This window comes from Candidatus Poriferisodalis sp., from assembly GCF_965221945.1.
GTDB lineage: Bacteria > Actinomycetota > Acidimicrobiia > Acidimicrobiales > Poriferisodalaceae > Poriferisodalis.
In genome coordinates this window covers 3,833,910-3,891,127 of sequence record NZ_OZ244925.1, presented here as the reverse complement: position 1 = coordinate 3,891,127, position 57,218 = coordinate 3,833,910, and the positions used below count along the sequence as shown (strand labels likewise).

Below are 57,218 nucleotides of genomic sequence, written 5' to 3'. Positions count from 1 at the left end.
GCCGTCCGCATCGTGAACTGCCAGAGCTGTTCATGGCGCTGGCCTCGGATCGAGACATCAAGGTGGTGATCCTGACCGGCACCGGCGAGTCGTTCATCGAACTGCCCGACGAGATCAACGCGCTCGCCGAGGGGCGGGCAAGTGCCACCGTGTGGGATCGCATCATCTGGGAGGGCAACCGGCTGGTCGACCAGATGCTCGACATCGAAGTGCCGATGATCGCCGCGGTGAATGGCCCGGTGACCGTGCATTCCGAGCTGGCCGTGCTGTGCGACGTCGTGCTGGCCGCCGAGGACGCCTACTTCCAAGACGCGCCGCACTTCCCCGGCGGCCTTGTGCCTGGCGACAGCATGCAGATCGTGTGGCCGCTGCTGCTGGGGCCGAACCGCGGCCGCTACTTCCTGCTGACCGGCCAGCAGATCGATGCGGCCGAAGCTCACGAGCTCGGCATCGTGGGCGAAGTCCTGCCTGCCGACGGGCTGATGGCCCGAGCCCAAGAGATCGCAGCGGACCTCGCCAGACTCAACCCGATCCTGCTGCGCAACACGCGCCACGCGCTGGTGCGCCCCTTGCGGCGAGCGATGGCCGACGACTTGCACACCGGCCTCGCACTCGAGGCGATCGCCTCGATGTCCGCCCGCGAGTGGTTCCGCGACCAAGACAGCGCCCAGAGCTGAGCACCTGCTCCCAGAACGCGAACGGCCAGGGCCGAAGCCCGGGCCTGTAGCGCTTGTGCAGCCGCCCGAAGCGGCGGCGATCAGCCAGTGATGGCGTCGAGAGTTTCCTCGCTGGGCGCGAAGTAGAACGAGCCCGACGCGGGGTTCGAGAAGCTTGTGATGGCATCGCGGACGCCGTTGGCGTCGTCGAGGCCGTACATCCGGCGCAGGCGCCGACGCAGCGGTGCCTGATCCTTGCAGAACGCCATGAAGTACAGCCCGACGGTGCCGTCGTGGAACGCGTACGGCGTGGAGCGGCGAGCGATCTCGTTGATCTTGTCGCTGCCCTCGTTGCCGTGGTTGCCATCCGCGCGCAGCTCGACGTGGCTGAGGTGGCTGTACGGCTCCTGGGTGTCGGTCTTTTCGATCTCCGGGTACTTCTGGCGACCGAAGTTCTTCTCCTGCTGGTCGTCGGACAGGGCATTCCAGCCGTCGAGGTCGTGTACCCAGCGCTGGGCGATGATGTGGGCGCCGCCTGCGCCGGCCTCGCCGTCGGGGACGATCGCCGCGGCGGGCTGGTCCTCGTCGGCAGGGTTGCCGGTGCCGTCCTTGAAACCGGTCATGTCCAGCGAGTCGCCGTAGATGAACGTCGGCGTCTCACGGGCAACGGCCATGTGGCCGGCCAGTGCGGTGCGTGCGTCATACTGCGCCTTCCACACCTTGTCCTTGGCGTCGTGGTTCAGCCACAGCAACAGCTCTTCCTGCGTGCCCTTGGCTTCGCGCCCCGAACCGTCCTCGGACTGCACCGTGACGTAGGCCTGAAAGTCGTCCGGCACGTCGTCGGTGAGCTCCGGCAGCAGTCCCGGTCCGAAGCCGAGCGTCAGGTTGATGCCGTCTGCGTCGCACGCAGCTCGCAGGTCGACGAGCACGGACTTGATCACGCCGAGGTCGGCACCCTCGACCCGGCTCAGGTGGACGTACCACTGGTTGGCGCCCATCTCGTTGAAGATGGCCTTCTGCGGCGTTGGCATCTGTGCTCCTTGAGGGGTCGGTGGTGCAAGCGAAAGCGACCCCGCCGGGCGACGCTTGCGGCGGCGCTGCAGCGAGATTGCGGGGCTGATCGTAGGCGAATCGCTGCGGGGCGCGCACCCCCGCTTCCCACTGGTTGACGCAGCTGCTGCCTAACTGCTCGACGTATGCCAGCATGTGACGATTGTCACTGCCCCCGACCGGCGGAGTAGCACTCATGAGCATCGCGGCACCACATCGCACCTACGACACTGAGCTGCCCATCCGGGACGATCTCGCAGCCGCTCACGGAGAGGTCGCGACACGTTGGGCCCGGCCGGGAACCTGGTGGGCAGCAGCCCAGCGTGCGGAGATCGTGCGGCAAGTGAGGGCAGCGCGCGACCATCGCACCGAGGCCAGCGAGGTGCTGCCTCCGTGGGTCCAGCCCAGCAGCATCGAGGGTCTTGTCGATGCCGACGGCCCCCTGCCCACCGCCGCCGTCGACGCGATCTGGCGCATCACCAACCATCCAGGAACGCTGACCGAGGACTGGTACCAGTCGATCATCGACCGCGGCGTCGATCCCCTGGCTTACGTGGAACTGGTTGGCGTGGTCGCGCAGGCCAACTGCGTCGATCGGTTCGCAGACGCTTTGGAGCTGCCGCGGATCGATCTGGACGAGCCCGCCGACGGTCCGCCGACGAGGGAAGGCGCGTCCGCGGCGGTGAAGTACCACTGGGTTCCCACTGCCGACGTCAAGATGCCCAACGTCATCAAGGCCCTGAGCGCCGTACCAGCGGAGAACGAGTCGCTCTTCATCCTCTCCGACGCCCAATACGTGCCGATGGAGCGAGTGCGCGGCGAGCTGATCAATGATCAGAACTCGCTGAACCGGCCGCAGATCGAGCTGCTCGCGGCACGAACCTCGAAGCTCAACGAGTGCTTCTACTGAACGTCCGCCCACGCGATGCTGCTCGGTCTGAGCGGCCAACAGAAGGACATGGACGTCGGTTACGACGCTGTCAACGGTTCCGACGCGGGCGACGGCGGAGTGCAGCATGGCGCCCTGCTGGCTCGCCTGGCGGAGGCGATGTGGGAAGGCGACAGCGAGGCCACGGCTGTGGCCCGTGCCGCCGTGGTCGGTGCCGCCGGCGCCGACGTCATGGTCGATGCGGTGGCCGTCAGCGCCAACTTCCACATGATGACCCGCGTCGCCGACGGCACCGGCACCCCGCTGGATCCCGGCACCTATGACATGACCAGGTCCGTACGTGCAGCCTGCGGCCTCAACGACTTCGTGACACGCCGCGACCCCCAAGGCGAGCGCCAAGGCGCCAGCGGTTCCTCAGACCGCACGTAGCGTCAACAGCGGGCGTCGCCCGCCGAGCTGGCGTCAGGACCTGAAGCGCTTGGTCGGCAGGTGCGGGCCGATGTAGCCCACGTGCACCTTGCCGGTGTTGCTGCCGGTGTCGTCGTAGAAATAGAGCCTCGGCGCCAGCGATCCGTTTGACAGTTTGAGGTGCGCTTCCATCGTGATGCGCCCAGAGCTTCGCACGCGCAATGACACCGGCATATCGCGCAGGCGGCTCAGCTCAGATCGTCGCATCACCTCCTCAGACTCGCGCATCGCGAGCTTCTTCGAATTGGCGTACCACGCACGTGGATGCTTGCTGGACTTGCACCACTCGCGGAAATCGCCGAAGCCCACTCCCGAGTGTGCGTACGCCTCCAGAGCGAGCAATCCGTCGAAGACGCTGCGAGCCCACGACCGCGCTTCGATGGCGTTGTCGAGCTCGACGACGCGCGCTTCGGCCTCAGGCGGAATCTCGACCTTCAGGAGATTGGCTCTCGCCAATTTGAGCGCCTGACGCACTGACGTCACCTGCGGGTACTTCTTGCCCGAAGCATCGATGTCCACTGCCACGCCGGCCTCGCCGGCGCGCACGAGCACCTCGACCATCTTGTGTTCCTTGTCGATGAGGGTCTCCTGCAACTCCTCGGCCCGAAGCTGAGCCAGCTCGAGTTCCTCCTGCATGTCGAGGATCTGCTGGGCAAGCTCGTCGCACTCGGCTCGTGACGCAGACCGCTCCTCACGCGTCTGGTAGAGGGTTTTCCAAACGGCCTCTACCTCGGTCTCGAGCGCTTCGACGCGCTCGGCTGCATCGGTGTCCGGCGACGGTTCGAGCAGTTCACGGCGTTCCCCGAGCAGCTGCTGGGAGCGGCGGTACAACTCGGGCGGCTCCTTGGCTACGAGGGTCGACTGCAGCAATCGGCCGAACCAGCGACCGGTCTCGGTCGGATCGCTGCGCACCATTTCGGCGGCCAACGTCCGGTGCCGGTGCGGCTCGTGCTCACCGGGCAGGTACAGCCGCGCCTCGCCGGGCTGCACGTCGAGATCGGCGCCCATCACGACCTGAAACGGGTTGATGGTCTGAGCCGGAAGGACATACACCCGTGCGAGGCCAGCGAGCTGGCGGGCGGTCGTGCGGGCGCGCGCCATGGTCGGTCCCGGGCCGTCCAGGTAGTCGTGCGCGATGACGACATAGGGCACCTCGCGGGACGAACCGGTAAGCCTTTCTGCCAGCGGAACCACCTGCTGACGCGTCGGCTCGACCGCTATCGGCCTCGTCCCGATGCGCTCGCCTCCGAGCCTCGGTCGTCCCCCGCCCGCTTCGGCGTCGTCGAGGAGGGCGCACACCAGCTCATGCACGCCGCTGGCACTCGATGCCGCCGGTTGATCCGTCGGCATTTGCACGTCGACCCAGACCCAGCCCTCGCTGCCGTTGGTGAGCACGCGAAGCACAACGATGGACTGGCTCTCCGGCGCCTCCTGCTCGAGCTCGAGCAACGTCTCGGACACGCCTCCATGCGCTGCGGTCTCCCGTCGCAGGTTCACCCTGACCGCATCGGCATCTCCGCTTCCGGACCCTGTCGAGCCATTTCGCTCATCGGCGCCCTCGGGTGGGTGCTGCTCGGCTGGCTCAAAATCACCGCCGCCGAGCTGTGGGTGAATCCACGTCGCCCAGTTGCGAAATGATCGCGCTACGAGTTCGTGCAGTCCGGGGCGATCATCGTTCCACATGGCCCGATACACCACGGGCGATCCACTGCGGTGAATGTCCGCACCGCTCATCGGACCGCCTCGCCATCGGTTCGGGGCTGTGGCACCGGATCGCCACAGCGGGCATCTCCGGCCGTCATGGCTAGCTCTGTTCGTAGACGGGTGTGATGAGGGCGCGGCCCAGTGTCGTGCCGAACATGTTGAAACCGCAGATCGCCGGCGAGACGCTCGTGTCGATCGGCAGTGAGGGCACGCTCAACGCGTGCACCGCGAACATGTACCGGTGCGGGCCGTGACCAGGGGGCGGCGCCGAGCCCAGATAGCCATAGAGCCCGGCGTCGCTACGCAGCTGCTTGGCGCCGTCGGGCAGTCCGCTGCCTTCGGTGTCGCCAGCACCCGAGGCGAACTCGGTGCACGACGCGGGGATGTCGAACACCACCCAGTGCCAGAACCCGCTTCCGGTCGGCGCATCGGGGTCGAAGCACGTGACCGCGTAGCTCTGCGTGCCCTCAGGCGCTCCCGACCACGCCAAGTGCGGGGACCGGTCTTCGCCGTCGGCACCGAAGATGCCCGAAACCTGCGGCATCGGCAGCATCTGTCCCTCTGCTACGTCGTCGCTTCGTACCTCGAACGATGCAACCGCAGGAAGAAAGTCGTAAGGACTCGGAGGTTGTGACATGGCAGACGCCTTTCTGTTGCTCATTGATTCGATCATCGTGGGGCACAGGGTGCGTTCGGCGATCGGGCCGTTGCGGCTGCCCCGAGACCGTCCACACGGCCGCGCTTGACACTATTCGTTTGGAATTCAGTCGCTGCACGTTGCGAGAGGGCGCTGCATTGCTGCGATCCGCCGCGAGAATCGCGCGCGGGATGGAACCCGTGTGGTGAGCCGGTTCATGCCCCTATGCAGCACCTTCACCGATGTCGCGGGCAACGAATTGGCACGCGCTCACCGTTTTGCACTAGACAGGCCACGTGTTCACCGCTCGGGGTGTAAACCCCGAGCTGCACATCACACAACCCAAACTGACAGACCAAGGACCGGCCCGCTTCTGCGGGCCGGTCTTTGTCGTGGACCCAGTCGCCTTGAAGTCGACGAGAGACGCGGCGGCACACTTGGGGGGGCATGCCGCAAGCGGTTGCAGTCACGCGGCAGACTGACGGGCATCAGAACATCGCCCCCAAGTCGCGGCTCATCCGGCACCGACGCCGGCGTCGGCCAGCACTGTGCATTCAACAACTGGAGGTGGTCGTGAAGCGCCGCAGCCCCGCATCCGTCGCAGGCACGCTGCAGCGCTGGTGGGCGGATGCCGTCGGCTACCAGGTGTACCTGCGTTCGTTCGCCGATTCTGACAACGATGGCGTGGGCGACCTTGGCGGGGTGATCGAGAAGCTGGATTACTTGAAGCGCCTCGGAGTGGACTTTGTCTGGCTCACGCCGTTCTACCCGTCGCCGGGGGACGACTGGGGATACGACGTGGCCGACTACCGCGACGTGGATCCGCTCTTCGGCGACCTGGGAAAGTTCGACCAGCTGGTGGCGGAAGGGCACGACCGCGGCATCCGCATCGTCACCGATCTGGTGCCGAATCACACCAGCAGCAGCCATCGCTGGTTCCAGGCGGCGCTCGGCAACTTGAGCGCAGCAGAACGCGAGCGCTACCGCGACTACTACATCTGGCGCGACCCGGCGCGCGGCGGCGGCCCGCCCAACAACTGGGTGGGCTACTTCGGTGGCCCGGCATGGACCCTTGAACCCGACTCGGGCCAGTACTACCTGCACCTGTTCCTGCCGTCGCAGCCCGATCTGAGTTGGCGCAATCCAGCCGTCGCAGCCGAGTGGGACGACATTCTGCGGTTCTGGCTGGATCGCGGCGTCGACGGTTTCCGGGTCGACGTGGCCGGTGGCTTGGTCAAGGACGAGCAACTGCGATCCAATCCGCAACTGCAACCCATTCCGCCACAGGCGTCACGCTGGGAACAATGGGACTGCTTCGAGCACCGCCACGATGTCTTCCAACCGGAGAGCCAGGACGTCTTCCGACGCTGGCGCGTCATCTGCGATCGGTATGGGGCGTTCCTGCACGGTGAGACCTACCACCTCGACCCGGGGGGCATGGACGGCTTGCTGCCGCCCGACGGCATGCACAGCGGCTACTGGTTTGCACCGATGCACATTGAGTGGGCGCCGAAGGCAATCCGCGAGGCGCTCCAAGCCCCGTCCGACAACTTGGCCAGTCGGCTGCTGTGGGCTACGAGCAGCCATGACATGCCGCGCGCACCGACACGTTTCGCGCCGCCCGATACCGCCGACCGACCGGCAGGAACTCGAGATGACTGGGGTGCAGCGCGCACGCTCGTCTTCAACGTGCTGACGGCCTTCCTGCCCGGCACTTTCGTGCTGTACCAGGGAGAAGAACTCGGCCTGGCCGATGGTGAGGTTGCCGCGGCTGACAAGCTCGACCCCATTGGCCCCGACGGCGACGTGACCGCCGGTCGTGACGGCTGCCGCACGCCGATGCCCTGGGGTGCCGGCCCTTACAACGGTTTTTCCGGCGTCGAGCCGTGGCTGCGTTCGGCGGACCGTCCTCATCGCGAGTCAGCCGCGGCGCAGGCGAGCGATGAGCGATCATGGCTGCGGGCTTATCGGGGGCTGCTGGAGGTGGAGCGGCGAGCGCGGCCAGGCTTCGCAGAGAACAGTGCCGCTGTCCACTGGACCGACAACGGCAGTGGACCCATCATCTCGTATCGCCGGGGCCGCATTGCTGTCGCTGCGAACGTCGGTGAGACCTCTCACGATGTGCAGGCTCCCGCCGCCGCGACGGAGTTGTATGACTCCGCTGCGGCGTGCCAGCACCCGCATGCCGACGTTCCCGGTCCATGCGCTGGCGACTTATCGAGCGGTACGCGCCTGCTCGCACCAGCGAGCGCCGTGGTGTGGGAGACATGAGCGCAGACCACCACGCGGACACCGGCAGCGAGCAACGGCCCAACGGCAGTCCGACGATCCGCATCGGCGACGTCGCTCGAGCCGCGGGAGTATCCACCGCCACAGTCAGCCGCGCGCTGCGAGGTCTGCAGCATGTCGCGCCAGCCACACGGCAGCGGGTGCTCACCGTCGCATCCGAACTCGACTATCGGCCCAATCTGCCGGCGGCCCGGCTGGCTGCAGGTACAACCGACACGATTGCCGTGGCGGTGCCAGACCCTGCCACTTGGTTTAATGCGACGATCGTGGGCGCTCTGGGCCGCGAGACGGCCTGCGCGGGGTACGACTTGCTGCTGTCAGGCGTCGCAAGCGGGAATGAAAGGCGACGCTTCATCGAGCTGAACGGTGTGGGATCGGGCCGCAGCGATGCGGTGGTGCTCATCGACGTCGCCCTGGACGAGACGGTTGCGGATGCATTCGTCGCGCAGGGCGGGTGCGCCGTCAGCGTCGGCCTCAAGACTCCGGCGCTCAGCTCGGTGACGGTGGACAACGTGGAAGTCGGCTTTTCTGCCACCCAGATCCTTCTCCACCACGGGCACCGGCACATCGGACTGCTCAGCCTCGACAGCGGCGACTCGCTGAACTTCGCCATACCCAGCCATCGTGCGGAGGGCTACGCCCGGGCGCACGCCAAGGCGGGACTGACGCCAAACCCGGCGCTGACCGTATCGACGAGCAACAGCTGGACCCAAGCGCGTCGGGCCGCCCATGTGCTGCTGAGCTCTGCCGGACGGCCGAGCGCAATCTTCGCCATGTGCGACGAACAGGCCTTCGGTGCGATGCTCGCAGCACGCGATCTCGATCTGCGCATTCCCGAAGATGTGTCACTGGTGGGCGTCGACGACCACGATCAGAGCCGCCTCGTGGGCTTGACCACCGTTCGACAGCACGTCGCCGAGCAGGGAACTGCCGCCGCGGAACTCGTGCTGCGAATGCTCGGATCGAGCACTGCACCGCCGCAGCATGTGCAACTCCGTACCGAGCTGATCGTCCGTGACTCGGTGGGGCCGCCGCGCCCCGGCTGAGCATGGACCCAAATGCCCCGTGGTACACCGCCAGTGCGGTGCAGCCGGTGCTACGGCATGACCACGGCCGTCTTGCGCGTTGAGCCGTCGCGCTATGCTTCGGCCACGGTGACTGCAAGCGCTTGCAACATGGACAGGCTCATCGTCTTGCGACCCTTCAGGGAGGAACACGCATGAAAGATCACAACACCAAACCGACCCGGCGCCGCGGAGCGCGGCTCTGGGCGATCGCACTGGCATTTGGGCTCATTGCAGCGGCGTGCGGCAGCGATGACGACGGCACCGACGAAGCCGCCGCTACCACCGCGGCGCCTGCGGCCACGACACCCGCGCCGACGACCACCGAAGCGGACCCGCTCGCGGGAACCAAGGTGACGGTCTACGGCCCCGAGTCGAGCGATGAAGAGGCCGGCGCACTGCAGGACGCTCTTGACGTCTTCGCTGCCGAGTCAGGCATCGAGATCGTCTACACCGGCGCCCGCGACTTCTCCGACCAGATCAACGCTCAGGCAGCCGGTGGCAACCCGCCGGACATTGCGGTCTTCCCGCAGCCCGGCAAGGTCGGCGACTTCGCTGCAGAGAACTACATCCTGGCTGTACCCGACGACGTGAAGGCCGCGGTCGCGGCGCAGTGGCCTGCGGGCTCGCTGGACACCGTCACCTTTGGCGGCACCCTCTACGGCGTCCCCAATAAGACCGACCTGAAGTCGATCGTCTGGTACAACACCTCGATCTTCGAAAGCGGCGGCTATTCGGTGCCTGAGTCGTTTCTGGAGATCGGCGCCCTGTCGTTCCAGATGATCGCCGACGGCGTCACGCCGTGGTGCGTCGGCATCGAGTCCGGTCCCGCGACCGGCTGGGCCTTCACCGACTGGATGGAAGACCTCGTGCTGCGCATCGAGGACGAGAACGTCTACGACCAGTGGGTCGCCGGCGAGGTCGGATTTGCCGACCCGCGCATCGTGGGAGTCGCTGAGACCGTGCTCGAACTGTGGAACGCGCCGGGAGCGGTGTACGCCGCCGGCGGTTCGATCGCTGCGACGCCGTTCGGCGACAACGGCGAGCCGCTGGTTGCCGGTGACTGCGCCATGCACCGTCAGGCTTCGTTCTTCGCCTCATTCCTGCCCGAAGGCACCAGCATCGGCCCGGGCCAGGATGTCGACGTGTTCTACTTCCCGGCTGTCGCAGCCAAGGGCAACCGTCCGGTTCTGACTGCAGGCACCTACGTCTCGGCTTTCCGTGACGCTCCTGAGGTGTGGGCTGTAATGGAGTTCTTCGGCAGCGCCGAGTACGCCAACGCCCGCCAGGCTGCGCAGTCAGCTCGAAAGGGCGGCGGCCAGTCCGGCTTCCTGTCGGCGAATCTGGATCAGGATCTCGGCCTCTACAACGACCTCGAGCAATCATTCGTGTCGATCCTGCAGACGGCCAGCCCGGCCCGGTTCGACGGCTCCGACCTCATGCCGGCAGCTGTCGGTGCAGGTACCTTCTGGTCGGAGGGCACCAGCGCGGTGAACGGTGACAAGTCGGTCGCCGAGGCCTTCGCTGCAATCGACGCTTCCTGGCCTCAATAGCCAGCACTGACGCCTGAGGCTTTGCCCGCTGCTGCGGGCGAGATCAGGCGCAACAACAACCAGACAACGGACCGGAAGCCGGCCCGCGCACCAGCGGGCCGGCCTCTGCCGTTGCGAGCAAGTTTGAGAGCTTGCGTACGTACGGCCTAGCCGCGCGGGAGGACAAGACGGCAGTCGACGCACCTGTAAGACTGCACCGATGGGCGCTCTGGGAGGTGCACTGGCGAGCGTCGTCATCGCCATCGGAGCGAGCGCTGCGCTGTTCGTCGGAGCGAACTGGGTGTTCGACCTCGCCGTTGATCGCTGGCGGCGCTTCCTCGCCGTTTCTGGCGCGCTCATTGGTGCCCTTGTGGGCGCGGTGATCGCCGGCAATCACGTGCTCGGCGGATTGCCATTGCTGTCGGCCGAGGCCTCCACGACATTGTGGCTATGGGCCGTGGTGGGAAGCGCGATTTGGCAGTGGGCCGTAGTCGGCGCCTTAGTCGGTGGTGCTGCGGGCGCCCTGATCGGCTCGCTTGGTGCGCCGTCAGGCGCGAGCCGCCAACGCCTGCAGGAGCGAGGGCGCATCGTCACCTTTTTGGGCCCGGCGGTGCTGTTTGTGGCCCTCGGACTGGTGATCCCGCTGATCCGAACCATCTACTTGTCGGTATTCGACGAGCGCACGGTCGAATGGGTCGGCCTGGCCAACTACGGCGAGATCCTGACCAACGAGAAGAGCATCGACCTGAGCGGCTGGGCCGACATCTTCACAAGCCGCTTGTTCTTCGCCGCCGCCGTGCTGGTCGCAGTCGGCCTGCTGATCGGCATGATCGCCGGGCGCCGTCGGGACAGGGTGCTCGAACCGTTGCCGTCAGTGATCGGCCCGATCGGCATCGGGCTGTTCGTGCTCTCATTCGCCGTGCTCTCGACGCTGCGCGGCACGGTGATGAACAACCTGTGGTGGGTGGTGGTAGTCACGGCGCTCTCGACGGGACTTGGCCTCGCCGCGGCTGTGCTGGCCGACCGGGTCCGGTGGGAGTCGGTAGCGAAGAGCCTCATCTTCTTGCCGATGGCCATCTCGTTTGTCGGCGCAGGCATCATCTGGCGTTTCATGTACATCGCGCGGCCGCCGCAGAAGCCCCAAACGGGTGTGCTGAATGCCATCTGGGCCGGGCTGGGCAGCTTGCGACCGCGCACGACGGGTTCATGGGTGGCCGTTGCCCTCCTCGGCGCTGTCACGGTGGCGCTTGCGGGTCTGTGTGCTTTCGGATTGCGGCGGCGGCAGATCGGACTCGCCGTCGGAGCCGCCGTGAGCGCCGTGCCGGTGCTGTGGCTGATCTACCGCTTCTTGGGCCCGGGCGTCGGGGGTTCAGTGCCGGGTCCCAACGGCGAGCACATCGCCGGAACCATTCTGTTCCTGCAGGAAGCCCCCTTCAACAATGTCTGGCTCATGGTGGTGCTCGTGTGGATCCAGACCGGGTTCGCCATGGTCATCCTGTCCGCCGCCATCAAGGCCGTGCCTTCCGAATTGCTCGAAGCTGCACGGGTGGACGGCGCCACTGAGCGGCAGACCTTCTGGCACGTGACGATGCCGACCATCGTGCCCACCATCACCGTCGTCGCTACCACCCTCATCGTGCTGGTCATGAAGGTGTACGACATCGTGAAGGTGATGACTGCGGGCAACTTCGGCACACAGGTCATCGCAAACGAGATGTGGCAGCGCGCCTTCACCGAGCTGAACTTCGGGCTCGGCTCCGCCTTGGCGGTGGTGCTGTTCCTGGCGGTTGTGCCTGCGATGGCCTTCAACATCCGCCGCATGCAGCGAGCGGACGCATGAGCGTCACGACCCCCGAGCACAGCACCGGGCCGGTGGATCGCGCCGGCAAGCTCGTCTACGGCATGTTGCGCCGCATCCCGTCGTGGCTGCTGTTTGTGCTCGTCATCGCGTGGAGCGTCCCCGCCGGCAGCCTGCTGCTGAATTCGTTCCGCACCCGTGACGCGCAGCGAGGGAGCGGATGGTGGGTGTCGTTCACCGAGGGCGGCTGGACGTTCGCCAACTACACCGAAGTGCTGGGCACCGATCAGACAGGCGGGCTCGCGCGGGCGTTGGTGAACTCGTTCGCAATCGCCATTCCGGCCACGGTGATCCCGGTGGCGATCGCAGCGATGGCGGCCTATGCCTTCGCCTGGATCCCGTTCAAGGGCCGCGAATGGCTGTTCATCGGCTTCGTTTCGCTGCTGGCGCTGCCGAACCAAGTTGCGCTGCTTCCGCTGCTGCAGCTGTACGCGGGCGGCGCGCACTGGACCCTTCCAGGTACGGAGTTCGTACTCACATTGCTGCCCGATCTCGATCTTGCCGGCACTGCCGCGGCCGTCTGGCTCACCCACACCGCGTTCGCCATGCCATTCGCCGTGTTCCTGCTGCACAACTACATCTCGTCGCTGCCCGGCGAGCTGTTCGAAGCAGCGCGCATCGACGGCGCCGGACACGTCACGATCTTCTGGCGGCTCGTGGTGCCGCTGTCGGTGCCCGCGCTGGCGGCGTTCACCATCTTCCAGTTCCTGTGGACCTGGAACGACTACCTGGTGGCCATCACGATGATCGGAGCCAACGGGGAGGCGTGGCCCGCAACCATCCGCATCGCTTCGCTGGCCGGTGAATTCGGGCTGCGGGAGCATGTGCTGTCTGCCGGCGCGTTCATCCAAGCAGGAGTGCCGTTGCTGGTGTTCTTCGGCCTGCAACGGTTCTTCGTGCGGGGTCTGCTGGCAGGCTCGGTGAAGTCCTGAGCTGCGCCACGGCCTTCCTCCAACGACGCGACGAGAGTTCAGCGCACGCAGTTGGGATCGGTCCGGCAGACTGCGCCCCGATCCGACCGACGACAGAGCCGAGGAACGAAAGATGAACTCCGATGCACGGGCGGGGCTCGTGCGGACTACGCCGAGGCGCCTCGGGCCCAACGGACCTGATGTCGGACCGCTCGCGCTGGGACTGTGGCGGTTCACCGGCAGCGATGTCGGCGCCAATGCGGCGCTCGTCGAAGCCGGTCTGGACTCGGGCATGAACCTCGTGGATCTCGCCGATGTCTATGGCCTGGACTGGGGAGGCACTGGCTTCGGTTCGTGCGAGGCCAACCTCGGCGCCGTGCTCGACGCCCGGCCCGAGCTAAGGGAGCAGATGGTCCTCGCCACAAAGGGGGGCATCGTGCCGCCGCTCCCGTACGACTCCGGCGCAGCGGCACTGCGGGAGGCGTGCGACGCATCGCTGCAGCGCCTGCGAACCGATCGGATCGATCTGTACCAAATCCACCGGCCCGACATGTTCACGCACCCCGCCGAACTTGCCGACACGCTGGACGGGCTGATCGCGAGCGGCAAGGTAGGCGCAGTCGGCGTGTCGAACTACACGCCAGCCCAGACCCGTGCGCTCGCGGCACACCTTGACCATCCGCTCGTCTCGACCCAGCCCGAGTTCTCGGCGGCCTGCCTCGATCCGATGCGCGACGGCACGCTCGACCTCTGCGCCGAGGCCGGGGTAGTGCCACTGGCTTGGAGCCCGCTGGCAGGCGGGCGACTCATGCGACAGAGCCCGCTCGCAGGCCGGCGACTCCCTTCCGAGGGCGAAGGCGAGGGTGAGGGTGTGCGGCCGGAGCTGCTCGAAACGCTCGACCGACTCGCAGAGCGCGAGGGCGTCGACCGCGCTGCGGTGTGTCTGGCATTCGTGCTGGCGCATCCGACTGCGCCGGTCGCGATTGTGGGCACGCAGCGCATCGACCGGCTGACAGCGGCGCAGGCGGCACTCAGAGTCCATCTCGACCGCAACGACGTCTACGACGTCGTCGAGGCGTCCGAGGGAGTGCCCTTGCCGTGAGCGACGGCGTGGCTGCATCGAGCCGACTGCTGCGGTTCGGCATCATCGGAACCGGAATGATGGGGCGCGAACACATCGCCAACGTCATGGCGCTGGACGGGGCCGAGGTTTCCGCGCTGTGCGACAACTGGACGCCGTCGCTCGATGCCGCCCAGCAACTGCTCGGCGCCGGCTCCGAGGTGCTGCGATTCGCCGACCACCGGGAGTTGCTGGATTCTGGTGCGTGCGATGCGGTGCTGGTGGCGACTCCGAACCACCTGCACACCGACATCGTGCTGGATATCGCGGCCACAGGACTGCCGCAGCTGGTGGAAAAACCGCTCGCCACCACACTCGCGGACTGCCGAAAGATCATCGACGGCGTCGAGAGGCTGACCACTCCTCCGCTGGTCTGGGTGGGCCTGGAATACCGCTACATCGCACCAGTCGCCGAACTCATCCGTGAGACCCACGCTGGCACCGTCGGCAGCGTCCGCATGGTCGCGATCCGCGAGCACCGGTTTCCGTTCCAGCCGAAGGTACGAGACTGGAACCGGTTCAACCGCAACACGGGCGGAACGCTGGTGGAGAAGTGCTGCCACTTCTTCGACCTCATGCGGCTGATCGTTCGCAGCGACCCGGTGCGGGTCCTCGCCTCCGGCGGCCAGGATCTCAACCACCTCGACGAGAGCTACGGCGGCGAGGTGCCCGACATCTTGGACAACGCGTTCGTGATCGTGGACTTCGCCTCAGGCACCCGGGCCCTGCTCGACCTGTGCATGTTCGCCGACGCCACCCGGAACCAAGAGGAGATCTCCGTCGTCGGGGACGACGGGAAGCTCGAAGCGTTCGTGCCCTCCTCGGTGCTGCGCGTCGGCGTGCGCGGACGGGATTGGATCGGCAACGTCGAAGAGCGCGAAGTGACGTCGACGGCACCACTCGAAGGACATCACCACGGCTCCTCGTTCATCGAGCTGAGGCGTTTTCGGGACGCCGTGATCGGCGGCACTCCGGCCGAGAGCACGTTGGACGACGGGTTGTGGTCGGTTGCCATCGGTCACGCCGCCCATCGGTCCATCGACGAGGGTCGGCCGGTCATGCTGGACGAGGTGCTGAACGGTGCGGTGGCGACATGACCAGCGACCGGCCGCTGCCCGAGGTTGCATGGTTCTCGGCGCTCTGCGACGACGACTACGAGTTTCTGGGCGTGCCGGATCCCGCCTTGGCCAGCTCATGGGAGCACTGCGCCGACATCGTCCAAGCAGCCGAACGCAACGGCTTCGAAAATGTCTTGCTGCCGTCGGGCTACGCGCTCGGCATCGATGCCAGTGCGTTTGCTGCCGGCATCGCGACACGCACCAGCCGCATCAACCTGCTGCTGGTGGTGCGGATGGGCGAGCTGTGGCCGCCACAGCTGGCCCGCCAGCTCGCCACCATCGACCAGATGTCCGGCGGCCGGCTGACCATCAACATCATCTCCAGCGACCTGCCCGGCGCTCCGCTGCCATCAGCGCCTCGCTACCAGCGCACCCGCGAGTACATGACGGTGCTGCGCGCCCTGCTCGATGGCCAGCCGGTCGATTTCGACGGCGAGTTCGTCTCAGTCCATCTCGACCCGCCCCGCATCGGCACGGTGAGCGGACGCTGCCCGCCGTTCTATTTCGGCGGCTTCTCTGACGACGCCAAGCACACCGCTGCAGTCGCAGCGGATGTCTTCCTGACGTGGCCCGACACGGTGGCGGGCGTCGCCGAGACGGTCAACGAAATGCGCGACCGAGCAGCAGCAGTCGGGCGCGAGCTGCAGTTCGGCCTGCGATCGCACGTGATCGTGCGTCGCACCACCGCTGAGGCCCTCGACGCCACCAGGCGGCTGGTGAGCCAGCTCGACGACGACACAGGGGCGGCGATCCGGTCACGGGCACTCGACTCCGCCTCGGTCGGGGTGCAGCGGCAGGCACAGCTACGCGAAAGCGCCGACCACGAAGGCTTCGCAGAAGAGGGTCTCTGGACAGGCATCGGGCGGGCCCGCAGCGGCGCCGGCGCTGCCATCGTCGGCGACCCCGACCAGGTCGCTGCGAAGCTCGACGCCTACTCCGATGTCGGCATCGACGCCTTTATCTTGTCCGGCTATCCGCACATCGCCGAGTGCGACCTCTTCGGCAGCCTCGTCCTCGAAACGATGCCCCACCGCAAGCTCTGGCAGCCCTAGATCCGTACTTCGGTCGGTTGCGCGCCCCGAGAGCCCCGAGCGGGTTGGCGGGAATGTCAGGTGCGGATGGTCAGCTCGGTCTGCGGGTCGAAGAAGTGCAGGTTCTCGGTGTCGACGCTGAGCTCGACTGTTGTGCCGGGGCGCGCTGTGCTTCGCGGGTTCACCCGCGCGATCACCATCCGGTCGTCGATGCCTTCGAGCGTGTCTGGATCGCCTGCCTCCACCGAAGGCGCATCGAGAGGGAAGTGCAGCAGCAAGTCCGAACCGAGCGCTTCGGTGAGAGACACGACCGCCCTCAGGCGGGAACGTCCGTCAGCGTCCCCCACGGATGCGTCATCAATGGCCTCGGGCCGGATACCCACCACGACCTCTGCGCCGTCGTAACCCCGCAGCGCGGGGTGTGCGTCGAACACAGAATCCGCGAGGCCCAGTGTCTGGGACCCCAGCTGCAACTGCCAGCCATCGTTTCCGCTCGACAGGCGCGCCATGCGCAGGTTCATCGCCGGTGCGCCGATAAAGCCGGCAACGAACAAGTTGTCGGGTTGCTCGTAGAGATCTGTCGGCGCTGCCACTTGTTGGAGCAGTCCGTCCCGCAGGACTGCCACGCGGTCCCCCATCGTCATCGCCTCGACCTGGTCGTGAGTGACGTAAATGGTGGTGGCGCCGAGCCGATGCTGGAGGCTCGTGATCTCGGCCCGCATCTGGACGCGCAGCTTGGCGTCGAGGTTCGACAACGGCTCGTCCATCAGGAACACGGCAGGGTCGCGCACGATTGCCCGACCCATAGCGACACGCTGACGCTGACCGCCGGACAGCTGCGCCGGCTTGCTGGACAGCAACGGCTCGAGTTCGAGCAGGCGTGCCGCTTCGAGAACCTTCGCTTCTGCCTCTTGCTTCGGCACACCGGCCAGCTTGAGCGGGAAGCCGATGTTGCGGGCAACATCCAGATGCGGATACAGCGCGTAGCTCTGGAAGACCATCGCAATGTTGCGGTCTTTGGGCTCGACCTCATTCATCCGCTGCCCGTCGATCTGCAACTCGCCGTCGCTGATCTCTTCGAGACCAGCAACCATCCGCAAAGCCGTCGACTTGCCGCAGCCCGATGGACCCACAAGAACGAGGAACTCGCCGTCAGCGATGCCGATGTCAAGTTCGCTGACAGCGACAAACCCGTTGGGGTACTTCTTCGTCAGCTGATCCAATGAGACGGTTGCCATGGGACCCCGCGATCATGCGCACATGCGCCAATAGCCGAGGCTAGTTCGCACCGCCGACGCCGGTGACGGTGACGGTGCCGCCCGTGGCAGAATTCGCGACATGAACACTCACAGTCTGACTGCGGAAGCGACCGAACCCTTCGAGGCCGATCCGCTCGCCGAGCGGGCCCGCCTGCTCACCGATCTGGCCCGTGCATACCGCCTCTTCGGCGTGCTGCGCTGGGGCGAGCTGGGCGACGGGCACATCACCTGCCGTGACCCGGTGCGGGCCGATCACATGTGGCTGCTGCGCTACGGAGTGACCTTCGAACGGGCCACTGTCGACGATTTGGTGCTCGTCGGGCCCGATGGCACCGCCGTCGACCAGCACGGGCGCACAGCACCGATCAACAACAGCGCCTACCACATCCACCACCCGATCCACGAGGCACGGCCCGACGTCGGCGCCGTCGCCCATACACATACCCAGTGGGGCACGCCGTTCTCGGCCGAACGCCGAATGATCGAACCGATCAACCAGGAAGCAACCTGCTTCGTCGACGACCACGTGCTCTTCGACGACGAAGAGGTGCAGATCCTGTCGACTGACGGCAAGCGCATCGCCGCTGCCCTCGGCGACTGCCGAACGGCGATCCTGGCCAATCACGGCCTGCTGACGGTCGGATCGAGCCCGGCTGACGCCGTCGGCTGGTTCGTGCTGGCCGAACGGGTGGCCGAAGTGCAGATGAAGGCCCGCGAGGCCATCCCGATCTCCGCTGAAGAGGCGCGCATCGCCCAGGAGGATCTGACGCGAGGTGACTTCGGCTGGAACCTGTTCGGCTGGGCCACCCGCCGCCACCTGGCTTACGAGTTCGCCTAATCCATCCGGGCTGATCGAGCGGCGACCGAGCAATGACCCAACCCTCTGCGTCCGATGGCGCCCGCGACAGTCGTCTGGGCCCGTCTCAGCGCGCCGCCTGGCTCGACGAACTCGGTGGCGGCCGCGTCGATGTCATCGTCATCGGCGGAGGTGTCACCGGTGCCGGCTGCGCTCTCGACCTCGCGCTGCGGGGCCGCAGCGTGGCGCTGCTCGAGCAACGCGACCTCGCGTCGGGCACCTCGAGCCGTTCGTCGAAGCTGATCCACGGGGGCCATGGGACCCCGCGATCATGCGCACATGCGCCAATAGCCGAGGCTAGTTCGCACCGCCGACGCCGGTGACGGTGCCGCCCGTGGCAGAATTCGCGACATGAACACTCACAGTCTGACTGCGGAAGCGACCGAACCCTTCGAGGCCGATCCGCTCGCCGAGCGGGCCCGCCTGCTCACCGATCTGGCCCGTGCATACCGCCTCTTCGGCGTGCTGCGCTGGGGCGAGCTGGGCGACGGGCACATCACCTGCCGTGACCCGGTGCGGGCCGATCACATGTGGCTGCTGCGCTACGGAGTGACCTTCGAACGGGCCACTGTCGACGATTTGGTGCTCGTCGGGCCCGATGGCACCGCCGTCGACCAGCACGGGCGCACAGCACCGATCAACAACAGCGCCTACCACATCCACCACCCGATCCACGAGGCACGGCCCGACGTCGGCGCCGTCGCCCATACACATACCCAGTGGGGCACGCCGTTCTCGGCCGAACGCCGAATGATCGAACCGATCAACCAGGAAGCAACCTGCTTCGTCGACGACCACGTGCTCTTCGACGACGAAGAGGTGCAGATCCTGTCGACTGACGGCGGCAAGCGCATCGCCGCTGCCCTCGGCGACTGCCGAACGGCGATCCTGGCCAATCACGGCCTGCTGACGGTCGGATCGAGCCCGGCTGACGCCGTCGGCTGGTTCGTGCTGGCCGAACGGGTGGCCGAAGTGCAGATGAAGGCCCGCGAGGCCATCCCGATCTCCGCTGAAGGGGCGCGCATCGCCCAGGAGGATCTGACGCGAGGTGACTTCGGCTGGAACCTGTTCGGCTGGGCCACCCGCCGCCACCTGGCTTACGAGTTCGCCTAATCCATCCGGGCTGATCGAGCGGCGACCGAGCAATGACCCAACCCTCTGCGTCCGATGGCGCCCGCGACAGTCGTCTGGGCCCGTCCCAGCGCGCCGCCTGGCTCGACGAACTCGGTGGCGGCCCCGTCGACGTCATCGTCATCGGCGGAGGTGTCACCGGTGCCGGCTGCGCTCTCGACCTCGCGCTGCGGGGCCGCAGCGTGGCGCTGCTCGAGCAACGCGACCTCGCGTCGGGCACCTCAAGCCGTTCGTCGAAGCTGATCCACGGGGGCCTGCGGTACCTGCAGCGCCTCGAATTCGGCCTGGTCTTCGAATCGCTGACCGAGCGTCGGCTGCTGCTGGGAAGACTGGCGCCCCATTTGGTGCGGCCGGTGGAGTTCCTCTATCCGATACGTCGGGGCTGGCGGGAACGATTTCGCACTGGAGCAGGCATCGCGCTCTACAGCGCGATGGCCGGTCGCAGGCAACACAGCATCGGATCTCACCGGCACCTCGGCGCCCGCCGCACACAGCGACTCGCACCAGCGCTCGACCCGGGAGTCGTACGCGGAGGGATCACCTACTGGGACGGCCAGACCGACGATGCGCGGCTCGTGGTTGCCATCGCTCGCACAGCTGCAGAACATGGGGCGCGCATCCTCACCTCCACCCGCGTTCAGGAACTGCTCGTTACCGACGGCGCAGTGCGGGGCGTGATCGCACACTGCGGCGAGACCGGCCGCACCTTCAAGCTGGAGGCTGACGCCGTTATCAATGCCACCGGTGTGTGGACCAGCCAGATCGAGCAGCTCGCCGAGCGCGACTCGATCGAGGCGACAACACCCCGGACTCGCATCCGCGCATCGAAAGGCATCCACCTGCTCGTCCCCGCAGAACGAATCGATCTCAACTGTGGGCTCATCGTGCCGACTCCGCCCAGCGTCCTGTTCGTGGTTCCGTGGGGAAACCGCTGGATCATCGGCACCACCGACACCGACTGGGATCTCGACAACGCACACCCCGCAGCGAGCAGTGCCGACATCGAGCTGCTGTTGGAGCGTGTCAACAGCGTGCTGACCGACCCGATCACCCGCGACGACATCTGCGGCGTCTATGCCGGCCTGCGACCACTAGTCGCGGGCAACACCCCTTCGGAAACCGAGCTGTCAGCCAAGCTGAGCCGCGAGCACGTGATCACCCGGGTTGCACCGGGGCTGGTCTCGGTGGCCGGCGGCAAGTACACGACGTACCGGGTCATGGCAGCCGACACGGTCGAGCTGGCACTCGCCGAGGTCGAGGCGGCCCATGGCCGAAGGCCGCCGAGGCTCCCCCATCGTCGGCGCGACGCTTCCGCGCGCCGATCCAAGACGACGATCACCCCGCTCGTTGGCGCCGAGGGCTACGAAGAGCGCCGTCTACGCCAGGACGAGATCGCCGCCCGTGCGGGCTTGAGCCGCGCCACCGTTGTTCACCTGCTGGACCGCCACGGCGACCAGGTCGACGAGGTGCTCAAGTTGGTCGCCACCCAAGGCGATTTGGGTGAGCCGTTGGCCCCCGGACACCTCTACCTCCGTGCCGAAGTGACCCATGCCGTTCGCAGTGAAGGTGCCCTGCATCTCGACGACGTGCTGACCCGACGTACCCGGCTGTCAGTTGAGTCGTGGGATCGCGGCGTCGATGTAGCGCAGGACACGGCCGAATTGATGGGCGCCGAACTCGGCTGGTCGCCTGAGACGATCGAGCGCGAGGTCTGGCACTACCAGGCGCGGGTCGAGGCCGAGCGCGAGAGCCAGACCCGACCCGACGACCAGACCGCTGACGCTGCCCGCCTTGGAGCACCCGACATCCGCCGTTGAACTCCGCCACGACAATGAGCCGTCCGGCCTCTTAGATTGGCGCGATGGTCGTTGACTACGAAACACAAGGCCGGATAGCGATCTTCACGCTCAACCGGCCCGAAGCCCGCAATGCAATCAGCCACGAGGTGTCTTCGGAGATGGAAGCCCATCTCGACGCCTTCGAGGCCGATCCCGACGTGTGGGTTGGGATCCTGGCCGGAACAGGCACCGTGTTCAGCGCCGGCGCCGACCTAAAGTCAGTCGCCGCCAAGAAGCCCATCGAGACTGACAAGGGCGGCTTTGCCGGGCTCGCTCGCTATCCCCGTACCAAACCGCTCATCGCAGCGGTGGACGGGGCAGCCCTGGCCGGGGGCTTGGAGATCGTGCTGTCGTGCGATTTGGTGGTCGCGTCGCCCCGAGCCCGTTTCGGCATTCCCGAGGTGAAGCGATCGCTGGTGGCCGCTGCCGGCGGGCTGTTCCGGCTGCCGCAGGTGGTGGGACGCAATGTGGCGCTGGAGCTGGCGATGACGGGCGACCCGATCTCGGCCGAACGGGCCTTCCAGCTCGGGCTCGTCAACGAGATGGCCGACGAGGGTGAGGTTGTCCCAGCCGCCATCGCACTGGCTGGGCGCATCATCGCAAATGCTCCGAAGGCGGTGCGAGAGAGCCGCGCCGTGGTGCTCGAGAGCCATGCGCGCACGGAGGATGACGGCTGGGAAATCACCAAGGATCACTTCCGCAGCATCCTGGGCACCGAGGATTTCCTCGAGGGGCCAAAGGCCTTCGTTGAGAAGCGCGATCCTGTGTGGACCGGTCGCTGAGGCAGACTCACCACTGATCCGCTCGGATCAGCCCTCAGCCCGGAACCTCACAGGAGCACTCTCATGGCCTACACGGCACCGACTGACTCATTCCGGTTCGATGGGTTCCGAACCGCGGTAACGGGCAAACGTGTGCTGATCACCGGTGCCGGCAAGGACGGCGGCATCGGCCAGGCATTCGCGCTCAGCACCGGGCTCAACGGCGCCGAGTCGGTCGGCGTACATTTCCATCGCAGCTACGAAGACGGCTTCGACCTCATCGCCCAGCTGCGTGACGAGGGCGTGCATGCCTTTCCCGTGCAGGCCGATGTCACGAACCTGCGTGACCTCTGGGCGATCCGCAGCTACGTCATCGACCAGATGGGCGGACTGCCGCCGAACCTGATCATCTGCAATTCGGGCCTCACCGAATCGGGCTACAACCTGGGTCGCACGCTGCGGCAGGTGGAGGGCGAATCCTCGTCGCTGCGGCGAGCCCGCGTGCGCCAGCACTTCATCGACAACCTTGAGCAGTCTCGGCTGGTGCTCGACACCAAGGTCGACGGCTTCTTGGCCTCGACGCACTTGTGGGCGGGCGAGGCGGTGTACGCCGGTGAGCCGGCCCAGATCGTCTACGTGTCCTCCCGCCAAGCGGTCGACCCGGGTCCAGCAGTGCCCGGCTACGCGCTCAGCAACTGGGCCGTGCTGCAGCTGCCGAAGGTACTGAAGGTGAATCTGGGACGCAGCGCCGACTTAGTGAGCTGCTTCACCCTCTTGCTGCCGTTCGTGCGCACCGGAATGACCAATGAGTACGCCGGCAACGAGCGGGTCTATGGGCGCTGGCAGCCCCGGATGCTGGAACCGTGCGAGATGGCCGAGGCGTTCATGGCGCTTCTGGCCCGGCCGATCGACGAGACCGACGGCGGAATGTTCGAGTTGATGGTGAACTCCGTTGGAGGCACCGGCGATGCTGAAGATGGCGGCCCGGCTGGTGTGGAGCTGGTTTGGCACCAGCTGTCACTGAACCTCGACGAGCAGCCAGTCGGCTGGAGCGCGGAGGAACCGCTGCAGTTCTCGTGAGTCATTCGCGCGCGAGTCAGGTTTCATCCGGTTAGCGGACTCGACACATATCGTTAGGTGTCCTTTACATCGGACGGAAACAGTGGCTATAGTGCGACGCCATGTCCACGACGTCTCGTCCTGTATCCGGCCCGTCGTCACCGTGCCGCTCAGCTCGGTGGCATCTTCGCTGGGCCGCGATGGCCGTTGCGATCGCGACCATTGCGACTGCCTGTGGGTCGGCGCGCACGCTCGAGGGTCCGGCTGCTGCGATATACGACGGTGAATGCCAAGACGCAGACGGCCGGCAGCTCACCGTGTATTCGGGCCGCACCGAGAACCTCATCGGGCCAGTGCTTGACGCCTTCGAGTGCGAGAGCGGCATCGAGGTGGCCGTTCGCTGGGGCGCTTCGACCGACTTGGCACTGCTGCTCGGCGAGGAAGGCGACCGCACCGCCGCCGACGTGTTCCTGTCGCGCTCACCTGGTCCGGTCGGATTTCTCGAAGGCAAGTGTCTGCTCACCGCCATCGAACATGACATCCTCAGCCTCGTCAGCGATGAGAACAGTTCAGACGAGAGAACATGGGTGGGATTCACCGGCCGCAAGCGAGTGCTCGTCTACAACGTCGACGAGGTGCCCGACGACGAACTGCCCGATTCTGTCTTCGACCTCACCGACGAGCGCTATCGCGGCCGGGTGGCGATCCCCGCCACCAACGGCTCGTTCGTGGACTGGTTCACCGTGTTCCGCGACCAGCACGGCACTGAGGTGGCCATGCAGTGGCTCGACGACATGGTCGCCAATGACGCCCGGTACTACCCGAACAACCGATCCATCGTGGAGGCTGCCGGCCGCGGCGAAATCGACATGGGCCTCGTGAACCACTACTACCAGTACCAAGTGGCCGAAGCGTCTGGTGAGGACCACAGAGCTGCGAACTGGGACTTCACCGACGACGACATCGGCTCGCTGCTGATCATCACCGCTGCCACCGTGACCGCCGCCAGCGACAACGTCGAAGCCGCACACGAGTTCATCGCCTACCTGTTGAGCGGGCCCTCGCAGCGCTACTTCAGCAGCGAGACGCTCGAGTACCCGCTTGCGGCGGGGGTCGCTCCCGCCGACGTCCTGCCGGCGTTGGGTGGTCTCGAGATCGGAAGCATCAACTTCGACTCGCTCGGCGAGGGTTTCGCCCGCTCGACGGAGATCATCGAGGCGAGCGGCATCCTGAACGAGTGACGACCGGCCCGAGCGGCGATATGACTCCAGCAGCCCGGCGGGGGCGCAGCAGCGCACCGCCGGCTCTGCGCGTCGCCGGCGTGGTGCTGGCGTTCTTGTTCGCCTTCCCCGGCGTGTACCTGGTGTTCCGGGCGCTGCGTGACGGCACGGGTCCCGAGGGTCTGCTGTGGAGTGCACGCACCCTGGGCCCGATGTGGCGCACGCTCCGACTCGCCATCTCCGTGTCTGCGAGCGCGCTAGTGCTCGGCACGGGCCTGGCGTGGCTTGCCATGCGCACCGATCTCCCACTGCGCCGGTTGTGGCGCGTGCTGCTGCCGCTGCCGCTCGTCTACCCGACCTTCGTGGGTGCGGCCGCGTTCATCCGCACGCTAAGTCCCGGCGGTCTCGCGAACGACGTGCTCGCACGCATTGGCATCGCTTCGGTGCCCGAGTTGCGAGGGTTCTTCGGTGCGTGGCTGGTGTTGCTGCTGATGACCTACCCCTACGTGTACCTGCCGGTCGCGGCCCGGCTGCGGCAGCTTCCCGGCAGCCTCGAGGAGAGCGCCAGACTGCTCGGGGACAGCGCATTCGCCGTGTTCCGACGCATCTGCCTTCCCCACGCCGGCACGGCAATCGGCGCGGGGACGCTGCTGGTGTTCCTGTACACGCTGAGTGACTTCGGTGCGGTGCAGCTGATGCGCTACGACACGCTGACCCGCGCCATCGCCACCAACTATCTGGCAAATCCGCCGGTGGCGCTGGCGCTCAGCCTCATGCTGCTCGTGCTCGCCGCGGCGGTGGTGCTGGCTGAGCGTTGGTTCTCCCGCCGCCTGCCCGACGGGACACGCTCGGGCTCGCAACGGCCCCTCGACTATCACTTGGGGCGCTGGCGGCCCGTCGCCCTGGCAACGGTGGCAATCACCGTCTTCGCCAGCGTGGGCGCACCCTTCATCGCCTTGGTGGACTGGGCCCAGCGGGGCGTGCTGCGCTCGATCACCGGCGACCGGGCGCTCGCTGTCGACTACGCGAGCATCGCTGACGCCACCTTCAACACGGTCTGGGTGAGTGTCGTGGCCGCAGTGGTGTCAGTTGCCGCGGTCTTGCCGATCGCGATGCTGGTAGGGCGTCACCGCTCACGAACCGGATCGCTCGCTCACGCAATCGTCATCAGCACGTTCGCGCTGCCCGGCCTGCTCATCGCCTTGTCGATGCGCTTCTGGACACTGCGGACCGACCTGGTGCTGGAACTGCTCGGCGACTCGACGGTGCTGCTGATCTTCGCTTACGTCGTTCGCTTCGGGTCGCTGGCGATGGGTATGAGCGTGGTCGCAGTGCGCAGCGTGCCCGATCGCCTGCACGACTCGGCCCGGCTGCTCGGCGCCGGACCGGTGCGCCGCTTCTTCTCCGTCGACCTGCCGGTCATGGGTCCCGCATTGGGGGCGGGTGCTGGCCTGGTGCTGTTGTCAGTGATGAAGGAACTGCCGATCAGCCTGCTGGTCTCACCGCTGGGCTTCTCGACGCTGACCACCCGGATCTTCGGCTCGTTCGAGGACGCCTTCATCGCCGAAGCTGGTCTGATGGGCGTGATCCTGGTGGTGTTGTCCTTCGCCCTGACGTGGTTCCTGGTAGTCCGTCGGCAAGAACACACCTGACGCTCTCGCGAGCACCATCGGCGCGGGCCTCGCTCAGCGGTGGTCGACCATCACGTGCTCTTTGGCCAGGAACATCACCGAGCGACCGAAATCGATGAACTTGGCCTCGTCTTCGTAGGCCCGGCGGGATGCCGCCCGGTTCTCGGGGATGGCGTTGCCCATAGCGCTGCGGTCCATCCAGACCTCGGCGTGGCCGGTGTAGGGCTCGATGGTTGAGCCTCGTGAGCGGTTGATGGCCGCAGTGAAGGAGTGCTCGTCGGCGTGGACTTGCTGGTAGCGCAGGATGCCTGACGACTGGGCCTGACGGCGGATCACCGGCCCGTGGTGGGTGCGCCAGTACCACTGCGCCTCGTCGATGCTCAGCGACGGCAGGTGGCGAAGACTGAAGTACAGCTTGACGAGGCTGGAGCGGTCGGTCGCGACGATGTTTTCCGGCGTCGGGTTCACCTGCGGGTACTCGTAGCAGTAGTACGCCGACGAGCGCTTGATGTCCGCGAAGTTGAGCTCGTCTTCGACCAGCAGCCGGTCGAATTCGCGGCCTGCGTCGGTGCGCATGGCAGCGAGCATCGATTCGCGTGATTCCCACCACACCTCGGCCACGCCGTCGTAGGGCTCTTCCATATCGCCTCGCCAGCCCGGCAGGCGACTGTGATCGTCGTCGGTGGTGTGAACCTGCACGTAGCGCAGCATGTTCGCCGTTGCCGCATGGCTCGCTACCAGGGGACCGTGCACGTTGAGCCAGTAGTCCTGCATCTCGGCTCGGCTCATGCCTTCCTTGCGCCGCAGCAAGAACGTGAGTCGCAGCATCGTTCGCCTCCTCGGGCGTCGGGAAGCTCATCTGGCGGCGAGGTTAGTTGTCGTGCTCGCAGCCGATGATGGCGAGCTGGCGCGTGCGTCTCCGATCGATATGCAGAGCGCGGCTAGATTCATCAACTGCATGAAATACCGATTATATTGCACGTTCGATCATGCTCGAACTGAAGCGGGTCCCTCGTCATGTCACCCAAGCTCACTGGCCTTCTCAAGGGTTCGATCGACCGCACAGCTGTGTCGTCGAGCGTGAACTCGCACGAGCACAGCTATGACTTCGGGAGCCGCAACGGTCAGGATCGACGAGCGGCCGACTACCGGGATTTTGTCGAGAACTACTTCAAGCTCGTCACCGACTTCTATGAGTTCGGCTGGGGAGACTCGTTCCACTTCGCGCCGCGTGTCCGAGGCGAGAGTTTTCGCGCCTCAATAGCGCGTCATCAACACTTCATTGCGCACATGCTCGGCATGCAGCCTGGCATGCGCGCCGCAGACCTGGGGTGCGGCGTCGGCGGTCCCTTGCGCGAAATCGCCCGATTCTCGGGATCGCACATCGTGGGCGTCAACATCAGCACCTACCAACTCGAACGGGCCCGCAAACTGACCGACGAAGCCGGACTGAGTCACCTGGCGGAGTATCTCGAGTCCGACTTCACCAGCATTGACGAACCGGAAGGCTCGTTCGACGCGATCTACGCGATTGAAGCGACCTGCCACGCGCCCGATCGTGGCGAAGTGTTCGGTGAGGCGTTCCGCCTGCTCAAGCCAGGCGGCTGCTTCGCGTCGTACGAGTGGTGCATGACTGATCGATTTGACCCGGGTGACTCGCACCACGTGCGGCTCAAGAACGACATCGAACTGGGAACCGCAATACAACACCTGATCCGTACGCATGATGCGGACGACGCCATGCAGACGGTCGGATTCGAGCTGATGGAGTCCCGCGACCTAGCGGATCAGACCGGGCCTGCAATCCCCTGGTACGAACCCCTCGTCGGCTCCGGTCTATCTCTGACGAGCCTTCGAAGTTCGCGTGTCGGACGGTCGGTGACACATCAGTCCTTGCGCGTGCTCGAGGCGCTTCGTGTCGTGCCACGGGGCACACCCGGTGTATCGAGGATCCTGAACGTCGGCGCGGCAGCACTCGCCGAAGCCGGCCGGCTGGGAATCTTCACTCCGATGCACTTCGTGCTCGGACGCAAGCCGACGTAGCTCGGCGCCATGTCGCCCGGGCGGCCGACCCCGGATGGTCTGCGCGGGTGCCTGCTAATTTCGACTCGGTTGCCACCGAGCACCCAGAGGGGCGCACAACATGCCGATCACTGAGTTCTTTCCTGGCATCAAGATCGTCGACTCGGACACGCACTGGACCGAGCCGCATGACCTGTGGACCAGCTTGGCGCCGGCCAAGTACCGCGACCTTGTGCCGCAGATCCGCGAGCACAATGGCAAGCGCAAATGGGTGGTCGACGGCGACATCCCGATCGCGGGCGACTCGGCGGTGTCGGCGATCCTGCCCGATGGCGAAAAGATGCTCGGGCTGAAGTTCCTCAAACACGACATCGAGATGGTCCACGCGGCGTCTTACGACTGCGACGCCCGCCTGGAGCTCATGGATGCCATGGGCGTGAGCCACGGCATCGTGTACCCCAACGTCGGCGGGTTCGGGAACCAGAACTTCCTCAAGGTCTCCGACCGGGCGCTGCGCATCGCCTGCGTCGAGATCTACAACGACTGGATGAGCGACCTACAGGCTCGCTCGGGCGGGCGCATCCTGCCCATGGCCCTGGTGCCGTGGTGGGACATCGACGCCAGCGTCGGAGAAGTCGATCGCATGCATCGCAACGGCGCCAAGGGCATCGTGATGTGCTCCAACCCCCACGACTCGGGCATGCCGAACTTCGCCCAGCCCGACTGGCGACCGTTCTGGGAGATCTGCGAAGCGCTCGAAATGCCGGTCAACTTCCACATCGGCGCCTCCGAAGGCGACATCAATTGGTCCGGCTCGGTGCCGTATGACACCTGGTCGGGCGACGTGAAGATCTCCTTGGGAGGAGCGGCGATCTTCCTGAGCCAGCTGCGCTGGATGGTGAACCTGCTGGTCAGCGACGTCCCCGAGCGCTACCCGAACCTCAACTTCGTGTCAGTGGAGAGCGGCATCGGCTGGATCCCGTTCCTGCTCGACGCGCTCGACTACCAGTGCGGCGAGACCGCACCCGAGCACATGGCCCACCTGTCGATGAAGCCCTCGGAGTACTTCCGGCGGCAGTTCTTTGGCTGCTTCTGGTTCGAGTCCCAAACCTTGGCGCCGGCCATCGACCACATCGGGGCCACCCAGATCATGTTCGAGACCGACATCCCGCACCCCACCTGCCTCTACCCGCGCAGCGTCGAGCGGGTGCGTGACGCGATCGGCAGCCTCGATCCCGCCGTCCAGAAGCGGATCCTGCAGGACAACGCTGCCGAGCTCTACAAGATCGACGTGTAGCAGAGCAGTTGGGGCGGTTGCCGGCGGGGGCGGTCGCTACGCGGCGGTGGCCCCTCGGCTGAGTCGGTCGGCGCCCCAGCGGGCGATGTCTGCTTCGAGATCAAGCGGGATGTTGCGCGGAGCGTCTTTCTCGTAGAGCTCCAGCGGCACCTCCCACATCAATTCGAATTCGATGCCGTCAGGGTCGTGGCAGTACAGGCTGCGGCTGGTGCCGTGGTTGTTCTCGCCCACGAGAGCATCCATCTCGGCCAGCCGGGTCTTGGCCTCGGCCAGCTCGGCGAGCGTGGCGACTTCCCAAGCCAGGTGGTACAGGCCCACATGTCGAGCGGGAGCGCCCTCGCCGACCGCGCCGAAGAGTCCAAGGTCGTGGTCGGTGTTCGATTGGGGTGACGCCATGTAGATGCCGGTGCCATAGCGGTTCACCACGTCCAGACCGAGCGCCTGGTTGTAGAAGCGGGCTGACGCCTCTGGGTCTTTCACCCAGAGCACTGCGTGCCGAATGCCAAGTGTGGCCATGACGCCTCCCATCGGTGCAACTCGGACGTTGGGTGGGAGCTGATCCGCCGATCGCACCAATCGCCCCGCTCGAAGCGTACCGAGCAGCCGCCGTTGAGGCGAGATACCCCTTCTGGGACATCGGTAACCCGTGACGACGATGGGACGCACTTTTCTAGCAACCAATAACTTATTGTTTAAGTCGATTTCTCGCCCGATGCGCCAGCCCTGTCAGTCGCTACGGAGCAAAATCAATTAGTAATGATCGTTACAGGGCGTTAGCGTCAAGTTATGGCACGTCGTCCGGGCGTCCACTGGCCGACCGGAGCGCGCACAGTTTTCTTCGACGAAGCCGCATCAGCTGCCACCCTCTCCAAGGCCGTCGCTGAGGGGCGCATCCGACGGCTCGCACGTCGGATCTACACGGCAGATCTCATCAGCGAAGCCGACGAAGTCATATCGAAGAACTGCTGGAAAATCCTTGGGAAATTCCTGCCGAGTGCCCTCATCGCTGATCGGTCAGCTGCCGAAGACGGCCGAATTACCCATGGGCGGCTCTTTGTGGTCGCAGATACACATCGGAAGTCGATCCGGTTACCCGGACTCGAAGTCAGCATTCGGCCCGGTCACACATACGAAGCACCGCATCTGCCAGTCGCCGACACAGTGTGGGCCGAGGGACTGCGGATGTCGAGCGCGCCGCGAACACTGCTCGACAACCTTGAGGATTCTCGTCAGCACGGCGAAGGTCCTTCCCGGACACTGAAGCTGGCCGAACTCGATCACTGGCTCGCTCGCAAGTCCATCGTGTGGGGCGACGAACGAATAGAGAGATTGCGCGACGATGCAATCGCGCTGGCGCTAGCGCTCGGGGTCGATGAGCGAGTTCCGAGGATTCTTCGGCTCTTCGACCAGTTGTCAGGTAGCGAACCAGTTCGATCTCGCGCGGGATCGCTCCTTCTCGCACTGAGAAGTGGACGAGCTTGGGACGAACGGCGCTTGGACATGTTTGAGCGTCTCCGAGCACAGCTCAGCCGCACCGAGGAGTGGGGGCCCCCACCGAATTGCCCGCATCGACCGAGAAGGGCGAACTCGCCTTCTACGAGAGCTACTTCGCCCACGGTGCGGGAACCGGAACGATCCCTCTCCACGTCCCTGAAGAACTGCCGTTTTACGAGAGCTACTTTTCCAACTACATCGAGGGAACCGAATTCAGCCTGGAGGAGGCCCGGCAGATAGTCGATAGCCAGCAACCGCCCGCGTCTCGACCAGCCGACGGACACGACATTCTTGGCACCTACCGGTGCGTCGCTGATCCCGTCGGTCGGTCCACGACATCCGATGACCCAGATGTTCTCGTCGAGCTTCTCGTACAGCGACACGCCGCGATCATGGCGGGTCGGCCGGATGTCCAGCCGGGAAAGTGGAAGATCCTTTCCAACTCAGTCGGCACATACATCTTCGTCAAACCGGAACTCGTTGAAGGGACACTGCGGAGAGGGTTCGACTTGTTGCGACAAATCAAACCGGGATTCAGCCGTGCGCTCTTCGTGCTCTTCGCGATCTCCGAGGTGCACCCCTTCGCAGACGGAAACGGCCGTGCCTCTCGAGTCATGATGAACGCCGAACTCTCGCGGGTCGGCCAATCCCGAATCGTCATTCCCAACGTCTTCCGGAACAAGTACATCTCGAGCCTGCACCGTGCCTCCACCGAGAACGGCAACGTCGAGGCGCTTGCTCGCGTCTTGGCCTACGCATGGCAGTGGACCGCAACGATGTCATGGTCGGATCGTGCGGCAGCCGAAGGGCAACTGCACGCCACGAATGCGCTCATCGACTCGACTGAGGCTCAGCAGTCCGGCCGCCGCCTCGAATTGCTGTAAGGAATCCGGCAGCCGATGCATCAGTTGCGGCGGGCAGCGGAGTAGGGGATGTCCTTGGAGTCGTCTGGCTCCTTGGGCAGGCCCAGCACCCGCTCGCCGATGATGTTGCGCTGGATCTCGTCGGTGCCGCCGGCGATCGACATGGCCGGGGTGGACAAGAGGATCTCCGAGACGATGCCGTCGGCATTGCTGCGGGGCCCCACGAGCATCCCCATCGGGCCGGCGATCAGCGTGTGGACCTCGTGGCAGGCGCGGGCCGTGACCGACATGTTCAGCTTGGTGAGCGAGCCTTCAGGGCCGGGCGGTTTGCCAGCGGCACGTGCGGCCCGGGCACGCTTGGTGGTCCACGACGAGATCCGGCGAAGCGTCTCGACGCGGGCGATCTGCTGTCGGACCAGCGGATCGCTCACCCGCCCGGTCCGCTGTGCCTCGGGGATGACCAAGTTCGCCCGACCGGCCCGCTGCGGGTACCACTTGTAGGTGGCGAAGTATTCGTCGCTCTCGCGCTTGGCCTGGGTCACCGTCGGGCCGCCGTCGGCCGGGTAGCGGGGACGGCGGGTGGCCACCGCGGAGCGCTCGTGCGCCAGCGTGGTGAGGGCAATGCGCCAGCCGTCGCCGGGATTGCCGACCATCTCGCTGTCGGGTACCCGGGCATCGACAAAGAACACCTCGTTGAACGACGCATGGCCGTTCATCTGGCGCAGCGGGCGCACCTCCACTCCGGGCTGCTCCATCGGCATCAGGAAGTACGAGATGCCCTGGTGCTTAGGGACCTCCCAGTTGGTGCGGGCCATCAGGATGCCGAATCGGGCCGTGTGCGCCCCGGAGTTCCAGACCTTCTGGCCGTTGACAATCCACTCGTCGCCGTCGCGGTCGGCCCGTGTCACGAGCCCCGCCAGATCCGACCCATTCGTGGGCTCGGAGAACAGCTGGCACCACTTGTGCTCGCCGGTCAGGATCGGGCGAAGGTGACGCCGCTTCAGCTCGTCGTTGGCATGAGCCAGCAGCGTCGGCGCCACCAGGTACATGCTGACGCCGGCCGCAACGCCGATGGCTCCGACCGCGTCGAACTCGCCCGCCACGACGGCGTCCATGGACGGCGGCAGGCCTCGGCCGTGCCACTGCGTCGGCCATGACGGGGTGCCCCAGCCAGTGTCGGCCAGCAGGTTGCGCCACTCGATGAGCGGCCGCTCGGGGTGCCAGTGCTCGTCAAGCCATGTGCGGGCTTCGTCAGGTACCTCGCCGGCACTCGCCATGAGTTGAGCGTAGGACCACAGCGCATTCGACGCCCGTTAGTGCGAAGCGGACACCGCGCGGGCCGCGACCCCACGGCGCGTGTGAGACGCCGGGGTTACGTTGAGCCGATGGACTTGGGGCTAGCAGGCAGGCGCGCCGTGATCACTGGCGCATCAAAGGGAATCGGGCTGGGGTGCGCTATGGCGCTTGCCCGCGAGGGCTGCGATGTTGCGCTGGCGGCGCGGTCGGCTGATGTCCTGGCCAAGGCCGCCGGGGAGGTGGAGTCTGCGGCGCCGGAATCGACGGTCTCGACGCACGCTGTTGACCTGTCCACGACCGGGGGACGCCAGACGCTGCTGGCCGGGACCGGCCTCGACGGCCCCGTCGACATCTGGGTCAACAACGCCGGGGCAATCCCCGGCGGTGACATCGTGACCGTCGACGACACCACATGGCGCGACGCCTGGGACCTGAAGGTGTTCGGTTACATCGACCTGTGCCGCGCTATCTATCCCCTCATGTCCGCTCGAGGCAGCGGTGTCATCGTCAACGTCATCGGGGCGGCCTCGCTGCGGCCGCAGCCGTCCTACATCGCCGGTGCTGTGGGCAACAGCGGTCTTGTGGCGATGACCGCGGCGCTGGGCAGCCGGAGCCTGCGTGAGGGCGTGCGGGTGGTGGCCGTCAACCCCGGGCTCATCATCACCGACCGCATGGGCGATTTGCTGCGCCGCCAGGCGGTCGACGAATGGGGCGATGAGTCCCGCTGGGAAGAGCTGATTCCCGCCGATCCCGCTCCGGGAACCGTGGAGCAGGTAGCCGATGTGGTCGCCTTCCTGGCATCGGATCGGGCCAGCCACGTCAGCGGCACGTCGATCACGATCGACGGCGGCGCATCAGCTCGCTGACATCGCCGTGCTACCGGACCGGCCTAAACCGCTCAGTAGTGTCGTGCCTCGAAAGAGGTGGCCGGCCATGGATGTACCCGACTTCAGGTCAGTGACAGTTGAAGCGCTGGTGTCGATGGTGCGAGACCGGACGCTGACCGCAGCGGTGGTGACTGAACACGCGCTCGAGCGCATCGAAGTCCTGAACCCGCACCTCAATGCGTTCGTCGCCATTGATGAAGCGGCCGCTCGTTCCCAAGCCGCTGCCATCGATGCGCAACTCGATGCCGGCTCCGATGTCGGCCCGCTGGCGGGCATCCCGATCGGCGTCAAGGACCTCGCCGACGCCGCAGGGTTCGTCACCACTCGCGGAGCCATGCACCTGCGCGACACCCCGCCGGTCACCGCCGACTCGACCGAGGTGGCGCGTTTGCGGTCTGCCGGCGCCGTCATCGTCGGCAAGACCAACACGCCAGAGTTCGGCTGTATGGGCGACACGTACAACCCGGTGTTCGGAGCGACGTGGAATCCATGGAACCTGAGCCGTTCGCCCGGCGGTTCGTCAGGGGGCACCGGCGCCGCGATTGCATCGGGCATGGTGCCGGTCGGCACTGGCTCCGACGGTGGCGGCTCCATCCGGATCCCCTCGGCGATGTGCGGCCTGTCGGGCATCAAGACGAGCCAGGGACGCGTGCCGAGCGGGCCGCCGCCGCCGGGACTGTTGGACCTGTCGTGCGTGGGGCCGATGGCTCGCCTCATCCGTGACGTGGCGTACTGCCTCGACGCAGTGGTGGGTCCCCATCCGTCCGATCTCCGAAGCCTGCCCGCACCGACTGAATCCTGGCGCAGGGCGCTGGACGACCCCCCGCTTCCGAAGCGTGTGCTGTGGGTTCCCGCGTTCGACGGTGAACCGGTGGACGCTGAGATCCTGGCCAGCTGTGCTGCTGCGGTCGAGCGGCTCGCTGCGGAGGGCGTCGAGGTCGTCGAGATGGGCACGCTGTTCGACACGGTCTCGGGGGCGTTTCTGCCGCTCTTTCTGGGCGGGCTGATCGGGCCGGCGTTTCGGCCCCTGTACGGAACGCCTGCGTGGGATGACGTCACCGACGTACTCGCCGTGGCGTTGGAAGAAGCCTTTGAACGGGTGACGGTGGACACGGTGGCAGCGGCCCGCCAGCAGGCCGCCGAGCTGTCGATGCAACTCGGCGAGGTGATGGCTGGATTCGACGCGATGCTCTCGCCGACAATGGCGGGCCAGACACCTGTTGTCGGAGGGGACGGGACCATCAACGGCGTCGAGACGGAGAATTGGGTCCGCTTCACGCCGCTGGCCAACCTCACCCGGCGCCCAGCGGGAACCATCTGCTGCGGCTTCACCGATGACGGCATGCCCATCGGCCTGCAAGTACTCGGCCATCAAGTCGACGACATCGGCGTGCTGCAGACGCTTGCCGTGCTGGAGGATCTGCTTGGTCTCGACCCCATCGCTCCGGAGATCGCCCCTATCTCAGACTGAACTGCCGGCGCACGTCGCTTCTGGGCGGGGGGTTACGTTGGGCCTGTGGACGCCGACGAGGTGACCGAGTTGCTGGGCCTCACTCCACTAGCGAGCGAAGGCGGCCAGTGGGCCCAAACCTGGCGCGACGAGCATTCGTCAGCGATCTACTACCTGATGCAGTCGGGGGACTTCTCCGCTCTGCATTGTCTCGGGGGCGTCGAGCTCTGGCATCACTACGCCGGGGCACCCGTCGAGATACTGCTGCTGGAACCCGGTGGCGGCGTCGAGCGTCCGATGCTCGGTGACGACTTGGCAGGTGGACAGCGGCCCGTCGTCGCAGTCGGGCCCGGTGTCTGGATGGCGGCGGGAACTACGGGCGACTGGTCGCTTGTCGGCACGACGATGGCGCCCGCATTCACCGATGCCGGTTTCGAGCTGGGCGAGCGGGATGCGCTTGTGGCCGCCTACCCGCAGGCAGCCTCCGACATCGCACGCTTCACGCGAATGGAGACGGACTATGGCTGATCACGACGACCTTCGGGCGCCAGCGGACCTGCTGCGACTGGACGGCCGCGTCATCGTGGTGACCGGCGCTGGTGGCGGCGTCGGCACTGGCATCGCCCAGCGCCTCGGAGCGGCCGGTGCAACGGTGGTGGCCCACACGCGGTCGTCGCCAGTCGACCATCTGGTTGATGCCGCCGGCAACCCCGTGACCTCGGTCGAGGCGGATCTGCTCGCCCCCGACGCTCCGCAGCGCATCGTTGCCGCTGCGATCGATCATCACGGCCGTATCGACGGTTTGGTCAACAACGCCGCCATCGCGAACGTTGCACCGTTCGCCGAGCTGACCGACGACCTCTGGTCCGAGATGATCGATGTCAACCTCAACGCGACGCACCGGCTGACTCAGGCTGCCGTCCGCGCGATGCAGGCGCAGGGCTCCGGCGGCGCCATCGTGCACATTGCATCGATCGATGGACATCAGCCCGACGACGGGACCGGGCACTACTCCACTTCCAAGGCCGGGCTGCTGATGCATGCCAGGGCCGCGGCCGCTGCCTACGGCCCCGACGGGATCCGCGTGAACAGCATCTCGCCGGGTCTGATCGACCGGCCCAGCCTCGCCGACGACTGGCCCGACGGCGTGTCCCGCTGGCACGCAACGACACCGCTCGGACGGCTGGGCACGCCAGCGGACGTCGGCGACGCGTGCGTGTTCCTGTGCTCGGACCTGTCCAGGTGGATCACCGGAATCGTCCTCGTTGTGGACGGCGGCGTGCTGACGCGGCCCACCTGGTGATTCAGCGCGCTGGCGGCGCGTAGATCAGCCCGCCTTCGGTCCAGCGAGCATTGGGCGTGCCGGCCCGCTGCAATCCGACAAGTTCGAGGTTGCGGGTGAAGATCTCGTCGTAGTTCCCGATCTGGCGGACCACCTCGTAGAACGCATCGGGCTCCAAGCCCATCTTGGTCTGCAATTCGCCTTCGCCGCCGAGCAGTCGGATTGCCTCGGCATCGAGCTGGCCGCTGCCGAGCAGATCATCGACGTTGGCAGACGTGATGCCCTTCTCGTCGAAGATGATCGTCGCGTAGATCGTCCAGTTGACAATGTCGCCAAAGGTCGACTGGTTCGGCAGGTACAGCGGCGCAAGCGGCTCCTTAGAGAAGAGTGCTGCGGGGAAGATCACCCACTCCTGATCACCCTGTTGGCGATTCCGGCGACCGACGAGCCCTGAGCCATCGGTGGTCATCAAGTCGCATGTACCGGTGATGAAGCTGTCGGTGATGATGTCGAGGTCCTCGAAGGTCTGCAGCCTGATCTCGACGCCTGCAGCGTTGGCTGCGTCAGCGATGTTCTTCTCGGTGGTGGTCCCGGCGGTGGCGCAGACCGTTGCGCCGGCGATGTCCGCCACGGTCGATGCAGGCGTGAAATCGTCACTGGCGCGGCCCATCAACTGCTGGCCGTCGTAGAAGGTGACTGGCGCGAAGTCGAATTTCAGGTCGCCGTCGCGGCCCTGCGTCCAAGTCGTGTTCCGCACCAACACGTCGATGAGGCCGCTCTGCAACGCCGTGAATCTCTCGGCCGATGTGAGCGGCACGAAGTTGACCGCGCCGACGTCGCCGAGCATCGCGATGGCGAGGGCCCGGCAGTAATCGGCGTCGAAACCGGTGGTACTGCCGTCGGGTTGCGTCTCGGAGAATGCCACCGCGGCGCCGTACACCCCGCAGTTGAGGACGCCCCGCGACCTCACCGTCTCGAGCAGGTCGACATCCTGCGTTGCTTGAACCGGCACTGGATCCGCGGGCGCTGCTGCGGCCTCTGCGTCGACGTCGTCAACGGAGCTGCAACCGGCGATCAGCAGCGCCGCGGCGGCCACTGCACTGAGCAGACCGTGGATGGCTCGCATTCGTGTGTCACACCCCCTTGGTGCACTGCGGTGAGGACAACATGCACCTTATGAGCATGGTGCACAGAGTTGGAGAAATCACCATGAATGCACCTACCGAGACCCGCTCCCGTTCCGTCGACTGGCTACTCGCTATCGCTGTGGCGCTTGCCGGCTGCCTGCTGGTGCTGAGCTGGAGCATGCCCGGCGGCTAGGCCGGCGCACGTGTTCTGACACCCGAACTTGCCGAGCAGGAGGACCGCCTGCGCGAACAACTCGCGGACGGCTCGTTCACCGGGTGGCATCCGGCATCGTCGGGGGACACGACCATTCAAGATCGGTACTGTCCGAGCATTCCTCGCGGTCGCGGCGGATTCGCCGCAACGAGCATCACCGAACGGAGACTCCCATGCTTATCGCAAACCCTCGAGGCGGTTACCGTTTCCTCACCGGCATTTCCCCGTTCTCCAGCGGGGTTGTTGCCGACCCAGGGTTCGAAGTTGTTCACGCCACGCTGGGCGCTCACCTGCCGTGGCGCGAGGGCTTCGAGCTGATCGACGCCCACCTGTCCAAGTTCGGGCGAGAGCGTCAGGCGCTTTGCGCGATCGAACTCCGCTGCGCGTCCCCGTACTCCATGGGAGGCTTCATCGGGTTCAACGCCGGCTACGTCGAGCTCGTCCGGTCATGGGACCTCTACGTCGACGATCACAACCCGTTGGCCCGCACCAATGTGTCCCCAGCTCACAACCCGCCCGCCGAGCCGGTTCTGCACGCCTTCTCCTACACCGCCGAGACCGACGACGCCCCGACGACGTTCGTGGTCTCGGGTGCAGGGGAGATTCCCGAAGCGACGCTCGACGACACCGCCATCATCCGCAAGGGCGAGACCGGGCCTGAGGCCATGCGAGAGAAAGCCGGTCACGTGGTGGCCACCATGGGTTCGCGCCTCGCAGCCATGGGCGCCAGTTGGGACCTGGTCACCACGACCGACGTGTACACGATTTTCATGCACGAAGGTCTGCTGGAGGACGCGGTGATCCCTTCCATGGGGCCAGCGACCCGCCACGGTCTGCGCTGGCACCGGTCGCGCCCCCCGGTCCACGACCTCGACTTCGAAATGGACGTCCGAGGCATCCGGCACGAGATCACGATCTAAGAGAGGGATCGAGAGGGGGTCGAATTCGGCCCGCGGGGTCAGCGAAGTGCTGCATCGGCCAAACAGTCGTTAAGACTACGATCAGCGTTCAGTGTCGCTTCTCCCGAATTCCGATTCCCCGGTTCCAGCTGAAACGGCATCACGCAGTCGAGGACCCGAAGAGGTCACCGAACGCCTCCTGAATTCGGCGATCACCGTGTTCAGTGAGCGCGGCTTCGAGTCCGCCACCGTCTCGGATATCGCCCGCACGTGCGGTCTGACCACCGGGGCCATCTACGCGCGTTGGCCCACCAAGCGCGAACTGTTCACCGCTGTCATCGAGCACACATCGGCGCAGCGAATGCTGCTGTTGATCAAGGATGCTGAGGCGACCACTGCCGAGAAGCTCACGATGCTCGGCGCGACGCTGTTCATATCGACACGCGATGACACTCGCAACCTGTGGATCGAGGCATGTGTCAGCGCCAGCCGGGAACCGTCGCTGCACCCGGCCGTTGCCCAGTGCCAGGAGGCAGAAGCGGGCGATCTCGCGGAGATCGTGGCCGAAGGCAAGGCGTCTGGCGTCATCGACCCGTCGTTGAGCACCGATGCTGTCGTCTTCTTGTGCCAGTCACTCAGCCTTGGCACCTATCTGGCCATGCGTGTTCAGGCCGAAGAGCGGGGTCGCCCGACCGATGACGACTGGTCCGAAATCGTGGCTCGGCTCATCCGAGCAATCAGACCGGGGCACTGAGTCGAGCCGGCGGGAGGCTGTACGGCTGCTCACCGAGCAAGTCGGCAGCCGATAAGCAGAGCTCAGTCCTGATCGAAGATTGCTGGGTCGTCGCTGAAGTAGTTGCCGGTGAGCACCTGGTAGCGGGCGCCGGCCGAAGGGCGTTTCCCCACGACTTGCGAGTAGCAGCCAATGCAAATTGATCGGCGAAGCTCGGTTGCGGTGCCTTAGGTTTGGTGTTGCCAAATAAAATGGTCTGCTCCTGAGTCCAACCTATGCAGACGGCTCAGGTGGTTTGTGTCGACCTTAATGCTGCGCAACGGCCTGCTGCTTCAAGGCATGTCTTGACGACCAGGCGAGAATACGGCTACGTTCGGTGATTACAAATATCAAACAAATATTGGAGTGAACTGTGTCTATCCGAGCGCTCAGACTTCTTCCACTGCTCCTCGTCTTCGCTCTGTTCGCCGCATCCTGCGGCGACGACGCCGACAGCGGGTCTGCCGACGACACGTCGGCTCCGGCCCCAACAACAGCTGCAGCGGAGCCGCCCGCCGAGGAGCCGGTCGAAGAACCGCCGACGGTCGGCCTTGCTCTGCCTACCGCCAGGAATGACGGTGGGTTCAGCCAGTCCTACTATGACGGGCTGCTTGCGGCTGAGGCGGCCTACGGACTGACGATCGCCGTACAGGACAACGCCGGCGACCCGGAGCAGACGGTTGACGCCCTGCGCAATCTCGCGGCGACGAACGATCTCGTCATTGGCGTCGGCGCCCAGTTCGCCGAGGCCGGCACGATCGTGGCGCCCGAGTTCCCCGACGTCAAATTCGCGATCGTCAACGGGCAGGCCACCGACGACCCCAACCTTCACATCTACATCGTCCGCCAGGGCGTGCCCGCTTATCCCGCCGGTGTGATTGCCGCCGGCCTCACGCAGACCAACAAGGTCGGATTCATCGGCGGGCTAGAGATCCCGCCCACAACCCAGTCGGCTGACGCGTTCTCGGGCGGGGCCACCTCTGTGAACCCCGACATCGAGACCGTTTCCACCGTCGTCGGCGACTTCGAGGACGTGGCCGGCGCGAAGGAAGCTGCGGCTGCCCAGATCGCGGCCGGCGCAGATGTCCTGTTCGCCTTCGTGAACTCTGGACTCGAGGGCGTGCTCCAGGCCGTCGACGAGAGCGGCGAAGACGTCAAGATCTTCAGCGTCATCTTCCCCCAATGCGGCCGCTCGACCCAGTTGGTGGGGACGGCAACGCTGAGTTCCTTGGCTCAGGTCGACACGATGGTGTCAGCGTTCCTGTCAGGTTCGATGCCGGCGGACCTCACCCTTTGGGGGGTCGAGGATCCGAACATCCAGTCATTCGTGCTCTGTCCCGACTACGCCTCCGCGGACTTGGAGGCCCAGGTTGCCGACCTCATCGCCGGCATCAACGACGGATCCATCGTTCTGCCGCCCGGGGTCTAGCTTCGACAGCTCACGACCTCACCCAAAGGGACAGGCGATGCACGAGGCAGAGAACTACCGCGGTGCCTACGGCCAGGACCAGTACCAGCTGGCCATGAATACAGACCTCCCGCTGGGAGCGGAGCGACCCATGTTCTTCGTTCCCGGCGCCGGACAGATGGAACTGGTCAGCAAAGCTCAGAAATGGACGCAGTGGGGTCCGTTTCTCATTGTGGACGAGTACGTGGGCTGGTACCGGGAGGCGTTGCAACTTCGCGAGACCGTGGTGATCGGTGATTGGAGTCCGATCTGCAAGTTCAACATCTCCGGTCCTGATGTCCACGAATTCATGCGGTTCCTGCAAACCCGGAAGGACTTCGCTGATATCGAGATCGGCCAGTCGATGTACACCGTGATGGCTCGCGAGGACGGCAAGGTCATCCAGGATCCCCTGATCACCCGCGTGTCCGAGGACACCTACATGATCACCACGGACCAGATCGACAGCTGGCTGCAGCACGTGATCGAGGTCGGGAACTTCGACGTGCAGGTCACCGACATTCGCACCCAGTACTGCCTGATGTCGATCCAGGGACCGAACTCCACCGCGCTGATGAACGACGCCGCCGGGAATTTGATGGAAGGGCTCCGCTTCTCCCGGCTGCAGGCCACCGAGATCGCAGGCATACCGTGTGAAATCCTGCGGCAGGGATTCACCGGCGAGGTCGGCTACGAGATCTACGTCGAGGCTGATCGAACGAACGACCTCATCGCTCATCTCGTCGAAGCAGGCGCCAAGCATGGACTTGGCTTCCTTGGCAACTACACGTCGAGGCTGACCCGGGCCGAGGCCGGGCTGGTGATGCTGCACTTCGACTATCAGTGCGCCTTCGAGGGGGACCCCGGCATTCTGCGTCGCAACCAGCTCGATCCGGAGATGAGCTATTGCTCGCCGTTCGAGCTCAATCTCGACTATCTGGTAGGACTCGACCGCGAGGACGACTTCATGGGCAAGGCCGCGCTGCAGGCGGAGATTGACGCAGGCGGCCCGGCCCGGCGGATGAAGGGGCTGGTCTGGAACAGTGACGACGTGATCGAGCTGTACGCGGCCCAGTTCAGGGACGAACCGTCGCCACCGCCGATTCAATTCCCGCATCCGCTGTTTCCTGAGGCCTTCCCGATCGTTCACGATGGGCAGCAGGTTGGATGGGCGACGAGCGTCTGCTACAGCCCGATAGTTCGCCGAGTGTTCTCCTTCGGCCGCATCGACGTGGGGTTGACCGAGCCGGGAACAGAGGTCACCATCAGCTGGGGTGGCGGCGAGTTCCCGGCGATGGAGATACGGGCCGAGGTGATGGATCCCCCGTTCGTGTCACGCAAGCGCGCCAAGAACCTCGCGGCCGGGTCCTGATCCGGCGACGACACGCCATCTGCTGTGCCGGGACACCAAAGCGACATTCCCTCGGAACCGGCGAAGTCCGCAGTGCTGCATGCTGAGGGCATTACCAAGGCCTACGGGAGCCTGCTCGCCTGCTCGGATGTCGACTTCGATCTTCGCGCGGGCGAAGTCCACGCCCTGTTGGGCGAGAACGGAGCGGGCAAGAGCACACTGATGAAGATTCTCTACGGGCTCGTGCGCCCTGACCGGGGAACCGTCTCGGTTCACGGCCAGCCGATTCGGCTCCGCAGTCCCCGAGACGCCAAGGCAGCCGGAATCGGGATGGTGTCTCAGCACTTCGAGTTGGTGGACAACCTCACGGTCTGCGAGAACGTAGCCCTCGGGATTGGGTGGTGGCGGTCCAGCCGACTCTCCCGGCTCGCGTCGGAACTCGCGGACTTCTCGTCACGGCACAGTTTGGAAGTGAGCCCGCACGCCAGAGTTCGCGACCTTCCCATCGGGCTCCAGCAACGGGTCGAGATCGTCAAGGCTCTATTCGGGGGGGCGGAGATCCTGATCATGGACGAACCGACCGCGGTGCTGTCACCGGTCGAGTGGACCGGTCTCCAACAGGTGATCAGGTCGCTGGTCAACGACGGCAAGTCCATCGTCTTCACCGATCACAAGCTCCATGAAGCCCTTGCCGTCGCCGACCGCTGCACCGTGCTGCGTCGCGGCCGCAAGATCGGAACCGTCGACGCTTCCGATGCCGATGAGAAGACCATCGCCCGGATGATGGTGGGCCGCGACGTCTCGCTGCTCTCAAGGAACACCCCCAACACACCCGGAGATGCAGTCCTCGAGCTGAGATCGGTCTCCACTGCCTCAGCTCTGCACGACGCGAATCTCGACGACGTCTCCTTCTCCGTGCACCGGGGTGAAGTCTTCGGGGTTGCTGGCGTGGAGGGCAATGGCCAGAGCACGCTGGCCGACGTGTTGACTGGGCTGGTAGTGCTGACCGAGGGCGAAGTACTGCACTACGCCTCGCCGGAGACGTCAGTCCCAGGGGACGAAAAGCGCTCAGCCACGGGGCTGATTCCCGCCGACCGGCATGCCATCGGCAGTGCAGTCGATCGCTCGCTTCGGGACAACCTGATGTATCGCGACTTTGCCGCAGCGCCGCTGTCGAAACGGGGGTGGCTGCAGTTCGGTGCTATCGACCAGCACTGCATGAGGCTGTGCGAACGGTTCGACATCCGCGCACCGGGCATGCACGCCGCCTTCTCCGACCTCTCGGGAGGGAACCAGCAGAAGGCTGTGATCGCACGCGAGATGCACAACAGTCCGGAGTTGCTCGTCGCCGTCCATCCGACCCGAGGCCTCGACGTCGGCGCCATCGAGTTCGTCTACGAGGTCATACGGACCTTCCGGGACGCGGGCGGCGCTGTAGCGCTCATTTCAGAGGAACTCGACGAGATCCTGGCTCTGTCGGACCGGTTCGTCGTGTTGTTCAAGGGCAGGCCGAGCGAGGTGATCCGCCCCGATGAAGCGGACTTCACCGACATTGGCCTGAAGATGACAGGCGCGTCGGCGTGAGTTGGCAGCCGACTCGTTCCGCAGCCCTTCGACCGGTCCTGGCCTCGGGCGTCGCGCTTTGTCTAGCTCTGTTGATATCGGCGATCATCCTGGTTCTCAACGACCACGATCTCGGCACAGTGGTCAGCGCGGTGTTCCAGGGGGCCTACGGCGGGACTCGCCCGGCCGCGTCGACTCTGAGCAAACTCATCCCGATCATGCTCTGTGCCACCGGTTGGATCGTGGCCTTCCGGGTGAAGCGCATCAACATCGGACTCGAGGGGCAGATCATCGCGGGAGGGCTGGCGGCGGGGTGGGTCGGCATCAATATCGAGGTGCCCTGGGGACCGGCCCACCTGCTGATAGCCGTGGCGGCCGGACTCGTCGGCGGAGCGCTCTATGCCGGCATCGCTGCATGGATGTGGGCGCGAGCCGGAGCGAGCGAGATCCTCACCACGCTGATGCTCAACCTCATCGCCATCCAGGTGCTCGCCTGGGTCATCCGGGGCCCCATGCAGGACAAGGGCAGCGGGTTTGCCCGCAGCGAGAGCGTCAGGGATTCGGCCCAGTGGCCCGAGATGTTCGCAGGCACCGCACTCCATTGGGATGTTGTCGGGGTGGTCGCGCTGATCGGCCTCACCTGGCTCGTGCTGGCGAGGACCACGTTGGGCTTCCGCTTCGACATGGTCGGCGCCAATCCCGAAATGTCCCGCCACATGGACGTGTCTCCGACTCGCTTCGGAGTGCTGGCCTTGCTCATCTCGGGCGCGCTGGCAGGCCTCGCCGGCAGTTCCCGGATTCTGGCTGGCGAGATCACCACGGTGTCCGACAACTTCAGCGCGAACTATGGATATGACGGCATCGTCGTCGCCCTGCTCGCACGCAACTCGATTCCGGGCCTGCTTCCCGCGGCGCTCCTCATCGCTACCTTGCGCCAAGGCGGGGGTGCGCTGCAATCTCGAGCAGGGGTCTCCTCGGAGATCGTGCTGGTGGTGCAGGGTTTGATCATCCTCGCCGTGGCAGCCAGCGTCCTGCTCGAGCATCGCTGGGGACGTCAGCGGTCAGCCGTGCCTGTACCCGAGGCGGTCGGTCATCCGGCGGGAGGGTTGTGATGGAGCCCTTCGACGCGCTGTGGCTAGCAGCCACCATCCGCCTGGCGATCCCGTTGCTCTTGGCCGCGACCGGCGAGCTCATCTCCGAACGCTCTGGCGTGCTGAATCTGGGACTCGAAGGCATGATGCTGTCAGGCGCGTTCGTCGGCTATTGGGCCGCAGCAAGCAGTGGGAGCATCACCGCGGGCATTCTGGCCGCCATTCTGGCCGGCGCGTTCGGGGGCCTCCTCATGGCTGCGGTGGCGATAGGCCTGCGTGGAGACCAGGTAGTCGTCGGGATCGGGCTCAACATCGGGGCTCTGGGCGCTACCAACTACGCGCTGGAGCGGGCGTTTCCCGGCGGTTCGGGGCCGATCGACAGGCTTGACCCGATCGCCATTCCCGTCCTCAGCGAGATCCCCTGGATCGGCGGGGCTCTCTTCGAGCAGAATCTGCTCGGGTATGTCGCGTTCGTGCTGATCGGGGTGGTTGCCCTGATGCTCGCTCGAACCGGCCTCGGACTCGGGATCCGTGCGACGGGACAGAACCCGTCGGCCGCGAGCGCCGCTGGAGTGAGTCCCCTTCGCACACAGTGGGTGTCGACGACGATTGCGGGAGCGTTCGCCGGCCTAGCCGGCGCGTACCTGTCCATCGGCTCGGTCGGCGTCTTCAGAGAGGCCATGACCTCAGGACGGGGCTTCATCGCGATCGCGATCCTGGTGTTCGGCCGATGGCGGCCAGCGGGCGTACTGGTTGGCGCACTGCTCTTTGGCGCAGCCGACGCCCTCCAGCTGAGACTCCAGGCCGAGTCAGCTGTTCCGGCGTCGGTGTGGTTGCTGATCGGCATCATCGCCGCACTCCTGATCTGGCGGAGTCTCAGACGCACCGAGGTGGTCAAGCTACGAACCCTCGGCCCGCTGGCGGCAGTGATTGTGGCCTCACTCGTTCTTCTTGTGGTCCGTCCTGACATCTCCATACCCAGCCAGATCTTGCTCGCTGCGCAATACGTCGTGGCGCTCGTGGCACTCCTTGCCAGCCGCCGTGAGACCAACATGCCGAGATTCCTCGCCACCCCTGTACCCCGCAACTAAAGGAGCACAAACGATGCAAAAGACCAGGAGTGAATCCGGGTCGAGCGAGAGCGATTCTGTCGACATCGCGCTGCTGGGGCAGCGGATCCGCCTCGTCCGCACCGACCTGGGCATGACTCTCGCAGACGTAGCCCGGGAGACAGGGTTGTCCACTGGTTTCTTGAGCCAAGTCGAGAACGGGTTGACGAACGTCAGTCTGGGCGCGCTCTACAGAATCGCTGGCGCGCTCAAGATCACCGCACCCGAACTCCTAGCTCAGGGCGCGGAACCAATCGTGAGTGTTGTCCGGCGCGACGAGGGTGTGTGGAGGAGCGCTGACGAAGCGGATCCTCCGCAGCTTGCTCGGATGCTCACATCGACTCCGCGTCGACGAATGGAGATACGTGAATGTGTGGTGCCCCCCGGATTCAGAAGTGATCCTGCATGGACACATGCCGGTGACGAGATCCTCTATGTCCTCGAGGGCACTGTTTCCGTCGAGCTTGAGGGTCATGGAGTCGAAACTCTAGAAGCCGGAGACACGATGGTATTTGTGGCGAATGTGCCTCACCGGTGGATCGGCGGAGATTTTGAGGCCCGACTTCTCAATATTGTCGTTCTGCTTCCGGGATCGTCGCCGACCCTCTCGCAGGATGTCCCGGATCACTTGGCCTGAGAATGTGTCAGTCAAGAGTCGAAGAAAGAGAGACTTAGTCCGATGAGTCTAGAGTTCTTTGGTTCCCCGCTCACCGATCGACTCTTTGCCTGCAGTCCTTTTACTGCTGCGGCTCGAAGAGCGAATGTGCAGGGAGCTTGGGCGACCTGGGGCGAAAATGCGTTACCCGAATTCTTTTCCAGTATCGCCGTAGAAACTGCTGCAATCCGTAATGCTGCAATGCTGGAGGACAAGTCACCTCTGGCCAAGATTCATATTCATGGGCCAGATGCAGAGCGTTTCATCAATCGACTCATTCCGAGAGATGCAACGCAGATTGCCATCAATCATGCATACTACACACCATGGTGCGATGATCTTGGGAAGGTCATCGTTGAAGGCATGCTACTTCGACTGAGCGAGATTGACTTCATCGTCACAGCAGGTTTGATGAATCGATGGTTATCACGGCAGCGCAGACGGCTAGAGGTTGTTATTGAAGACGTCACAGATTGCTTCGGGATTCTCGCATTGCAAGGACCGGATGCGTTGTCGATTCTCCAAGAAGCAACCGGGCAAGACTGGTCTCATCTAAAGTTCTCACGCGGCCGCCGAACAGCATTCTCCTCGGTGCCAGTACACGTTTGGCGCACGGGATTCACGGGAGTCAAGGGCTACGAACTCTGGGTTCCCCCGGAAGCTGGAAACGACGTTTGGGAGGCGCTCGTATCTACGCCTTCTGGCGCCTCGATCGAGCCGTGTGGGCACGCGTCTCAAGACATCGTTCGCGTCGAGGCTGGCATGGTACTTCCCGCCATCGACTATGCACGAGCGGGTCCAGATGTCGTAAAGGCGCATAGTTACGGACTGGTAGATGATGCGTACCATGCTTCGCCGTACGAACTAAATCTCGGACGCTTTGTGGACTTCAACAAGGGTGACTTTGTCGGAAGAAATGCACTCCTTACTGAAAGTCAAGCCGGAGGCATCGGACGTCGCATTTGGGCCATGAGAGTTGATTGGCGTCAGCTTGTGTCTTCATACGTGGAGCGCGATGAGATGCCCATCGTCAACGGAAAAATTCGACGTATCCCCCCTATGAAGCTGCTCAGTGGGGGTGACGTGACTGGATTCGCGACAAGCATCGGTTGGAGTTCGAATCTCAAGGAAATCATCGGATTCGCCCACTTGCCAGCTCACCTGGATCCTCTTGAAGCTGTGTCCTTGAGGTGGGATGAGAGCGAACACCCGATCGATGTTCCGGTTTCGCTCTCGAGACTGCCGTTCGTGAAGCCGTCGCGAAAATAGGAGACACGACAGCCTCAGCAGTTCGACGTCGGAATGGGGGCGATGGCGACGTTCCGTTCTGGCCTGGCGTCGCTGGCTCGAGAGGCGGCCGAGTCGTCGATCGTGCTGCTGGGTCAGTGGCACCTCGACGCCAACGGCACCGCGAGGACCGGCCGATCGAGTTCTCCGTGGGGTTCGACGCAGCCACGGCCCGCCGCCTCTCAGCCTGAATCCGCCTGTCGAGCGGCAACACAGATACCCGCAATTGCAGGTGACATGGCGTTCGCGGCCGTACTTACGCTGCGAACGGTTCGGCCCTTTCGAGGGTCGCGACGACGGACGACCCTGGGGGTAGCGGTGGCCATTCCAGTACCCGACCTCGACGAGCTTCGGGCGATCTCACAGAACTGGAATCTGGGGCTCCATGACGACGAGCTCTCGGTGTATCAGACCCTGATCGAAGGCGCGTTGGGGTCATATGAGTACGTCGATGCGATGTACGACGCATCCAAGCCCGCTGCGCCGGAGCGCCACAGCTACCACCCGGCGGACGGCGAAAACCAACTCGGAGCCTGGTATGTCCGGTGTGAGCTCCGCGAATCCGAGTTCGGTCCGCTGACGGGAAAGACGTTCGCCATCAAGGACAACGTGGCGGTCGCGGGGGTCCCGATGATGAACGGCTCGCGCATCGTGGAGGGATTCATCCCCACGGTCGACGCCACTGTCGTGACCCGGATCCTGGCTGCGGGAGGCACGATCCTGGGCAAGTCGGCTTGCGAGGACCTGTGCTTCTCGGGCGCCAGCCACACGTGCGCCACTGGTCCCATACGCAACCCATGGGACACATCGCGAACCTCGGGCGGTTCGTCGGGCGGCAGCGGCGCCCTGGTGGCCGCAGGCGAAGTGGACATGGCTATCGCTGGCGACCAAGGCGGCTCGATCCGGATGCCGGCCGCGTTCTGCGGCAACGCGGGACTGAAGCCAACGTTCGGCCTCGTCCCCTACACCGGCGCCTACCCGATCGAGTCGACCATCGACCATCTGGGTCCGATCGCACGCAACATGGCCGATCTGGCGACATTTCTCACCGCGATCGCAGGTCCTGACGGCCACGACCCTCGCCAACCCCATGCACCTTCGGGCATCGACTACTCCGCCGGCATGGACGACGGGATCGAGGGCCTCAGGGTTGGCGTCGTCGCCGAAGGATTCGGATGGGAGGGCCTCAGCGACCTCGATTCCGACTCACTCGTGGAAACTGCCGCTCATCGTCTCGCGGACGCAGGCGCAATCGTCAAGACCGTCTCGATCCCCGAACACCGAGATGCCCTGCATGTCTGGAACGTCATCGCGACCGACGGCGCCATGTGGCAGATGATCCGCGGCAATGGCTACGGCATGAACTACCGAGGCCGGTTCGACCCCGAACAGATCGAGCACTCACACCGAGGCTGGAAGGCCAACGCCCATCTCACATCGAAAACGCTCAAGTTCGTGATGCTGTGCGCGGAGCACACGATCTCCCATACCGGCGGCGGGGCTTATGCGCGGGCTTCCAACGTTCGCCCGCAGATCAACGCCGCCGTCGACGCGGCATTCGCCGACTATGACGTGCTGTGCTACCCGACGCTGCCGTTCCCGGCGAAGAAGATCCCGTCGAGTGACGCCCCGATCGACGAGTACGTGGCGCGTGCGTTGGAGATGATTCCCAACACGGCAGTCTCCAACGTGACCGGCAATCCTGACCTGACGATTCCGGTCGCAGCGGGCCATGGCATGCCGGTGGGCATGAGCATCGTGGGCAAGCAATGGGATGAAACCCTGCTGATTCGGGTAGGCCGTGCCTATGAGAAGCTTGTGGGCGGTTTCGCCCTTTCTCCGATGGCAAAAGAGAGGCTCCACGACTGAACGAAGGGCACACGAACCGTGCTCTATTGATTGGGAAAACATCGGTCTCAGAGCGCGAGGGAGCCATGACTGAAGTCAGGCCTGGAGGAAACGGCACCAGCGGCAGCGAATCTGTCGGCCTCGAGGATCTCGAACGACTCGCGGATCTCAGCGAGACGCTGGTCGGATTCCTTGACCCCGCCGCGCTCGCCCAGCGCACCGCCACGCTGCTGCATCGCCTGCTGGGGCTCCCACTCGTTTCGGTGGCTGTGCGAGACGGCATATCGCACTACGCGATGCGGGGCGTCCATGGCGCACGCACCGACCGTTTCCGTCAAGTCCAATTGTCGACGGGTGAGGGCATGGGCGGCCGGGTCATGATTGAGCGGCGGCCGATCGAGGTGGAGAACTACACCACCGATCCGCGCATCACCAATCACTTCGCCGACGTGGTGTCTGCTGAGGGACTCGGCGGCATGGTGGCTGTGCCGGTCGAATACGAAGATGATCTCGTGGGCATCCTGTACGGCGGTCTGCGTTCCATCGGATCGATCGGCGACCGATCCAAGGTGCTGCTCGAAGAAGCCGCTTCCAGCCTCGCGCCGATGATGGCAGCCTCGGTTCGAGCCGCCGCCGCCATCCAGCGGCACGTCGATGCCGAACGTCTGCGCATTGCGAGCAACCTCCACGACGACGTGAGCCAGCTGCTGTTCTCGATCAGCGTCGCCGCTCAATGTCTGCGCGATGGAGGCAACGAGAGCCAGTCCGTGATCGCCGAGCGCATCGAACGGCAGGCCCACGAGGCAACCCAGCGATTGCGTCAAGCGTTCAAGGTCACCGAGCCCAGAGTGCCCAGCGAGTCCGCGACAGTTGCGCTGCAAAGCGAGATCGACGACTTGGCCGGTAGATCGGGGCTCATGGCGCACTTCGTCGTGCGAGGTGCAATTTGTCCGATGCCGCAAAGAGTCGAAGCTGCACTCGTCGGCATCGCCCGCCAAGCTTTTTTCAACATCGAACAGCACGCACAGGCGTCCATGGTCGTTGCCACGCTGGACTTCAGGGACGCAGAAGTGTCACTGGTTATTCAAGACGACGGCTACGGGCTGCCGAAGAACGTCGAGCCCCTGGTGATTCCGTCCGGCGACGGGCACTGGGGTTTGGCTTCGATGCTGCGGCAGGCACAACGTCAGGGCGGCGACCTGGAGGTGCGGCCCGGAGAGGACGGAGGGACCACGGTCCGCATCACAATGCCCGTCGGCGAGAGCCGATGACCGCGTCGGTATTGGTGATCGACGACCATCCCGTGGTAATCGACGGAGTCCGCCAGCTTCTGGCTCAAACGACGGACTTCACCATGATCGGCGAGGCCACCAAGGGCGTCGACAGGGTGGCACTCGCGAAGTCGCTGGCACCTGATCTAGTGCTGCTGGACTTGAAGCTGGGCGACAGCTTCGCGCCGCACCTGTGCCGGCTGCTGGCTGAGGCTGCGCTGGCGTCTCGCATCGTGATCCACACAGCCTTCGACAACCGGGAACCGCTGAGGGCTTGCCTGAACGCGGGCGCGGTGGGGGTTGTGCTGAAGGACGCCAGCAATCTGGTGGACGCACTGCGCCGCGTCATGTCCGGCGAGATCTACGTGGATCCGTCGCTTGTGGCGGACCCGAGAGTTCGGGCACTGCGGCTCGGAGAAGAAGGCGGCGTGTATGAGTCGCTTACCCTGCGGGAATACGAGGTCTTGTGCGTCATGGCGCTGGGTCGCACCAGCAAGGAGATCGCAGCCGAATTGCATCTCGCCGAGAACACGGTGCGCAGCTACACCCAGGTGCTGCTGTCGAAGTTGCATGCGCGTAACCGCATCGAAGCTGTGGCGATCGCCCGCGAGTTAAGACTCCTCTAGCCATCACCTGCATTCGCGGGTAGTTGCGCTCAACCCTGCAATCGCGTGTGTCGGCACATCCAGCCTGCGACATAAGCACTTGCAGAACACGCCTCAGACGCAATGCGTCGCAGCGGCCGCACGGTGCGGCGTCTGCGATCAATGCCTGAAGCGTCACGAAGGGGGAGACCAGTTCCTATGTCTGCAAATGCAAGCGTGGCCGGGTGCCGCGCCCGAAGTCACCTATACCGACTCACCGTCGCACTGATCGCACTCGGGCTGACGCTGGCAGCGTGTGCCAGCAGCGATGATGCCGCCGATCCGGCGGCCGACACCGCAGCGGCCATCGAAGCGGGAACTGCCGACACTGCTGCGGAGGCCACGGAAACCACGACTGCCGACATGGCGGACGACGAGGCCGCTGCTCCTGTGGAGACAGAGCCGATCCGTGTCGGCAGTCTCCTCGACGAGACAGGGCCGCTGAATATCTACGGCACGCCGATGGCGGACGCAACAAGGCTCGCGATCGCTGACATCAATGCGAAGGGCGGCGTGCTGGGCCGTCAGCTCGAGCTCGTGGCGCTCGACTCGAAGTCTGATCAGAACGAGTACATCACCGGAGCCGATCAGCTGGTTGCCCAAGACCTCGCCGTGGTTCATGCCGGCATCACCAGCGCGTCGCGTGAGGCGATTCGGCCGATCTTCGACGAGGCCGAGTTGCTGTACTTCTACAACGTCCTCTACGAGGGCGGCGTGTGTGACCGCAACACCTTCGTCACCGGCGTGGTGCCGACACAGCAGCTGCAGGTGCTGATCCCGTGGGCTATCGAGAACATGGGGCCGCGCCTGTACGTGCTGGCTGCGGACTACAACTACGGCCAGATCTCGGCCGACTGGGTCCGTGAGTACGCGGCTGCCAACGGCGGCGAGATCGTGGGAGAAGACTTCTTCCCCCTCGACGTTGCCGAGTTCGGCACCACGATCTCAGAGGTGCAGGACGCCAGCCCCGACGCAGTCGTGTCGCTGCTGGTCGGCGGCGCCCACATGTCCTTCTACAGCCAGTACGCAGCCGCCGGGGTCAACGCCGACATCCCCATCGTGTCGACGACGTTCGGTCTGGGCAGCGAACAAGTCGCACTCGATGGGGCCTCGTCTGAGGGCATCGTCGTCGCCTACCCGTACTTCGAAGAGCTCGACACCGCAGTGAACGCGGAATTCGTCGCTGCGTGGCAGAACGAATTCGGCAGTGACTACCCCTACATCACCGACCTTGCTGTCTATGTCTGGGAGGGGTGGCACCTGTGGGCTGACGCTGTGAACGCCGCAGGGACCTTGGACCGCGACGCCGTGATCGCACAGCTTGAGAGCGGTGTCAGCTTCGGCAGTCCAAAGGGCGAGGTGAGCATGGACGGCGGCTCGCACCACCTGATCCAGCCGGTCAGCCTGGCCCGTGCCAATGCCAGCAACGGCTTCGACGTCTTCGAGACGTTCGACAACATCCCGCCGTCGTTCGAACAGGACGTCTGTGATCTGATCGCCAGCCCCGACACGAACGAGCAGTTCACTCCCTGATCCCTCCCAGCGGGGCCGGCGAGATGCAGTCGCAGGAAGGCGCCAACACCCCTCGGCGCCCTCCTGCGACTGCTTCATGAACCCGAAGAGCAACGGAGCACCTCGAGCCGATGGCCTTCGACCGACTCTTCAACCTCGGCTTCGATCTCGCCACGACGATCTCGATTCTGGCCTTGGTGTCCATCGGTCTGGCAATTACCTTCGGCATGCGGGGGATCATCAACCTCGCTCACGGTGAGTTCATCATGCTGGGGGCTTTCACCACGCTCAGCGGGGTTCGCAACGGCCTCAACATCTGGATTGCGATGCTGGCCGCAGCCGTAGCGGTCGGTGTGTTCGGCATCATCGTCGAGCGGTTGCTCATCCGATGGCTCTACGCCCGCCTGGCCGACACGATGCTGGCGACCTGGGGCCTTTCGTTGATCATGGTGCAGGTCATCGAGAACCTCTACGGATCGGTGACCGAGGGCATCGCGGTGCCAGTCGGCAATTTCAACGTCGGCAGCTATTCCATGTCGACCTACAACGTCGTGCTGATGGGGGCGGCTGCAGTGTGCGTGTTGGTCACCTACGCCGTCATGCACCACACCCGCTACGGCCTGCATGCGCGAGCGTCGGTGCAGTCCCACACCATGGCCGAGGGCCTCGGTGTCAATACGTCTCGGGTGAACATGTGGACGTTCGGGTTCGGCGCGGCGTTGGCCGGCGCCGCAGGTGCGTTGCTGGCTCCGCTCGTCGGAGTCATCCCGACCATGGGCCAGACATTCGTGGCCCGTTCATTCATGACGGTGATCGTCGGCGGTCCGGCATTCGTCGCCGGGCCCGTGTCGGCCAGCGGACTGCTGGGGTTCATTGAGAACCTCAGCACGAATTGGTTCACGCCCGTAATCGGCCAAGCCATGCTGCTGATCGCGGCGATCGTCATCCTGCGATTCATGCCCCAGGGCCTCACCGGCCGTCGGAGCCTGCGGTGAACGCCTTGCTGGCGCGGCTCGGCGCACCAGGCGGGGGACCCGCTCATGGAAGGTTGCGCACGGACCTTGCCGGCGCCGCCGCTGCCTTTGTTGTAGCGGCAGTCCTGGCGAACTTGGTGCAGGAATTCACCGCGTTCGAGTGGTCACTGTGGGCTACCCAGGCGATTCTCGCGCTGTCGCTGACGCTCGTGTGGGGACAGGGCGGCATCTTCAGCCTTGGCCAAGCAGCCATCTACGGCATCGGCGGCTACACCTACGGGTTCTGGGCCATCAACTTCGCTGACAACACCGGCGAGACGATCACCGCAGTAGTTGCCGCAGTCGTCGTCGGGTCGATTTTCGCAGCACTGCTCGGCTACTTCATGTTCTACGGCAACGTCACCGACGTCTACGTGGCAATCATCACTCTGGCCACGAGCCTGGTGCTGTTCGCATTCGTGAACTCGACGTCGGGCACCGCGTACCGCATCGGCGACGCCCCCTTCGGCGGATACAACGGAATGACTCGCATTCCCCGCCTCACATGGCGGCTGTCAGGAGCTGAGAGCCACGTTCTCACCCGGACACAGTTCTTCTTGGTATGCGTCGCCGCTGGACTGCTCATCGCCGTGATCATCCGGGTCATCTCGCGACGGCCGTTCGGGCGGATCGCCGTCGCCCTGCAGCACAACGAGCTGCGCACAGAACTGCTCGGCTACGACGTGCGCTGGCACAAGCTGGCGCTGTTCACCATCGGCGGGTCAATCGCAGGACTTGCTGGCGCCTTGTTTGGAGCGTGGGGCCGGTTCATCAGCCCGCCGGTGTTCTCGCTCGCACCAGCGGCACTGGTGGTGATCTGGGTACTGGTAGGCGGCCGCACCAGCGTCGCCGGAGCGTTTGTCGGCGTGCTGGTCGTCAAGGGCTTCTCGTCCTGGTTTGGCGGTGCGAGCGGCGACAACGAGCCAATCGTTCTCGGACTGCTGCTGATCGTGATCGTGCTGGCATTGCCCGGCGGGATCGTTCCCAGCTTGGGCCACGTCCGAACCTGGTTCCGGAACCGTCTAGCCGGCAGTGCGCGTCAGCACGCTCACCAAGACGCGGCGGCGGAAGACGACGCAGTTGACCGCGGCTTCGCGGCTGAGTCCGAGCTGCACGACACCATCGAGCAGCCGGCGCGCCGTATCGCAGCTCGTGACGTCACGAGACGGTTCGGCGGACTGGCGGCGGTGGACGATGTCACGTTGGAGTTCCCGCCACGAGGCGTGTCGTGTCTCATCGGACCCAACGGCGCCGGCAAGAGCACGCTGCTCGCACTGCTGTCCGGTCAGCTGCGCGCCACATCGGGATCGGTGACGCTCGACGACCATGACCTGACGAAGTGGCACCCCTACCGCAGAGCCCGCAGCGGCATCGGCATCAAGCTGCAAGTCGCTTCGATCTACAAGGCGTTGACGGCACGAGAGAATCTCTGGCTCGCGTGCTACGCAAAGACTCGCAGCATCGAATCGGCCCGGAACCGTTCCGCGGAACTGCTCGAGTGGCTCGGGCTGAGCGACGACGCTGAGCGTCCCGCGGGCACGCTGTCCCACGGCCAGCAGCAATGGCTGGAAATCGGCATGGTCGTCGCCGGAAATCCAGGCATTGTGCTGCTCGACGAGCCGACAGCGGGAATGACCCGGGACGAAACCGAGCGCACCGCCAGCCTCGTCACCGAATTGGGCGAACAGGCATCCGTCATCGTCGTCGAGCACGACATGGAATTCGTGCGCCAGCTTGAAGCACCGATCACCGTGCTCCACATGGGAGCAGTGTTCGCTCAAGGCACCTTCGAGGAGCTGTCAGACGACGAGCGCATTATCGACATCTACCTGGGAGGGAGCCACGCCGATGCTGCAAGCGACTGATCTGCGTGCCGGGTACGGAACCGCGGCGGTCCTCCACGGCGTCGACCTGTCCCTCGAAGCCGGGGAACGCGTCGCCGTCCTCGGACGCAACGGCGTCGGCAAGACGACACTGATGCGAACCATCAGCGGCGCTGTCGGCTGCACCGGCGGGAATCTGACTTTCGAAGGCACCGATCTCACCCCACTCAAGCCCTACGAACGTGCCCGCATGGGAATCGCCCACGTGCCACAAGGACGGGACATTTTTCCGAAGCTCACCGTGGCAGAGAACCTCAAAGTGGGTGCCGCAGCAGCCGGGCGCTCCAGCAACAGCAGCCTCGACGAGATCTACGAGGAGTTCCCCCTGTTGGCGACTCGCCGCCGAGCCAAGGGCGGCAGCTTGTCCGGTGGCCAACAGCAGATCCTGGCGCTCGCACGCGCACTCGTCGCCGAGCCGAGGCTGCTGCTGCTCGACGAGCCCTCCGAAGGGATTCAGCCGTCGATTCTCGATCAGATCGCAGAGGTCATCGACCACATCAACTCCACGCGCGGCATCGCCGTTCTCGTCGTGGAGCAGAACCTCGACTTCGCCGCCCGCATCGCCCGCCGCGGTCTGATCATGGAGAAGGGCGAGATCATCGAAAGCCTCGACATCGCGGAGCTTCGCAACGACCGCGACCTGCAACGCAAGTTCATGGCCCTGTAGTCGCCAGTCAGACGATCCAGACACGAGGTTCGTAACCACATGCAATTCACCGACGAGCAGAATCAATTCAGGTCCGTCGTGCGCGACTTCGCGAACGCCGAGATCGCCCCCTATGCGGCGCAATGGGATCTCGACCACACCTTTCCGACGAACACCGTCCAGGCCATGGGCGATCTCGGGCTGTTCGGTCTC

Annotated in this window: 50 protein-coding genes and 2 pseudogenes (2 of these 52 cut by a window edge); 44 read left to right on the top strand and 8 right to left on the bottom strand. The window is 65.1% G+C overall.

Annotated elements, in window-relative coordinates; all coding sequences use genetic code 11:
* A protein-coding gene (locus ACOQPH_RS18195; protein ID WP_420622717.1) for an enoyl-CoA hydratase/isomerase family protein crosses the window boundary here: on the top strand, positions 1-677 show its 3' portion. Its footprint begins 112 nt before the window's first position; only the last 677 of its 789 coding nucleotides appear in the window; its start codon lies beyond the left edge, outside the window; the stop codon is at positions 675-677.
* An 80-nt stretch (positions 678-757) separates the two neighbouring features.
* On the opposite strand, the gene ACOQPH_RS18190 is transcribed toward ACOQPH_RS18195, so the two are convergent.
* Positions 758-1,687, bottom strand: coding sequence for a Dyp-type peroxidase (locus ACOQPH_RS18190; RefSeq protein WP_420622716.1), 930 nt, complete (start codon positions 1,685-1,687; stop codon positions 758-760).
* A gap of 215 nt (positions 1,688-1,902) precedes the next feature.
* On the opposite strand from ACOQPH_RS18190, the gene ACOQPH_RS18185 reads away from it, so the two are divergent.
* Both ACOQPH_RS18185 and ACOQPH_RS18180 read left to right on the top strand, forming a co-directional pair.
* Positions 1,903-2,616 carry an alkylhydroperoxidase-related (seleno)protein gene (locus ACOQPH_RS18185; RefSeq protein WP_420622715.1) on the top strand — a complete coding sequence of 238 codons (714 nt, stop codon included), beginning with the start codon at positions 1,903-1,905 and terminating at the stop codon, positions 2,614-2,616.
* Between the two features lie 15 nt (positions 2,617-2,631).
* On the top strand, positions 2,632-3,024 hold the full coding sequence (locus ACOQPH_RS18180; RefSeq protein ID WP_420622714.1) for a hypothetical protein: 393 nt from the start codon (positions 2,632-2,634) through the stop codon (positions 3,022-3,024).
* 33 nt (positions 3,025-3,057) lie between these two features.
* Here ACOQPH_RS18180 and ACOQPH_RS18175 read toward each other — a convergent pair whose 3' ends face one another.
* Together ACOQPH_RS18175 and ACOQPH_RS18170 are read right to left on the bottom strand one after the other, a co-directional pair.
* The gene (locus tag ACOQPH_RS18175) at positions 3,058-4,797 is read right to left on the bottom strand and encodes a hypothetical protein (protein ID WP_420622713.1); all 1,740 of its coding nucleotides are present in this window, start codon (positions 4,795-4,797) and stop codon (positions 3,058-3,060) included.
* A 70-nt stretch (positions 4,798-4,867) separates the two neighbouring features.
* Complete coding sequence (locus tag ACOQPH_RS18170; RefSeq protein ID WP_420622712.1) at positions 4,868-5,404, bottom strand: YbhB/YbcL family Raf kinase inhibitor-like protein; 537 nt, start codon at positions 5,402-5,404, stop codon at positions 4,868-4,870.
* A gap of 447 nt (positions 5,405-5,851) precedes the next feature.
* Between ACOQPH_RS18170 and ACOQPH_RS18165 the strand changes: the two genes are divergently transcribed.
* The 9 genes and pseudogenes from ACOQPH_RS18165 (at position 5,852) to ACOQPH_RS18125 (ending at position 16,348) form a co-directional block, all read left to right on the top strand.
* On the top strand, positions 5,852-7,675 hold the full coding sequence (locus ACOQPH_RS18165; protein WP_420622711.1) for an alpha-amylase family glycosyl hydrolase: 1,824 nt from the start codon (positions 5,852-5,854) through the stop codon (positions 7,673-7,675).
* The gene (locus tag ACOQPH_RS18160; RefSeq protein WP_420622710.1) at positions 7,672-8,739 is read left to right on the top strand and encodes a LacI family DNA-binding transcriptional regulator; all 1,068 of its coding nucleotides are present in this window, start codon (positions 7,672-7,674) and stop codon (positions 8,737-8,739) included. Before ACOQPH_RS18165 ends, ACOQPH_RS18160 begins: the two co-directional genes overlap by 4 nt.
* Before the next feature lie 173 nt (positions 8,740-8,912).
* Entirely contained in the window at positions 8,913-10,310 is a 1,398-nt protein-coding gene (locus ACOQPH_RS18155; protein ID WP_420622709.1) for an ABC transporter substrate-binding protein, read from the top strand.
* A gap of 940 nt (positions 10,311-11,250) precedes the next feature.
* A pseudogene (locus ACOQPH_RS18150) lies at positions 11,251-11,469 on the top strand (hypothetical protein); the annotation flags it as partial.
* 30 nt (positions 11,470-11,499) lie between these two features.
* Positions 11,500-12,129: a carbohydrate ABC transporter permease gene (locus ACOQPH_RS18145; protein ID WP_420624386.1), complete on the top strand. Its 630-nt coding sequence runs from the start codon at positions 11,500-11,502 to the stop codon at positions 12,127-12,129.
* A complete protein-coding gene (locus ACOQPH_RS18140; RefSeq protein WP_420622708.1) occupies positions 12,126-13,079 on the top strand; it encodes a carbohydrate ABC transporter permease in 954 nt (317 codons plus the stop codon). The genes ACOQPH_RS18145 and ACOQPH_RS18140 overlap by 4 nt, the downstream gene beginning before the upstream one ends.
* Positions 13,080-13,191: 112 nt before the next feature.
* Positions 13,192-14,160 (top strand): aldo/keto reductase, encoded by a 969-nt coding sequence (locus ACOQPH_RS18135; RefSeq protein ID WP_420622707.1) that lies wholly within the window; start codon positions 13,192-13,194, stop codon positions 14,158-14,160.
* A complete protein-coding gene (locus ACOQPH_RS18130) occupies positions 14,157-15,275 on the top strand; it encodes a Gfo/Idh/MocA family protein (protein ID WP_420622706.1) in 1,119 nt (372 codons plus the stop codon). Before ACOQPH_RS18135 ends, ACOQPH_RS18130 begins: the two co-directional genes overlap by 4 nt.
* The gene (locus ACOQPH_RS18125) at positions 15,272-16,348 is read left to right on the top strand and encodes an LLM class flavin-dependent oxidoreductase (RefSeq protein ID WP_420622705.1); all 1,077 of its coding nucleotides are present in this window, start codon (positions 15,272-15,274) and stop codon (positions 16,346-16,348) included. Before ACOQPH_RS18130 ends, ACOQPH_RS18125 begins: the two co-directional genes overlap by 4 nt.
* A gap of 56 nt (positions 16,349-16,404) precedes the next feature.
* Here ACOQPH_RS18125 and ACOQPH_RS18120 read toward each other — a convergent pair whose 3' ends face one another.
* A complete protein-coding gene (locus ACOQPH_RS18120) occupies positions 16,405-17,565 on the bottom strand; it encodes an ABC transporter ATP-binding protein (protein ID WP_420622704.1) in 1,161 nt (386 codons plus the stop codon).
* A 100-nt stretch (positions 17,566-17,665) separates the two neighbouring features.
* Here ACOQPH_RS18120 and ACOQPH_RS18115 point away from each other — a divergent pair, with 100 nt between their 5' ends.
* From ACOQPH_RS18115 to ACOQPH_RS18080, 8 genes and pseudogenes are all read left to right on the top strand, one after another.
* Positions 17,666-18,424 (top strand): class II aldolase/adducin family protein, encoded by a 759-nt coding sequence (locus ACOQPH_RS18115; RefSeq protein ID WP_420622703.1) that lies wholly within the window; start codon positions 17,666-17,668, stop codon positions 18,422-18,424.
* A 32-nt stretch (positions 18,425-18,456) separates the two neighbouring features.
* Positions 18,457-18,696: pseudogene (locus ACOQPH_RS18110) on the top strand (FAD-dependent oxidoreductase); the annotation flags it as partial.
* A 97-nt stretch (positions 18,697-18,793) separates the two neighbouring features.
* On the top strand, positions 18,794-19,555 hold the full coding sequence (locus ACOQPH_RS18105; protein ID WP_420622702.1) for a class II aldolase/adducin family protein: 762 nt from the start codon (positions 18,794-18,796) through the stop codon (positions 19,553-19,555).
* 32 nt (positions 19,556-19,587) lie between these two features.
* The gene (locus ACOQPH_RS18100; protein ID WP_420622701.1) at positions 19,588-21,390 is read left to right on the top strand and encodes an FAD-dependent oxidoreductase; all 1,803 of its coding nucleotides are present in this window, start codon (positions 19,588-19,590) and stop codon (positions 21,388-21,390) included.
* 44 nt (positions 21,391-21,434) lie between these two features.
* Positions 21,435-22,193 (top strand): crotonase/enoyl-CoA hydratase family protein, encoded by a 759-nt coding sequence (locus ACOQPH_RS18095; RefSeq protein ID WP_420622700.1) that lies wholly within the window; start codon positions 21,435-21,437, stop codon positions 22,191-22,193.
* Between the two features lie 63 nt (positions 22,194-22,256).
* A complete protein-coding gene (locus tag ACOQPH_RS18090; RefSeq protein WP_420622699.1) occupies positions 22,257-23,252 on the top strand; it encodes an SDR family NAD(P)-dependent oxidoreductase in 996 nt (331 codons plus the stop codon).
* Positions 23,253-23,431: 179 nt separating this feature from the next.
* Entirely contained in the window at positions 23,432-24,472 is a 1,041-nt protein-coding gene (locus tag ACOQPH_RS18085) for an extracellular solute-binding protein (protein ID WP_420622698.1), read from the top strand.
* The gene (locus ACOQPH_RS18080; protein WP_420622697.1) at positions 24,469-26,103 is read left to right on the top strand and encodes an ABC transporter permease; all 1,635 of its coding nucleotides are present in this window, start codon (positions 24,469-24,471) and stop codon (positions 26,101-26,103) included. The genes ACOQPH_RS18085 and ACOQPH_RS18080 overlap by 4 nt, the downstream gene beginning before the upstream one ends.
* A 33-nt stretch (positions 26,104-26,136) precedes the next feature.
* On the opposite strand, the gene ACOQPH_RS18075 is transcribed toward ACOQPH_RS18080, so the two are convergent.
* Positions 26,137-26,910, bottom strand: coding sequence for an EthD domain-containing protein (locus ACOQPH_RS18075; protein WP_420622696.1), 774 nt, complete (start codon positions 26,908-26,910; stop codon positions 26,137-26,139).
* A 189-nt stretch (positions 26,911-27,099) separates the two neighbouring features.
* Here ACOQPH_RS18075 and ACOQPH_RS18070 point away from each other — a divergent pair, with 189 nt between their 5' ends.
* Positions 27,100-28,125, top strand: a complete 1,026-nt coding sequence (locus ACOQPH_RS18070; protein WP_420622695.1) for a sterol methyltransferase — start codon at positions 27,100-27,102, stop codon at positions 28,123-28,125.
* A 100-nt stretch (positions 28,126-28,225) separates the two neighbouring features.
* Positions 28,226-29,401, top strand: coding sequence for an amidohydrolase family protein (locus ACOQPH_RS18065; protein ID WP_420622694.1), 1,176 nt, complete (start codon positions 28,226-28,228; stop codon positions 29,399-29,401).
* Positions 29,402-29,437: 36 nt separating this feature from the next.
* Here the strand turns inward: ACOQPH_RS18065 and ACOQPH_RS18060 are convergent, their stop codons facing one another.
* The gene (locus ACOQPH_RS18060; RefSeq protein ID WP_420622693.1) at positions 29,438-29,917 is read right to left on the bottom strand and encodes a VOC family protein; all 480 of its coding nucleotides are present in this window, start codon (positions 29,915-29,917) and stop codon (positions 29,438-29,440) included.
* 1,043 nt (positions 29,918-30,960) lie between these two features.
* Between ACOQPH_RS18060 and ACOQPH_RS18055 the strand changes: the two genes are divergently transcribed.
* Positions 30,961-31,779, top strand: coding sequence for a Fic family protein (locus tag ACOQPH_RS18055; RefSeq protein WP_420622692.1), 819 nt, complete (start codon positions 30,961-30,963; stop codon positions 31,777-31,779).
* A gap of 20 nt (positions 31,780-31,799) precedes the next feature.
* Here ACOQPH_RS18055 and ACOQPH_RS18050 read toward each other — a convergent pair whose 3' ends face one another.
* Positions 31,800-33,035: an acyl-CoA dehydrogenase family protein gene (locus ACOQPH_RS18050; protein ID WP_420622691.1), complete on the bottom strand. Its 1,236-nt coding sequence runs from the start codon at positions 33,033-33,035 to the stop codon at positions 31,800-31,802.
* Between the two features lie 108 nt (positions 33,036-33,143).
* On the opposite strand from ACOQPH_RS18050, the gene ACOQPH_RS18045 reads away from it, so the two are divergent.
* The 4 genes from ACOQPH_RS18045 to ACOQPH_RS18030 all read left to right on the top strand — a co-directional run bounded on the left by ACOQPH_RS18045 (position 33,144) and on the right by ACOQPH_RS18030 (position 36,694).
* Complete coding sequence (locus ACOQPH_RS18045) at positions 33,144-33,920, top strand: short-chain dehydrogenase/reductase (RefSeq protein ID WP_420622690.1); 777 nt, start codon at positions 33,144-33,146, stop codon at positions 33,918-33,920.
* A gap of 67 nt (positions 33,921-33,987) precedes the next feature.
* The gene (locus tag ACOQPH_RS18040; RefSeq protein WP_420622689.1) at positions 33,988-35,412 is read left to right on the top strand and encodes an amidase; all 1,425 of its coding nucleotides are present in this window, start codon (positions 33,988-33,990) and stop codon (positions 35,410-35,412) included.
* 45 nt (positions 35,413-35,457) lie between these two features.
* Positions 35,458-35,919 (top strand): cupin domain-containing protein, encoded by a 462-nt coding sequence (locus ACOQPH_RS18035; protein WP_420622687.1) that lies wholly within the window; start codon positions 35,458-35,460, stop codon positions 35,917-35,919.
* Positions 35,912-36,694 carry an SDR family NAD(P)-dependent oxidoreductase gene (locus ACOQPH_RS18030; RefSeq protein ID WP_420622686.1) on the top strand — a complete coding sequence of 261 codons (783 nt, stop codon included), beginning with the start codon at positions 35,912-35,914 and terminating at the stop codon, positions 36,692-36,694. The genes ACOQPH_RS18035 and ACOQPH_RS18030 overlap by 8 nt, the downstream gene beginning before the upstream one ends.
* A gap of 1 nt (position 36,695) precedes the next feature.
* Here ACOQPH_RS18030 and ACOQPH_RS18025 read toward each other — a convergent pair whose 3' ends face one another.
* Complete coding sequence (locus ACOQPH_RS18025; RefSeq protein WP_420622685.1) at positions 36,696-37,799, bottom strand: amino acid ABC transporter substrate-binding protein; 1,104 nt, start codon at positions 37,797-37,799, stop codon at positions 36,696-36,698.
* A 388-nt stretch (positions 37,800-38,187) separates the two neighbouring features.
* Between ACOQPH_RS18025 and ACOQPH_RS18020 the strand changes: the two genes are divergently transcribed.
* The 17 genes from ACOQPH_RS18020 to ACOQPH_RS17940 form a co-directional block, all read left to right on the top strand.
* Positions 38,188-38,934 (top strand): RidA family protein, encoded by a 747-nt coding sequence (locus ACOQPH_RS18020; RefSeq protein WP_420622684.1) that lies wholly within the window; start codon positions 38,188-38,190, stop codon positions 38,932-38,934.
* A gap of 91 nt (positions 38,935-39,025) precedes the next feature.
* Entirely contained in the window at positions 39,026-39,667 is a 642-nt protein-coding gene (locus ACOQPH_RS18015; protein WP_420622683.1) for a TetR/AcrR family transcriptional regulator, read from the top strand.
* 391 nt (positions 39,668-40,058) lie between these two features.
* Complete coding sequence (locus ACOQPH_RS18010) at positions 40,059-41,114, top strand: BMP family ABC transporter substrate-binding protein (protein ID WP_420622682.1); 1,056 nt, start codon at positions 40,059-40,061, stop codon at positions 41,112-41,114.
* Positions 41,115-41,151: 37 nt separating this feature from the next.
* Positions 41,152-42,504: an aminomethyltransferase family protein gene (locus ACOQPH_RS18005; RefSeq protein ID WP_420622681.1), complete on the top strand. Its 1,353-nt coding sequence runs from the start codon at positions 41,152-41,154 to the stop codon at positions 42,502-42,504.
* Positions 42,505-42,528: 24 nt separating this feature from the next.
* A complete protein-coding gene (locus ACOQPH_RS18000) occupies positions 42,529-44,067 on the top strand; it encodes an ABC transporter ATP-binding protein (RefSeq protein ID WP_420622680.1) in 1,539 nt (512 codons plus the stop codon).
* Positions 44,068-44,138: 71 nt separating this feature from the next.
* Complete coding sequence (locus ACOQPH_RS17995; protein ID WP_420622679.1) at positions 44,139-45,158, top strand: ABC transporter permease; 1,020 nt, start codon at positions 44,139-44,141, stop codon at positions 45,156-45,158.
* Positions 45,158-46,228 (top strand): ABC transporter permease, encoded by a 1,071-nt coding sequence (locus ACOQPH_RS17990; RefSeq protein ID WP_420622678.1) that lies wholly within the window; start codon positions 45,158-45,160, stop codon positions 46,226-46,228. The genes ACOQPH_RS17995 and ACOQPH_RS17990 overlap by 1 nt, the downstream gene beginning before the upstream one ends.
* A gap of 13 nt (positions 46,229-46,241) precedes the next feature.
* Positions 46,242-46,883 (top strand): helix-turn-helix domain-containing protein, encoded by a 642-nt coding sequence (locus ACOQPH_RS17985; RefSeq protein ID WP_420622677.1) that lies wholly within the window; start codon positions 46,242-46,244, stop codon positions 46,881-46,883.
* 42 nt (positions 46,884-46,925) lie between these two features.
* Positions 46,926-48,170: an aminomethyltransferase family protein gene (locus tag ACOQPH_RS17980; protein WP_420622676.1), complete on the top strand. Its 1,245-nt coding sequence runs from the start codon at positions 46,926-46,928 to the stop codon at positions 48,168-48,170.
* 336 nt (positions 48,171-48,506) lie between these two features.
* Positions 48,507-50,057, top strand: coding sequence for an amidase (locus ACOQPH_RS17975; RefSeq protein WP_420622675.1), 1,551 nt, complete (start codon positions 48,507-48,509; stop codon positions 50,055-50,057).
* A 65-nt stretch (positions 50,058-50,122) separates the two neighbouring features.
* A complete protein-coding gene (locus ACOQPH_RS17970) occupies positions 50,123-51,307 on the top strand; it encodes a histidine kinase (RefSeq protein ID WP_419922037.1) in 1,185 nt (394 codons plus the stop codon).
* Positions 51,304-51,933 carry a response regulator gene (locus tag ACOQPH_RS17965; protein ID WP_420622674.1) on the top strand — a complete coding sequence of 210 codons (630 nt, stop codon included), beginning with the start codon at positions 51,304-51,306 and terminating at the stop codon, positions 51,931-51,933. Before ACOQPH_RS17970 ends, ACOQPH_RS17965 begins: the two co-directional genes overlap by 4 nt.
* 177 nt (positions 51,934-52,110) lie before the next feature.
* Entirely contained in the window at positions 52,111-53,484 is a 1,374-nt protein-coding gene (locus ACOQPH_RS17960) for an ABC transporter substrate-binding protein (RefSeq protein ID WP_420622673.1), read from the top strand.
* A 110-nt stretch (positions 53,485-53,594) separates the two neighbouring features.
* Positions 53,595-54,458, top strand: a complete 864-nt coding sequence (locus ACOQPH_RS17955; protein ID WP_420622672.1) for an ABC transporter permease subunit — start codon at positions 53,595-53,597, stop codon at positions 54,456-54,458.
* A complete protein-coding gene (locus tag ACOQPH_RS17950) occupies positions 54,455-56,341 on the top strand; it encodes an ATP-binding cassette domain-containing protein (RefSeq protein WP_420622671.1) in 1,887 nt (628 codons plus the stop codon). Before ACOQPH_RS17955 ends, ACOQPH_RS17950 begins: the two co-directional genes overlap by 4 nt.
* A complete protein-coding gene (locus ACOQPH_RS17945) occupies positions 56,325-57,026 on the top strand; it encodes an ABC transporter ATP-binding protein (protein WP_420622670.1) in 702 nt (233 codons plus the stop codon). The genes ACOQPH_RS17950 and ACOQPH_RS17945 overlap by 17 nt, the downstream gene beginning before the upstream one ends.
* Before the next feature lie 39 nt (positions 57,027-57,065).
* Positions 57,066-57,218, top strand: partial view of an acyl-CoA dehydrogenase family protein gene (locus tag ACOQPH_RS17940; protein ID WP_420622669.1) — the beginning only. The gene runs 993 nt beyond the window's last position; only the first 153 of its 1,146 coding nucleotides appear in the window; the start codon lies at positions 57,066-57,068; its stop codon lies off the right edge, out of view.

What these genes read in the sequence shown, in the direction of transcription:
- ACOQPH_RS18105 (WP_420622702.1), top strand. Translation starts at nt 18,794, where the DNA reads ATGAACACTCACAGTCTGACTGCGGAAGCGACCGAACCCTTCGAGGCC.
- ACOQPH_RS18090 (WP_420622699.1), top strand. Translation starts at nt 22,257, where the DNA reads ATGGCCTACACGGCACCGACTGACTCATTCCGGTTCGATGGGTTCCGA.
- ACOQPH_RS17985 (WP_420622677.1), top strand. Translation starts at nt 46,242, where the DNA reads ATGCAAAAGACCAGGAGTGAATCCGGGTCGAGCGAGAGCGATTCTGTC.
- ACOQPH_RS18095 (WP_420622700.1), top strand. Translation starts at nt 21,435, where the DNA reads ATGGTCGTTGACTACGAAACACAAGGCCGGATAGCGATCTTCACGCTC.
- ACOQPH_RS17960 (WP_420622673.1), top strand. Translation starts at nt 52,111, where the DNA reads ATGTCTGCAAATGCAAGCGTGGCCGGGTGCCGCGCCCGAAGTCACCTA.
- ACOQPH_RS18065 (WP_420622694.1), top strand. Translation starts at nt 28,226, where the DNA reads ATGCCGATCACTGAGTTCTTTCCTGGCATCAAGATCGTCGACTCGGAC.
- ACOQPH_RS18085 (WP_420622698.1), top strand. Translation starts at nt 23,432, where the DNA reads ATGGCCGTTGCGATCGCGACCATTGCGACTGCCTGTGGGTCGGCGCGC.
- ACOQPH_RS18020 (WP_420622684.1), top strand. Translation starts at nt 38,188, where the DNA reads ATGCTTATCGCAAACCCTCGAGGCGGTTACCGTTTCCTCACCGGCATT.
- ACOQPH_RS18190 (WP_420622716.1), bottom strand. Translation starts at nt 1,687, where the DNA reads ATGCCAACGCCGCAGAAGGCCATCTTCAACGAGATGGGCGCCAACCAG.
- ACOQPH_RS18160 (WP_420622710.1), top strand. Translation starts at nt 7,672, where the DNA reads ATGAGCGCAGACCACCACGCGGACACCGGCAGCGAGCAACGGCCCAAC.
- ACOQPH_RS18040 (WP_420622689.1), top strand. Translation starts at nt 33,988, where the DNA reads ATGGATGTACCCGACTTCAGGTCAGTGACAGTTGAAGCGCTGGTGTCG.
- ACOQPH_RS17980 (WP_420622676.1), top strand. Translation starts at nt 46,926, where the DNA reads ATGAGTCTAGAGTTCTTTGGTTCCCCGCTCACCGATCGACTCTTTGCC.
- ACOQPH_RS18030 (WP_420622686.1), top strand. Translation starts at nt 35,912, where the DNA reads ATGGCTGATCACGACGACCTTCGGGCGCCAGCGGACCTGCTGCGACTG.
- ACOQPH_RS17945 (WP_420622670.1), top strand. Translation starts at nt 56,325, where the DNA reads ATGCTGCAAGCGACTGATCTGCGTGCCGGGTACGGAACCGCGGCGGTC.
- ACOQPH_RS18175 (WP_420622713.1), bottom strand. Translation starts at nt 4,797, where the DNA reads ATGAGCGGTGCGGACATTCACCGCAGTGGATCGCCCGTGGTGTATCGG.
- ACOQPH_RS18135 (WP_420622707.1), top strand. Translation starts at nt 13,192, where the DNA reads ATGAACTCCGATGCACGGGCGGGGCTCGTGCGGACTACGCCGAGGCGC.
- ACOQPH_RS17965 (WP_420622674.1), top strand. Translation starts at nt 51,304, where the DNA reads ATGACCGCGTCGGTATTGGTGATCGACGACCATCCCGTGGTAATCGAC.
- ACOQPH_RS18115 (WP_420622703.1), top strand. Translation starts at nt 17,666, where the DNA reads ATGAACACTCACAGTCTGACTGCGGAAGCGACCGAACCCTTCGAGGCC.
- ACOQPH_RS18070 (WP_420622695.1), top strand. Translation starts at nt 27,100, where the DNA reads ATGTCACCCAAGCTCACTGGCCTTCTCAAGGGTTCGATCGACCGCACA.
- ACOQPH_RS18100 (WP_420622701.1), top strand. Translation starts at nt 19,588, where the DNA reads ATGACCCAACCCTCTGCGTCCGATGGCGCCCGCGACAGTCGTCTGGGC.
- ACOQPH_RS17970 (WP_419922037.1), top strand. Translation starts at nt 50,123, where the DNA reads ATGACTGAAGTCAGGCCTGGAGGAAACGGCACCAGCGGCAGCGAATCT.
- ACOQPH_RS18075 (WP_420622696.1), bottom strand. Translation starts at nt 26,910, where the DNA reads ATGCTGCGACTCACGTTCTTGCTGCGGCGCAAGGAAGGCATGAGCCGA.
- ACOQPH_RS18025 (WP_420622685.1), bottom strand. Translation starts at nt 37,799, where the DNA reads ATGCGAGCCATCCACGGTCTGCTCAGTGCAGTGGCCGCCGCGGCGCTG.
- ACOQPH_RS18005 (WP_420622681.1), top strand. Translation starts at nt 41,152, where the DNA reads ATGCACGAGGCAGAGAACTACCGCGGTGCCTACGGCCAGGACCAGTAC.
- ACOQPH_RS18125 (WP_420622705.1), top strand. Translation starts at nt 15,272, where the DNA reads ATGACCAGCGACCGGCCGCTGCCCGAGGTTGCATGGTTCTCGGCGCTC.
- ACOQPH_RS17990 (WP_420622678.1), top strand. Translation starts at nt 45,158, where the DNA reads ATGGAGCCCTTCGACGCGCTGTGGCTAGCAGCCACCATCCGCCTGGCG.
- ACOQPH_RS18050 (WP_420622691.1), bottom strand. Translation starts at nt 33,035, where the DNA reads ATGGCGAGTGCCGGCGAGGTACCTGACGAAGCCCGCACATGGCTTGAC.
- ACOQPH_RS18170 (WP_420622712.1), bottom strand. Translation starts at nt 5,404, where the DNA reads ATGTCACAACCTCCGAGTCCTTACGACTTTCTTCCTGCGGTTGCATCG.
- ACOQPH_RS18165 (WP_420622711.1), top strand. Translation starts at nt 5,852, where the DNA reads ATGCCGCAAGCGGTTGCAGTCACGCGGCAGACTGACGGGCATCAGAAC.
- ACOQPH_RS18060 (WP_420622693.1), bottom strand. Translation starts at nt 29,917, where the DNA reads ATGGCCACACTTGGCATTCGGCACGCAGTGCTCTGGGTGAAAGACCCA.
- ACOQPH_RS18185 (WP_420622715.1), top strand. Translation starts at nt 1,903, where the DNA reads ATGAGCATCGCGGCACCACATCGCACCTACGACACTGAGCTGCCCATC.
- ACOQPH_RS18155 (WP_420622709.1), top strand. Translation starts at nt 8,913, where the DNA reads ATGAAAGATCACAACACCAAACCGACCCGGCGCCGCGGAGCGCGGCTC.
- ACOQPH_RS18120 (WP_420622704.1), bottom strand. Translation starts at nt 17,565, where the DNA reads ATGGCAACCGTCTCATTGGATCAGCTGACGAAGAAGTACCCCAACGGG.
- ACOQPH_RS18045 (WP_420622690.1), top strand. Translation starts at nt 33,144, where the DNA reads ATGGACTTGGGGCTAGCAGGCAGGCGCGCCGTGATCACTGGCGCATCA.
- ACOQPH_RS18140 (WP_420622708.1), top strand. Translation starts at nt 12,126, where the DNA reads ATGAGCGTCACGACCCCCGAGCACAGCACCGGGCCGGTGGATCGCGCC.
- ACOQPH_RS17955 (WP_420622672.1), top strand. Translation starts at nt 53,595, where the DNA reads ATGGCCTTCGACCGACTCTTCAACCTCGGCTTCGATCTCGCCACGACG.
- ACOQPH_RS18180 (WP_420622714.1), top strand. Translation starts at nt 2,632, where the DNA reads ATGCTGCTCGGTCTGAGCGGCCAACAGAAGGACATGGACGTCGGTTAC.